General features: G+C 66.7%; 57 protein-coding genes (2 of these 57 running past the window's edge). 37 read left to right on the forward strand and 20 right to left on the reverse strand.

Translation table 11 applies throughout. From position 1 onward, the window contains the following. Both GVL12_RS01630 and GVL12_RS01635 read left to right on the forward strand, forming a co-directional pair. On the forward strand, positions 1–193 hold the final stretch of the coding sequence (locus tag GVL12_RS01630; RefSeq protein WP_159910883.1) for a fumarylacetoacetate hydrolase family protein. It extends 746 nt beyond the left edge of the window; only the last 193 of its 939 coding nucleotides appear in the window; the start codon falls outside the window, past its left edge; its stop codon occupies positions 191–193. 35 nt (positions 194–228) lie between these two features. After that, positions 229–774 (forward strand): VOC family protein, encoded by a 546-nt coding sequence (locus tag GVL12_RS01635; RefSeq protein ID WP_159910884.1) that lies wholly within the window; start codon positions 229–231, stop codon positions 772–774. Positions 775–1594: 820 nt separating this feature from the next. Here the strand turns inward: GVL12_RS01635 and GVL12_RS01640 are convergent. The 4 genes from GVL12_RS01640 to GVL12_RS01655 all read right to left on the reverse strand — a co-directional run bounded on the left by GVL12_RS01640 (position 1595) and on the right by GVL12_RS01655 (position 5077). After that, entirely contained in the window at positions 1595–2548 is a 954-nt protein-coding gene (locus GVL12_RS01640) for a 2-hydroxyacid dehydrogenase (protein ID WP_159910885.1), read from the reverse strand. Between the two features lie 18 nt (positions 2549–2566). After that, positions 2567–2992 (reverse strand): VOC family protein, encoded by a 426-nt coding sequence (locus GVL12_RS01645; protein ID WP_159910886.1) that lies wholly within the window; start codon positions 2990–2992, stop codon positions 2567–2569. Positions 2993–3648: 656 nt separating this feature from the next. After that, positions 3649–4479 carry a GntR family transcriptional regulator gene (locus GVL12_RS01650; RefSeq protein WP_159910887.1) on the reverse strand — a complete coding sequence of 277 codons (831 nt, stop codon included), beginning with the start codon at positions 4477–4479 and terminating at the stop codon, positions 3649–3651. Positions 4480–4651: 172 nt separating this feature from the next. Then, a complete protein-coding gene (locus GVL12_RS01655) occupies positions 4652–5077 on the reverse strand; it encodes a VOC family protein (RefSeq protein ID WP_159910888.1) in 426 nt (141 codons plus the stop codon). A gap of 98 nt (positions 5078–5175) precedes the next feature. Here GVL12_RS01655 and GVL12_RS01660 point away from each other — a divergent pair, with 98 nt between their 5' ends. The 5 genes from GVL12_RS01660 (at position 5176) to GVL12_RS01680 (ending at position 8105) form a co-directional block, all read left to right on the forward strand. After that, positions 5176–6099: an alpha/beta hydrolase gene (locus tag GVL12_RS01660; RefSeq protein WP_159910889.1), complete on the forward strand. Its 924-nt coding sequence runs from the start codon at positions 5176–5178 to the stop codon at positions 6097–6099. A 36-nt stretch (positions 6100–6135) separates the two neighbouring features. Beyond that, positions 6136–7041, forward strand: coding sequence for a dihydrodipicolinate synthase family protein (locus GVL12_RS01665; protein WP_159910890.1), 906 nt, complete (start codon positions 6136–6138; stop codon positions 7039–7041). Continuing rightward, positions 7041–7457, forward strand: a complete 417-nt coding sequence (locus GVL12_RS01670; protein ID WP_159910891.1) for a RidA family protein — start codon at positions 7041–7043, stop codon at positions 7455–7457. Before GVL12_RS01665 ends, GVL12_RS01670 begins: the two co-directional genes overlap by 1 nt. A 30-nt stretch (positions 7458–7487) precedes the next feature. After that, on the forward strand, positions 7488–7661 hold the full coding sequence (locus GVL12_RS01675) for a hypothetical protein (RefSeq protein WP_159910892.1): 174 nt from the start codon (positions 7488–7490) through the stop codon (positions 7659–7661). A gap of 75 nt (positions 7662–7736) precedes the next feature. Further along, on the forward strand, positions 7737–8105 hold the full coding sequence (locus tag GVL12_RS01680; protein WP_235033782.1) for an EF-hand domain-containing protein: 369 nt from the start codon (positions 7737–7739) through the stop codon (positions 8103–8105). A gap of 230 nt (positions 8106–8335) precedes the next feature. On the opposite strand, the gene GVL12_RS01685 is transcribed toward GVL12_RS01680, so the two are convergent. The 3 genes from GVL12_RS01685 to GVL12_RS01695 all read right to left on the reverse strand — a co-directional run bounded on the left by GVL12_RS01685 (position 8336) and on the right by GVL12_RS01695 (position 11521). After that, positions 8336–8767 (reverse strand): hypothetical protein, encoded by a 432-nt coding sequence (locus tag GVL12_RS01685; protein WP_159910894.1) that lies wholly within the window; start codon positions 8765–8767, stop codon positions 8336–8338. A 170-nt stretch (positions 8768–8937) separates the two neighbouring features. After that, positions 8938–9429 carry a DUF1854 domain-containing protein gene (locus GVL12_RS01690; RefSeq protein WP_159910895.1) on the reverse strand — a complete coding sequence of 164 codons (492 nt, stop codon included), beginning with the start codon at positions 9427–9429 and terminating at the stop codon, positions 8938–8940. A 4-nt stretch (positions 9430–9433) separates the two neighbouring features. Further along, positions 9434–11521, reverse strand: a complete 2088-nt coding sequence (locus GVL12_RS01695; protein ID WP_200843419.1) for an ABC transporter ATP-binding protein — start codon at positions 11519–11521, stop codon at positions 9434–9436. A gap of 413 nt (positions 11522–11934) precedes the next feature. On the opposite strand from GVL12_RS01695, the gene cphA (GVL12_RS01700) reads away from it, so the two are divergent. The 4 genes from cphA (GVL12_RS01700) (at position 11935) to GVL12_RS01715 (ending at position 17687) form a co-directional block, all read left to right on the forward strand. Continuing rightward, positions 11935–14106: a cyanophycin synthetase gene (cphA, locus tag GVL12_RS01700; protein ID WP_159910897.1), complete on the forward strand. Its 2172-nt coding sequence runs from the start codon at positions 11935–11937 to the stop codon at positions 14104–14106. A gap of 70 nt (positions 14107–14176) precedes the next feature. Next, positions 14177–16762, forward strand: coding sequence for a cyanophycin synthetase (gene cphA, locus GVL12_RS01705; RefSeq protein WP_159910898.1), 2586 nt, complete (start codon positions 14177–14179; stop codon positions 16760–16762). An 84-nt stretch (positions 16763–16846) separates the two neighbouring features. Continuing rightward, a complete protein-coding gene (locus GVL12_RS01710; protein WP_159910899.1) occupies positions 16847–17326 on the forward strand; it encodes a CreA family protein in 480 nt (159 codons plus the stop codon). An 85-nt stretch (positions 17327–17411) separates the two neighbouring features. Beyond that, positions 17412–17687 carry a hypothetical protein gene (locus GVL12_RS01715; RefSeq protein ID WP_159910900.1) on the forward strand — a complete coding sequence of 92 codons (276 nt, stop codon included), beginning with the start codon at positions 17412–17414 and terminating at the stop codon, positions 17685–17687. A gap of 162 nt (positions 17688–17849) precedes the next feature. Here GVL12_RS01715 and GVL12_RS01720 read toward each other — a convergent pair whose 3' ends face one another. From GVL12_RS01720 to GVL12_RS01730, 3 genes are read right to left on the reverse strand one after another with little or no spacing between them, the layout of a single operon-like run. Continuing rightward, positions 17850–20633, reverse strand: a complete 2784-nt coding sequence (locus tag GVL12_RS01720; RefSeq protein ID WP_159910901.1) for an Hsp70 family protein — start codon at positions 20631–20633, stop codon at positions 17850–17852. Positions 20634–20647: 14 nt separating this feature from the next. Next, the gene (locus GVL12_RS01725; protein WP_159910902.1) at positions 20648–22498 is read right to left on the reverse strand and encodes an Hsp70 family protein; all 1851 of its coding nucleotides are present in this window, start codon (positions 22496–22498) and stop codon (positions 20648–20650) included. Then, a complete protein-coding gene (locus GVL12_RS01730) occupies positions 22495–23058 on the reverse strand; it encodes a DUF2760 domain-containing protein (RefSeq protein WP_159910903.1) in 564 nt (187 codons plus the stop codon). Before GVL12_RS01730 ends, GVL12_RS01725 begins: the two co-directional genes overlap by 4 nt. A gap of 614 nt (positions 23059–23672) precedes the next feature. Between GVL12_RS01730 and GVL12_RS01740 the strand changes: the two genes are divergently transcribed. Further along, on the forward strand, positions 23673–24551 hold the full coding sequence (locus GVL12_RS01740) for a hypothetical protein (protein ID WP_159910905.1): 879 nt from the start codon (positions 23673–23675) through the stop codon (positions 24549–24551). Between the two features lie 93 nt (positions 24552–24644). Here the strand turns inward: GVL12_RS01740 and GVL12_RS01745 are convergent, their stop codons facing one another. After that, a complete protein-coding gene (locus GVL12_RS01745) occupies positions 24645–25082 on the reverse strand; it encodes an ATP-binding protein (RefSeq protein WP_159910906.1) in 438 nt (145 codons plus the stop codon). 85 nt (positions 25083–25167) lie between these two features. Here GVL12_RS01745 and GVL12_RS01750 point away from each other — a divergent pair, with 85 nt between their 5' ends. Genes GVL12_RS01750 through GVL12_RS01760 form a run of 3 tightly spaced genes read left to right on the forward strand, consistent with a single transcriptional unit; the run spans position 25168 to position 29877 of the window. After that, positions 25168–25911, forward strand: coding sequence for a PDC sensor domain-containing protein (locus GVL12_RS01750; RefSeq protein ID WP_159910907.1), 744 nt, complete (start codon positions 25168–25170; stop codon positions 25909–25911). Continuing rightward, positions 25908–27860, forward strand: a complete 1953-nt coding sequence (locus GVL12_RS01755) for a hypothetical protein (RefSeq protein WP_159910908.1) — start codon at positions 25908–25910, stop codon at positions 27858–27860. Before GVL12_RS01750 ends, GVL12_RS01755 begins: the two co-directional genes overlap by 4 nt. Continuing rightward, positions 27850–29877 (forward strand): PP2C family protein-serine/threonine phosphatase, encoded by a 2028-nt coding sequence (locus GVL12_RS01760; RefSeq protein WP_159910909.1) that lies wholly within the window; start codon positions 27850–27852, stop codon positions 29875–29877. The genes GVL12_RS01755 and GVL12_RS01760 overlap by 11 nt, the downstream gene beginning before the upstream one ends. Here GVL12_RS01760 and GVL12_RS01765 read toward each other — a convergent pair. Continuing rightward, positions 29856–30605, reverse strand: coding sequence for a hypothetical protein (locus GVL12_RS01765; RefSeq protein WP_159910910.1), 750 nt, complete (start codon positions 30603–30605; stop codon positions 29856–29858). The two genes, GVL12_RS01760 and GVL12_RS01765, sit on opposite strands and share 22 nt — an antisense overlap. Positions 30606–30691: 86 nt before the next feature. Here GVL12_RS01765 and GVL12_RS01770 point away from each other — a divergent pair, with 86 nt between their 5' ends. Both GVL12_RS01770 and GVL12_RS01775 read left to right on the forward strand, forming a co-directional pair. Then, positions 30692–33184, forward strand: a complete 2493-nt coding sequence (locus GVL12_RS01770) for an MFS transporter (protein WP_159910911.1) — start codon at positions 30692–30694, stop codon at positions 33182–33184. Further along, a complete protein-coding gene (locus GVL12_RS01775; RefSeq protein ID WP_159910912.1) occupies positions 33181–34281 on the forward strand; it encodes an ABC transporter substrate-binding protein in 1101 nt (366 codons plus the stop codon). The genes GVL12_RS01770 and GVL12_RS01775 overlap by 4 nt, the downstream gene beginning before the upstream one ends. A gap of 105 nt (positions 34282–34386) precedes the next feature. Here the strand turns inward: GVL12_RS01775 and GVL12_RS01780 are convergent, their stop codons facing one another. Genes GVL12_RS01780 through sctD form a run of 3 tightly spaced genes read right to left on the reverse strand, consistent with a single transcriptional unit; the run spans position 34387 to position 36402 of the window. Next, positions 34387–34626 carry an EscF/YscF/HrpA family type III secretion system needle major subunit gene (locus GVL12_RS01780; RefSeq protein ID WP_159910913.1) on the reverse strand — a complete coding sequence of 80 codons (240 nt, stop codon included), beginning with the start codon at positions 34624–34626 and terminating at the stop codon, positions 34387–34389. Between the two features lie 13 nt (positions 34627–34639). Then, positions 34640–34972: an EscE/YscE/SsaE family type III secretion system needle protein co-chaperone gene (locus GVL12_RS01785; RefSeq protein ID WP_159910914.1), complete on the reverse strand. Its 333-nt coding sequence runs from the start codon at positions 34970–34972 to the stop codon at positions 34640–34642. Continuing rightward, positions 34969–36402 (reverse strand): type III secretion system inner membrane ring subunit SctD, encoded by a 1434-nt coding sequence (sctD, locus tag GVL12_RS01790; RefSeq protein WP_159910915.1) that lies wholly within the window; start codon positions 36400–36402, stop codon positions 34969–34971. The genes GVL12_RS01785 and sctD overlap by 4 nt, the downstream gene beginning before the upstream one ends. Positions 36403–36539: 137 nt before the next feature. On the opposite strand from sctD, the gene GVL12_RS01795 reads away from it, so the two are divergent. Next, positions 36540–36872 carry an STAS domain-containing protein gene (locus GVL12_RS01795; RefSeq protein ID WP_159910916.1) on the forward strand — a complete coding sequence of 111 codons (333 nt, stop codon included), beginning with the start codon at positions 36540–36542 and terminating at the stop codon, positions 36870–36872. 20 nt (positions 36873–36892) lie between these two features. Here the strand turns inward: GVL12_RS01795 and sctV are convergent, their stop codons facing one another. From sctV to sctW, 5 genes are all read right to left on the reverse strand, one after another. Further along, positions 36893–39001, reverse strand: coding sequence for a type III secretion system export apparatus subunit SctV (gene sctV, locus GVL12_RS01800; RefSeq protein WP_159910917.1), 2109 nt, complete (start codon positions 38999–39001; stop codon positions 36893–36895). An 18-nt stretch (positions 39002–39019) separates the two neighbouring features. Continuing rightward, complete coding sequence (locus tag GVL12_RS01805; RefSeq protein ID WP_200843420.1) at positions 39020–39430, reverse strand: hypothetical protein; 411 nt, start codon at positions 39428–39430, stop codon at positions 39020–39022. Between the two features lie 2 nt (positions 39431–39432). Further along, positions 39433–39834 carry a hypothetical protein gene (locus GVL12_RS01810; RefSeq protein WP_159910918.1) on the reverse strand — a complete coding sequence of 134 codons (402 nt, stop codon included), beginning with the start codon at positions 39832–39834 and terminating at the stop codon, positions 39433–39435. A gap of 127 nt (positions 39835–39961) precedes the next feature. Next, positions 39962–40345: a hypothetical protein gene (locus GVL12_RS01815; RefSeq protein ID WP_159910919.1), complete on the reverse strand. Its 384-nt coding sequence runs from the start codon at positions 40343–40345 to the stop codon at positions 39962–39964. Between the two features lies 1 nt (position 40346). Further along, positions 40347–41456, reverse strand: coding sequence for a type III secretion system gatekeeper subunit SctW (sctW, locus tag GVL12_RS01820; RefSeq protein WP_159910920.1), 1110 nt, complete (start codon positions 41454–41456; stop codon positions 40347–40349). Between the two features lie 190 nt (positions 41457–41646). Between sctW and GVL12_RS01825 the strand changes: the two genes are divergently transcribed. The 19 genes in view from GVL12_RS01825 to sctT are tightly spaced (at most 60 nt apart) and all read left to right on the forward strand, a layout consistent with a single transcriptional unit that may run on beyond the window. Further along, positions 41647–41946, forward strand: a complete 300-nt coding sequence (locus tag GVL12_RS01825) for a hypothetical protein (protein ID WP_159910921.1) — start codon at positions 41647–41649, stop codon at positions 41944–41946. A 36-nt stretch (positions 41947–41982) separates the two neighbouring features. Next, complete coding sequence (locus GVL12_RS01830; protein WP_159910922.1) at positions 41983–42870, forward strand: hypothetical protein; 888 nt, start codon at positions 41983–41985, stop codon at positions 42868–42870. A 29-nt stretch (positions 42871–42899) separates the two neighbouring features. Beyond that, positions 42900–43409, forward strand: a complete 510-nt coding sequence (locus GVL12_RS01835) for a hypothetical protein (RefSeq protein ID WP_159910923.1) — start codon at positions 42900–42902, stop codon at positions 43407–43409. 9 nt (positions 43410–43418) lie between these two features. Then, complete coding sequence (locus tag GVL12_RS01840) at positions 43419–43925, forward strand: SycD/LcrH family type III secretion system chaperone (protein ID WP_159910924.1); 507 nt, start codon at positions 43419–43421, stop codon at positions 43923–43925. Continuing rightward, a complete protein-coding gene (sctE, locus tag GVL12_RS01845; protein ID WP_159910925.1) occupies positions 43922–45160 on the forward strand; it encodes a type III secretion system translocon subunit SctE in 1239 nt (412 codons plus the stop codon). Before GVL12_RS01840 ends, sctE begins: the two co-directional genes overlap by 4 nt. An 18-nt stretch (positions 45161–45178) precedes the next feature. Next, complete coding sequence (locus GVL12_RS01850) at positions 45179–46483, forward strand: hypothetical protein (protein WP_159910926.1); 1305 nt, start codon at positions 45179–45181, stop codon at positions 46481–46483. A 12-nt stretch (positions 46484–46495) separates the two neighbouring features. After that, complete coding sequence (locus tag GVL12_RS01855) at positions 46496–46981, forward strand: hypothetical protein (RefSeq protein WP_159910927.1); 486 nt, start codon at positions 46496–46498, stop codon at positions 46979–46981. Further along, on the forward strand, positions 46968–47390 hold the full coding sequence (locus GVL12_RS01860) for a M48 family metallopeptidase (RefSeq protein WP_159910928.1): 423 nt from the start codon (positions 46968–46970) through the stop codon (positions 47388–47390). Before GVL12_RS01855 ends, GVL12_RS01860 begins: the two co-directional genes overlap by 14 nt. Before the next feature lie 14 nt (positions 47391–47404). Beyond that, positions 47405–47821, forward strand: a complete 417-nt coding sequence (locus GVL12_RS01865) for an EscI/YscI/HrpB family type III secretion system inner rod protein (RefSeq protein WP_159910929.1) — start codon at positions 47405–47407, stop codon at positions 47819–47821. A 44-nt stretch (positions 47822–47865) separates the two neighbouring features. Next, a complete protein-coding gene (gene sctJ / locus GVL12_RS01870; protein WP_200843421.1) occupies positions 47866–48636 on the forward strand; it encodes a type III secretion system inner membrane ring lipoprotein SctJ in 771 nt (256 codons plus the stop codon). Then, a complete protein-coding gene (locus tag GVL12_RS01875) occupies positions 48633–49310 on the forward strand; it encodes a hypothetical protein (protein WP_159910931.1) in 678 nt (225 codons plus the stop codon). Before sctJ ends, GVL12_RS01875 begins: the two co-directional genes overlap by 4 nt. After that, complete coding sequence (locus GVL12_RS01880) at positions 49280–49921, forward strand: HrpE/YscL family type III secretion apparatus protein (protein ID WP_159910932.1); 642 nt, start codon at positions 49280–49282, stop codon at positions 49919–49921. The genes GVL12_RS01875 and GVL12_RS01880 overlap by 31 nt, the downstream gene beginning before the upstream one ends. Beyond that, on the forward strand, positions 49918–51285 hold the full coding sequence (gene sctN, locus GVL12_RS01885; RefSeq protein ID WP_200843422.1) for a type III secretion system ATPase SctN: 1368 nt from the start codon (positions 49918–49920) through the stop codon (positions 51283–51285). The genes GVL12_RS01880 and sctN overlap by 4 nt, the downstream gene beginning before the upstream one ends. Beyond that, a complete protein-coding gene (locus GVL12_RS01890) occupies positions 51282–51785 on the forward strand; it encodes a YscO family type III secretion system apparatus protein (protein WP_159910933.1) in 504 nt (167 codons plus the stop codon). The genes sctN and GVL12_RS01890 overlap by 4 nt, the downstream gene beginning before the upstream one ends. Positions 51786–51845: 60 nt before the next feature. After that, positions 51846–52433: a hypothetical protein gene (locus GVL12_RS01895; protein WP_159910934.1), complete on the forward strand. Its 588-nt coding sequence runs from the start codon at positions 51846–51848 to the stop codon at positions 52431–52433. A gap of 22 nt (positions 52434–52455) precedes the next feature. Next, the gene (gene sctQ / locus GVL12_RS01900) at positions 52456–53595 is read left to right on the forward strand and encodes a type III secretion system cytoplasmic ring protein SctQ (protein ID WP_159910935.1); all 1140 of its coding nucleotides are present in this window, start codon (positions 52456–52458) and stop codon (positions 53593–53595) included. After that, the gene (gene sctR / locus GVL12_RS01905; protein WP_159910936.1) at positions 53592–54239 is read left to right on the forward strand and encodes a type III secretion system export apparatus subunit SctR; all 648 of its coding nucleotides are present in this window, start codon (positions 53592–53594) and stop codon (positions 54237–54239) included. Before sctQ ends, sctR begins: the two co-directional genes overlap by 4 nt. A gap of 16 nt (positions 54240–54255) precedes the next feature. Beyond that, positions 54256–54525, forward strand: coding sequence for a type III secretion system export apparatus subunit SctS (gene sctS, locus GVL12_RS01910; RefSeq protein WP_159910937.1), 270 nt, complete (start codon positions 54256–54258; stop codon positions 54523–54525). Positions 54526–54550: 25 nt separating this feature from the next. Next, on the forward strand, position 54551 holds a 1-nt sliver of the coding sequence (gene sctT, locus GVL12_RS01915; RefSeq protein ID WP_159910938.1) for a type III secretion system export apparatus subunit SctT. 809 nt of this gene lie beyond the right edge of the window; a 1-nt sliver of its 810-nt coding sequence is all that appears in the window; the start codon is cut by the window's right edge — 1 of its three bases falls inside, at position 54551; the stop codon falls past the right edge of the window.

A 54551-nucleotide genomic window follows, 5' to 3' on the forward strand; every position in this document is an offset into this window, starting at 1 on the left:
TATCGCCGAGCAGATCTCGTATCTGTCCGGCATCCTGACCCTGCGCGGCGGCGACCTGATTGCCACCGGCACACCGACGGGCGTGGGCATGGGCCGCGGAGTCTTCCTTCGCCCCGGCGATGTGATGGTAGCGTCCATCGACCAGATCGGCTCCATAGAGAACCATGTCGTTGCGCAAACGGCATCCACATAATTTCCTTGATACCGAAAGAGCGAAAGGACAACGATATGGAAAAGCTCAAGCCGAAGCGCCTGGGTCACATGGTGCTCATGGTGAGGGACATCCAGAAATCCTGCACCTTCTACACCGAGGTTCTGGGCCTGGAGGTTTCCGACTGGATAGGCGACAAGATGGTGTTTCTGCGCGCCGGCTCGGACCATCACGACCTGGCATTGGCGCAGCTGCCTGCAGACTCACCGGATCTGAACGACCTGCCGCGCTACTCGCGACCGGGCCTGGAGCATTTCTCCTACCTGATCGACAGTGAAGAAGAAATGGAACGCTCCGTGCGCGTGCTGCAGGCGCACAACATCGAAATCGTACGCGGCATAGGCAGGCACGGGCCAGGCAACAACCTGTTCCTGGTCTTCAAGGATCCGGACGGCAACAACGTCGAGGTGTACTGCGAAATGACACAGATTCCCAAGGATGAGGGTCACCAGGCCCAGGTGTGGGAGCGCAACCTGGAATCGTTTGACCAGTACCGGCTGGAACGCTTTGTCGTGCCGCCTCCGCCCCATCTGCTCGCGGCCAAAACGGGCACGGAGCAATGACCAGGGCAGGCACACGGATGGAGGGCCCGGAAAGGGCATGCCGTGGGCCTACCCCGGGGGCAACATCCACGCTGGGGAGTCAGGTCGTCCAGCGCTCAAATCCAGGGTCTACATAGCGCAGCCTTGCCGGCGGCACAAGCACTGCGCCGGAGGCTTTTCCACCCTGCCTCGGTCTCACCCAAAGCCGGGCGCATTCCTGGCCACGCGAAACGCCTTGCGCCCGACCTGGCACGGTTTCTTCTCTGCAAAGACAACCGGCCTCGCTCCTGCCTTCCCGAGAGTAAAAGGATTGACATCGTCATCACCCTGAAGAGACGGTGACCGCGGCGCTGTCGCGCCGCGAAAATGTCCTCGCACCGTGGGGGCTGCGTCATGGTCGGTGCCGCCATCGCTGCAAGTTCACGCTCCTATTCCCAGACCTGGACTGCCCTGCCGGCTGGATGGCGCGTGCATGCCAACATCGACCAGGGCAACCGGGTTGCGCCAGCCGACTCTGCCTGCCAATACTGTGGCCATACCGACCACCACACGGCAAAGTCATCGCCAGCGAGAAGACATGCCCCATCCTATGAACAAGGCTTGGGGAAAAGGCGTTGAAGCGGGCGCAGAAGTGCGCCCGGCGTCGGGTGAGACGGGGTGAAGCCGCCGAGGGCAAGCTCCAGGCGCCGTGGTCTGCGCCCCCCGGCTATAACGCCCTGGGATGTTTAGCGGTGGGACTCCCGCTCACAGCGGTCGACACAGGCCTTGAGGCGCCGTGGTGCATCAACCGCAAATCATCGATGTGCGGGCTCTCAGCCTGCATCTGGCCGAACTGCCGCGCTCACGCAGGCGTGAGGACCGCTGAGACCGGCGAGACCAGTGGTCGTCCCGCAAAAAAAGCCGCCAGGTTCTCCATCAACGCATCGCGCTGCGCGAACTGCGCGGCCGGGGATCGGCCGGCGATATGGGGCGTCACAAGCACATTGTCCAGGGCCTTCAGCGCCGCAGGCACTTGTGGCTCTGTCTCCAAAACATCCAGTCCCGCACCGGCAATGGTTTTCAGCGTCAGCGCGGCAATCAGGTCCTCGGTATGCACAACTGAGCCCCGCGACACATTGATCAGGTAGCCCCTGGGGCCCAATGCTTGCAGCACGGGCCCATTGATCAAATGGTGTGTCGACGGTCCACCGGGACAGGCCGCGACCAGGAAGTCGCTTTGACGCGCCAGCTCGGTCACATCGGCAACCAGGCTGCCACATTCCGTCGGTTGCTGGTGGCGATCGAAATAGCGAATCTGCATGTCGAACGCGGCCGCCCGCCTGGCAATGGCGCGCCCGACCCGGCCCATGCCAATGATGCCCAGGGTACTGCCGCTCAATGTAGGCCTGGCGGCACGTGAACTTGTCCATGCGCCCTGTTTGACGGCCTGCGTCAGAGGGGCATAGCCCCGGCTGAGCGCCAGCATGAAGCCGAGCGCATGGTCGGCAACCGTGTCGCCGTTGGTATCGGGCGCATTGGCCACGGCGATGCCTGTTTGCCGGGCCGTGGCCACGGCTATATTTTCATAGCCGACACCAAACGAGCAGACCAGCCGCAATGCCGGCAGTTGGGCCATGCAGGGGCCGGACAGACCGGTCGTGCCATTGGTCACCACGGCCACGACTTGATGCCGCGCGCCATCGGCGATGGCGGCGGTATCGGGGCCGTCCGGATGATAGTGAAGGATGTAGCTCGAGGAAAGCGCGTCTCGGGTTTCCTGCGGCAACGGAATAAGTGCCAGAACATGGTGTGCCATAGCGGATGTACTCCGGGACTAGACGACCGCAATGGGGTCTGAAGCCGGCACGACCTCCTTGGTAGCGCCTTTCCAGCCGGTCTCGGTAAGGTCAAAGACGATGCCATCGGGCATGCGGTACTTGACCTCGTAGAAGACGTTCGGATCGGTTTCCTTGCGCCCCGTCAGATAGCTGCCACCGGCGGCCTTGATCCGCTCCTCGGCCGCTTCCAGGTTGTCCACCCACATGCCGAAGTGGATGACGCCGCGCACATCCTTCAGCCCCGCGTAGCCCGGCACGGTTTCGTCCTTGAAGTTGAGCAGCGCCACATTCATCACGCCATCCGTCATATACCAGCCGCGCAGGGCACGCCCGGCGCGTGTCATGCCGAAGGCCTGTTCGAAGAACTGCGCCGCAGCCTCTGGATCGCTGACCGAAAGCGCTATATGCCTGAGTTTTTCCATGCCTGTCTCCTTGTTTTGAGTACAGCAATCTTAACCAATAAATCATGATTTGGTACACCAAATTCTTTTTTAGTGCACCCAATGCATGAATTCAATAAACACACACGAAACCTCGGCCTGCGCGGCCATGCAGGCCAGCGCGCAAGTCATTCGCCCATGCCTGCGCGAAAGCTGGCGCACGTGGCTCTGCCACAGTGGTGGGAACAGGCACGACTCCAAGTAATTCGAAAAATGCGTGGATGCCCTCCCTGCGGCCGCAGGCGGGCAAGGGCTGGCGAAACCGCATGCCAGCCCGGCTGCGACGACAAAAGTGTCCGCCTGCAACGGATGCCGTCAGTCATGTTCCGTTGATTTGCCGGGTGAGACGGCGAATGCAGGGAGAAGCTATTTGAGCGTTGCTGGGTGCGGGAGAGTGCGCGTGGAAGTCTTGTCGGCGTTGGCGGGCTGCGGATCCGCGGCCGCAAGCCAGCAACCGCACCCGGGGTCGCTGGCTGCCGCAGGCAGCATCGGTTTTTCCAGGCGCTCGGGGATGCCTGGCGGCGAGTTGATCTACAGGTCCGGGGTTGCCCGGCGTGATTGCCAGCCGCATGACGCTTGGCGGTCCCGCCCAGCGTCACCGGCTATCCCCTGATCTGGCGGCTGGCCCGTTCGCACGCCTATGCGTCTGGGCTTTTTGACTGGACCGCTGAGGTCTTGCTCCTGGGCTTCGTTGCCCCCGCCTGGACGTCGCCGAGCTTCTTGTTTTTCCTTGCGGTCGACGTGCCATCAGCGGCGCTGGCTGCCTTGATACGCCGCGCAGCCTTGGTCGGTGTCGCGTCCTTGGCATCGACTGCTTGCGCGGCGTTCTCCCTGGCCTGTCGCAGTGCACGCAGGGCGGCGTTGCCAAGATGGGCATTGTGGGCGCGCATGGCCAAATAGGCTTGCTCCCCATCTCCCTCCACGATGGCCTTCACGATCTCATCGTGCGAAACATGCGACGTGACGAGCCTGTCGCTCTCTGCGGGATGGTATTGCCGGTAAGGGCTCAGGCGTTCACGGATGTCTCCCACCAGCTTGCCCAGAACATCATTGTGGGCACCCTCCAGAATCAGGCGGTGGAACTCACGGTTGGCCTCGAGGTAACCATCGATGTCGTTTTGATTGACGAACTCTTTGGTCCGCTGATGGACGTACTCCAGTTCAGTCTTCTCCATCGTGGTCATGGACTCTGCCGCGAGGCGGGCGCAAAGCGCTTCCAGCTCGCAATTGGCATGGAGGATTTCAGACAGTTCCTTGATCCCGACCTGCATGACAACGACACCGCGCATCGGCACGATCTGCGTGAGTCCGCGCGCGGCCAGCTGCCTCAGGGCCTCGCGTACGGGTGTACGCGAAACCTTGTATTGCTCTGCCAACCAACGTTCATCCAGCTTTGTCCCTGGCGGGAAATGCCCACTGATGATCTGCTCGGAAATCAGCGACTGCACCTTCGAGGAAATTGTCGGCATGGTATTTTTTCACCCCTTAATGCACGCCATTTTAGACCTACAAAGCACAAGATTGACTTCATTGGTTCAGTTGCCCATGGCTGCTCCAGGCCAGAGTCTCCAGACATTGGCCACTGCGTGCCGCAAGCCGCCGCCGACGCAAGTCCCGTCGGCGGCGGCTTCGGTTCGGCACTCAGGCCGCCAGGGTGGCATTTGAAACCGGCGCCACTTCCTTGGTAGCGCCTTTCCAGCCGGTCTCGGTAAGGTCAAAGACGATGCCATCGGGCATGCGGTACTTGACCTCGTAGAAGACGTTCGGATCGGTTTCCTTGCGCCCCGTCAGATAGCTGCCGCCGGCGGCCTTGATCCGCTCCTCGGCCGCTTCCAGGTTGTCCACCCACATGCCGAAGTGGATGACGCCGCGCACATCCTTCAGCCCCGCGTAGCCCGGCACGGTTTCGTCCTTGAAGTTGAGCAGCGCCACATTCATCACGCCATCCGTCATATACCAGCCGCGCAGGGCACGCCCGGCGCGTGTCATGCCGAAGGCCTGTTCGAAGAACTGCGCCGCAGCCTCTGGATCGCTGACCGAAAGCGCTATATGCCTGAGTTTTTCCATGCCTGTCTCCTTGTGTAAGCACGATGATGAATGCCACATCTTAATTCGAAAAACGTGATTTGGTATACCAATATTTGATTTGGTGTATTATCAATCTCATGAAAAACCTCAAGCAACCGCTCGGCGCCCTGTCCACGGAAGTGGCAGAGCTCTTCGACGAGATCGGCCCGATATGGGGCACGGACATCAACAAGCACCGCGACCTGGTGGTGGCGCATTACTCGCCGCTGGTTCAGCAGGCGGACAACAGCGGGATCGAGGTCAGGCGGGACATCGCCTATGGCACAACGGAGCGCGAGGTACTTGACGTCTACCGCCGCGCCTCATGGCAGCCGGGCACGAAAGATGTCGTCATGTTCTTTCACGGTGGTGCTTTTCTTCGCGGCAAAAAGAGCTTCAACGGCCACATCTACGACAACGTCGCCTATTGGTTTGCCAGACAAGACATCGTCGCCGTCAACGTGGAATACCGCCTGGCACCGGAAGCGCCCTATCCCAGCGGCGCCGAAGACGTGCTGCGGGCCTTCCGCTGGGTGCAGCAAAACATCGCAGCGTGGGGCGGCCGGGCCGACCGCATCTTCCTCATGGGCCATTCAGCCGGAGGATCCCACGTCGCCAGCGCGCTGTTTGACCCGGCCTTTGACGGCATCCAAAGCGATGAGGCCGCCGGCGCGATTCTGGTCAGTGCGCGCCTGTTCGCCGACACGCTGCCCGACAACCCCAACGCCCCGGGGGTGCGAGCCTACTTCGGCGAAGACCCCGCGCTCTACGAGCAGCGCTCCCCCATGACGCATGCCGCGAACAGCAACGTCCCACTGCTGATAGCCGTGGCGCAGTACGAAAACCCCCACCTTGACCGCTACGGCGAGGTCTTCTACCAGCGTGCCCAGGCGTCTGCGCGCACGGCGTTGACGCGCTTTGTCAACCTGGAGCGTCACAACCATACGTCCATCGTGGCGCACTTCAACAGCGGCGAGGAGACCCTTGGCGCTGCCATCACGGCTTTCATGGCTGACGCCTGAAGCCCTGCAAGCGTTTTTTCATCCAACGAGGTATATATGAGTCTCACAAAAAAAGCCGAAGTCTATGCACCCGCACTGACCCCGTTCAATGCCGACCTGAGCGTCAACCAGAACGCCTTCATCGATTTTTGCCAATGGCTGGTGTCGCAAGGGGCAGGCCTCGCCGTGTTCGGCACCAACAGCGAAGCCTGCTCGCTGTCGCTGCGCGAAAAGATGGGCTTGCTCGATGCCTTGGTGGAGGCCGGCATTGGCGCTGACAAGCTGCTGCCGGGCGTGGGACTGTGCGCACTGCCCGAAACCATAGAACTGAGCAAAAAGGCCGTAGAGCTGGGGTGCGCCGGCACACTTGTGCTGCCGCCCTACTATTTCAAGCCGGCCAGCGATGATGGCTTGTTTGCCTATTACTCGGAAATCATCCAGGCCGTGGGCTCCGAGGACCTGAGGCTTTACCTCTATCACATTCCCCAGTTCACGGGCGTGCCCATCACGCAGGGCCTGATCGAGCGGCTGATCAAGGCCTATCCCGACACCGTGGTCGGCATCAAGGACAGCTCGGGCGACTGGACCAACACCGAAAGAATGCTGCGCGAGCTGCCCGGTTTCAAGATTTTTCCGGCTTCAGAGGCCTTGCTCGAAAAGGCCCTGCCGCTAGGGGCGGCCGGCTGCATCTCCGCCACGGCCAATGTCCAGCCGCACACCATTGTGTCTGCCATCGAAAACTGGGGCACGGACCAGTTCGCCGCTCTGCAAAGCGATGCCAAGGCGGTACGCGCGCTGTTCCAGGCACTGCCCATGATCCCTGCGCTCAAGTATGTCGTGGCCGAGCAGATGGGCGATCAAGCCTGGCGCAACGTCAGGCCGCCCCTGGCAAAGGCCGCAGTCGACTGGGGTCAGAAACTGCTGTCCGATCTGGCGGAGCAGCGCTTTTCGATGGTTCAGTGATGAATGCCCCTGAAATCACGACCGAGCTGCCCCCGCCCTTGGGCAAGTACCCTCGCTTCAGACGCGCCGGCGATCTGATTTACGTCTCGGGTGTCAGCGCACGCCTGCCCGACGGCTCCATCGATGGAGTCAGCCAGGAAAACGGCGTGATCCGCCGCGATGTACGCCGCCAGACCCAGCGGGTCCTGGAGAACGTGGCCGGGATTCTTGCGTCGGCCGGCGCCAGCCTGGCGGACTGCATAGACATCACGGTTTTCCTGACGGATCAGCAAGACTTTGCCGAGTACAACATCGCCTATGGCGACTATTTCGAGAGCAACGGTCCGGCGAGAACGACGGTCATCGTGCGCGGACTGCCGCATCCCGACATGGTGGTCGAGGTCAAGGCGGTCGCCTGGAAGGCTGCGCACCTGTAGCCTTGTGCGAAAAACGCCTGCAAGGCGCCCTTGCGATCCCTCGCCTCTGCCGTGGTCACGGCGCGCAGCGCACCGGCCCGCAAGCGCGCGATCCAGACGCTGATTTCGGCCCTGCATGTGCCTTCGGGCCATGTGCGCAGCGGCATCGCGGCCAGCCTGCAGGAAACATCTGCAACCAGGCGCAAGCAGCCCGGCGAGGGGTGATTGCGCCAGCCACGGCGGGCCACGGCCGGCCGTGGCACCATGGTTCGCATGGCATATTCCTTTTCCCCTCTTTTCTTGCACCAGCGCGCAGCAGGACTCTTGTGCGGCCTGGTGCTGCTGACCGCTTGCGGCCTGGGGCTGGCGCAGACGCCGGCAGCCGATGCCGCGGCGCCTGACACGACCGCGCCCGCAGAAAGCGCCACCGGAGCTCCGCTGAGCAAAGGCGAAATCAAGGCCAGGCGTGATTTCCAGCTGCTCGACTTCAACAAGGACGGCAAGCTCAGCCGCACCGAAGTCACGCTGTTCCCCCGTCTGGCCGCGGCGTTCGACACGGCCGATACCGACAAGGACGGCTTTGTATCGTTCGAGGAAGTCGAAGCGTTTGCCGTGCAATACCGGGCCGAGCGCGCGGCCAAGGCGGCGCAGCAGGCCGAGAAAAATTAGGTCTTTCTAGAGGGCAGGCCGTTCATCCTTCGACAGGTTCAGGACGAACGGATGCTGCGCTTGTAGCCTTTGCAACTGGCGTGTCGCAGCGTGGGGGCACAGAGCAAGGGCCGCACCTAGGCGGCCCCCCGCAGCGAGGCAGCCGTCCCTGGCCGGGCGCCCCCCTCCACCGAAGGATGAGAGAGGGAAGACGAGGCCCGCCCAGGGTGTGAGCGGCTCAGGGGCGGCTTTTACAATCCTCGCGTACGCTTGGTCTTGGGTTCCGAATAGGTCAATGGTTCTTCCTTGATCAGCAGCTTGTTGCGCTCGATCTCGTCCGTCTTGTTGATCTGCTCCGCCTGTTCGACCACTTTCGCGCTGGCGAGCCACAGCGACTGGAAATGCTCGATCAACTGTTTGTGAATCGGCTCCTTCGGCGGCTCCTCGACTTCCTCGACCTGCTTTTTCTCCTGGACCGCCGTCCAGTCGCGATTGCCCTGGTCGGGTGCCGAAGGCTTGTCGGGCTCGCGCACGATCGCGCCTTCGCCCAGCCGGTCGATCGATTCGACCGCGTTCGCCGGGTTGATCGGTCGCACGGGCACGGCGCCCGACGCGCCGGTGGAATACAAATCAGCGCCCTGAGGTCGCCAGGCAGACGATCGATCGACAGGTGTGATTGGCATGGTGCATCCTTCGGTGGCTCAAAACGTGTGGCGAATGGCGAAAACTTCCCGCCCTCGTACCTTGATCGGCAGCGCCAGCCAAAAATAAAGGATTTTCTGCAAAAAAACTGCGTTTTTTTACCGGAATTTTCCTGATCCTGCCGAAAACCAGGCCCCATGGGGCCTGGCTGCTATAGAAATCGCTCAAGCAGGCGCTGCGAAGCGCGGTCCAGCGCGCTCGTGTCGGGCACGGCGAACTGCACGCCGTCGCTGCCCGCGATGCGCAGGCGCGTGCGGCCATGGAGCTTGCGTATGTCTTCCTCGGCCTTGAGCACCAGCTGGGTCGCGCCGCGGTCGGTGTCGACTTCCCAGGTGCTGGGCGTCGAAAAGCCCGAGACGCTGCGTATCCTGAGGATGGTCGGCACGAACTCGCGCACCGCGAGGTCCTGCTCGATCAGTTCCCGCGCGGCCGGCGGCAGCTGGTCCATGTGCGCGACCCACAGCGCCTCCTTGCCGTCGCCGCGCATCAGCGACAGCCCTTCCTCGGGCGCGGCCATGGGAAACGCGCGCACCGGCACCACGCCCACATGGCGCGTGCCGTCGGCCAGCGTCAATACCAGGCAGCCATGGGCGTCGCGCTGCAACTGCAGGTCCAGCGGGGTCATATCCAATGTGTCAGCCATGGCTTCAGTCCTTGATCAGCGTGGTTTGCAGCAGCAGGCCCGCAGCCTGCGCATCTTCTTCGGCGCGCCGTGCCTGGGCTTCGTAGAGCCGCCAGTAGGCGCCGCGCAGCGCGATGAGTTCGTCGTGCGGGCCGACTTCGACGATTTCGCCGCGGTCCATGACCACCAGGCGATCGGCCTTGCGCAGCGTGGACAGGCGGTGGGCGATCGCAATCGTGGTCCGGCCCTGTACCAGGTTGTCGAGTGCTTTCTGGATTTCCTTTTCGGTTTCGGTGTCCACGGCCGAGGTCGCTTCGTCGAGGATCAGGATGCGCGGGTCGATCAGCAGCGCGCGCGCGATGCTGATGCGCTGGCGCTCGCCGCCCGACAGGCTCTGGCCGCGCTCGCCGACCAGCGAATCGTAGCCCTGGGGCAGGCGCAAAATGAATTCGTGCGCATGGGCGGCGCGCGCCGCGGCGACGATTTCGGCGCGCGTGGCTCCGGGCTTGCCATAGGCGATGTTCTCGGCAATGGTGCCGAAGAACAGGAACGGCTCCTGCAGCACCAGGCCGATGTTGCGGCGGTAATCGGACACCGAGATGCGGCGCACGTCCACGCCGTCGAGCTGGATCGAGCCGGCCGAGACGTCGAAGAAGCGGCAGATCAGGTTGACCAGCGTGCTCTTGCCCGAACCGCTGTGGCCGACCAGGCCTATCATCTCGCCGGGCCGTATCTCCAGGTCCAAGTGCTTGATCACGCTGCGGCTGCCGTAGCGAAAGCCCACGTCCTTCATGGTGATCGCGCCCGCTACCCGGTCCATTTTCACGGGGTTGGCGGGCTGGGGCACGTTGCTCACATGGTCGAGGATGTCGAAGATGCGCTTGGCGCCGGCAGCGGCCTTCTGCGTGACCGAGACGATGCGGCTCATGGAGTCCAGACGCGTGTAGAAGCGGCCGATATAGGCAATGAACGCGGTCAGCACACCGACGGTGATTGAGCCGTCCGCGACCAGGTAGATGCCGAAGCCCCAGACGATCAGCAGACCGATTTCGGTCAGCAGCGTCACGGTGGGCGTGAACAGCGACCAGGTCTTGTTGACCTTGTCGTTGGCCTGCAGGTTGATCTGGTTGGCGTCGTTGAAGCGGGCGGCTTCGCGCTTTTCCTGGGCGAAGGCCTTGACCACGCGAATGCCGGGAATGGTGTCGGCGAGCACATTGGTGACTTCGGACCAGACGCGGTCGATCTTCTCGAAGCCGGTGCGCAGGCGGTCGCGCACGGTGTGTATCATCCAGGCAATGAACGGCAGCGGCACCAGCGTCACCAGCGCCAGCCAGGGGTTGATCGAGAACAGGATCACCGACGTCATCACGATCATCAGCACATCCGTGACGAAATCGAGCGCGTTGAGTGATAGAAAGAGGTTGATGCGGTCGGTTTCGGTACCGATGCGCGCCATCAGGTCGCCCGTGCGCTTGCTGCCGTAGTAATCGAGCGACAGGGTCAGCAGGTGGTTGTAGGTGGTGGTGCGCAGGTTCGCTCCTATGCGCTCGGAGACCTTGGCGAGCACGAAAGTGCGCGCCCAGCCCAGCGCCCAGGCGAGCAGGGCCGAGATCAGCAGCGCGCTCAGGTAGAAAACCACGAGCCCGGAGTCGATCTGTTCGCCGTTCTGGAACGGGATCAGGATCTTGTCCATCAGCGGAATGGTCAGGTAGGGCGCGACCAGTTGCGCGCCGGTCGTGGCCAGCGTCAGCACAAAGCCCAGCAGCAGTTGCCCCTGGTAGGGCTTGGCAAAGCGCCACAGGCGCAGCAGCACCCAGGTCGAGGTCTGGGGCGCCTGCTGGCGCGCGCAGGCCGGGCAGTCGTCGGTGTCGGGCGGCAAGGTGGCATGGCAGACCGGGCAATGCGCGGTTTCCTCGTCGTCGAGCGCGCTGTAGGACTGCGCGCGCGCGATGCGTTCGCGCTGGCGATCGAACTGCTGCTGCAGCAGCACCATCGCGGCCTGGTGGCTCAGCGTGACGAACCAGTGGGCCAGGCGCGCATCGTGGTTGTGCAGTTCCAGATGACCGACCCCGCCATGGTCCTGCAGACGCAAGCTCTGATCGACAGCAAGCACCCACTCACTCCACTGCCCGGACTTCGGATCGCAGGCCAGCAATCTTTCCTGCGTCAGGGCCAACAGACCATTGCCGAACTGCAAATCAGCACTCAGGTCAACCGGGACGATGGCTAGGACGTTCTCATCAGAAGCGAGCTTGGCTCGCAGTTCGTCCCCCAGAGGGCCGGCAAAGACTGCCGAGGCGTCCACAGTATGGTGATGTTGCATGTTGAATTATTTTCCTCCGCCGCTGGCGGCTCCAAGAGTCTTACGGACAACCGCATCGGCATGGTGAACGCGGCAGCGCCGGACACTCGTTACCCATTGCTCAACGCGCGAGCCTGCATTTAGGCTGACAAACGGCACAATGCCTTTCACTCCCGGGCAGGAAAGAACCATCCTGCTCCCCCCTTCCTTACCCGCAGAATGACATGGCGAAACTCAACGATATCCAACTCCTGCGTACCACCTTCCTGCGCGGCCCCAGTGTCTGGACCTATAGGCCCGTGCTCGAGGTGTGGCTGGATCTGGGTGAACTCGAAGAATATCCGTCCAACAAGATTCCCGGCCTCAACGAACGCCTGACCCGCTGGCTGCCCGACCTGATCGAGCACACCTGCGGCGTCGGCGAGCGCGGCGGCTTCATTCAGCGGCTCGAAGGGGGCACCTGGATGGGCCATGTGCTCGAGCATGTGGTCATCGAGCTGCTGAACCTCGCCGGCCTGCCCGCCGAATTCGGCCAGACACGCGAAATCTCCAAGCGTGGCGTGTACCGCATGGTATTTCGCTGCCCCGAGGAAGCCGTGGCCCGCGTGGCGCTCGAAATGGGCCACAAGCTGCTGATGGCCGCGATCAACGACCAGCCGTTCGATCTCAAGCCCGCGATCCACGCGATCAAGACCGCAATCAACGACCGCTACCTCGGGCCCTCGACCGGCTGCATCGTCGACGCCGCGAGCGAGCGTCGCATTCCGCATATCCGTCTCAACGACGGCAACCTGGTGCAGCTCGGCTACGGCGCGGCCCAGCGCCGCATCTGGACCGCAGAGTCCGACCAGACCAGCGCGATCGCCGAAGGCATTGCCCAGGACAAGGACTTCACCAAGCGCCTGCTCGCGGCCTGCGGCGTGCCCGTGCCCGAAGGCCAGGTGGTCAACAGCCCCGAGGAAGCCTGGGAAGTCGCGCAGGACATCGGCACGCCGGTCACCGTCAAGCCGTCCGACGGCAACCACGCGCGTGGCGTGACGCTGGAGCTTTACGCGGAAAACGATATCAAGGCCGCGTTCGCGCTGGCCCGGCCCGAAGGCTCGGACGTGATCGTCGAGAAGTTCATCGATGGCGTAGAGCACCGCATTCTGGTCGTCGGCGGCAAGGTGGCCGCCGCGACCAAGGGCGAGACCGTGAGCGTCTACGGCAACGGCACGGCGACGCTCGGTGAGCTGGTCGAAGTGCTCAACCAGGACCCGCGCCGCGGCCCCGAGCAGGAGTTCCCGCTCGACTGGATCAACCTGCAGGCCGGCGCCGTGAAGCTCGAGCTCAACCGCCAGAACGTCACGCCCGATTCCATCATTCCCAAGGGCCAGGCCGTGCTGCTGCAGCGCAACGGCAACATGGCGATCGACTGCACCGACGACGTGCATCCGGACGTGGCGTACTACGCGACGCTGGCCGCGAAGATCGTCGGGCTCGACATCGCGGGCATGGACATGATCCTCAAGGACGTTTCCCAGCCCATGCAGGGTCAGGGCGCCATCCTCGAAGTCAACGCCGGCCCGGGCCTGCTGATGCACCTCAAGCCCACCAACGGCGCGCCGCGCCCCGTGGGCATGGCGATTGCCGACCACCTGTTCCCGCGCACAGAGGAAGACCGCGATGCAGGCCGCATTCCCCTCGTGGGCATCGTCGGCACGCGCGAGAACGCGTTCATCGCACGTCTCGTGGGCTGGCTGCTGCAGCTGTCGGGCAAGCGCACCGGCGTGGCCAGCAGCGAAGGCATGTTCCTCGCCAACCGCCGCACGCAAAAAACCGATACCGCCAACTGGGCGGGCGCGCACCGCCTGCTCACAAACCGCCTGGCCGAAGCCGCGGTGATCCAGACCACGCCGCGCTCCATTCTGGAAGAAGGCCTGGCCTATGACCGCTGCCTGATCGGCGTGGTCACCGACATGGACGGCTACGCAACGCTGGCCGACCACGACGTGCTCGAGGCCGGCCAGATGCGCCGCGTGATCCGCACCCAGATCGACGTGGTGCTGACCCACGGCGCGGGCGTGCTCAATGCCGACCTGCCCGAAGTCGCCGATCTGGCCGAGCTCAGCGACGGCGAAGTGATTCTGTACACGCTGGACGCGGCCAACCCCGTGGTCGCGGCCCACCGCCAGGACAACGAAGGCGGCCGCGCCGTGCTCGTCAAGGACAGCAATGTGGTGCTGGCCACGGGGGCGCAGGAGCGCGTGCTGGGCACGCTGGCCGCGCTTTCGCTGCCCGGTGGCAAGCGCCCCGACACGCCGGCGCTGCTGGCCGCGATCGCCGCGGCCTGGGCGCTCGATATCTCGCCCGATCTGATCGGCGCCGGTATCAAGACCTTCGAATACAGCAACTGATTTCACGCAAACCACGACGACATGCATGCCGGCTGGCCCCACGCCAGTCCGCCATCTGAAAGAACCCACTATGCAGATCACCCGCATCCGCGCCTTGCGTGGCCCGAATCTCTGGACCCGCAGCACCGCCATCGAAGCCATCGTGCAGTGCGAAGACAACGAGCAGTGCTACACCGCCATTGCCGGCTTCGAGGAAAAGCTGCGCGCGCGCTTCCCCAACATCGCGCCGCTGCAGCCCCATGGCGCAGCCCAGCGCCTGTCGCTGGCCCATGTGCTCGAAGTCGCGGCGCTGTCGCTACAGGCCCGGGCCGGCTGCCCCGTGACGTTCAGCCGCACCCAGGAAACCCTGGAGCAAGGCACGTTCCAGGTGGTGGTCGAGTACACCGAGGAAACCGTTGGCAAGCGGGCCATGGAAAGGGCGCTGGAACTGGTGCAGGCCGCGCTCGGCGACACCGCTTTCGACGCCGAAGCCGCGATCATCGCCTTGCGCGAACTCAATGAAGAAGAGCGCATCGGCCCCTCCACCGGCGCCATCGTCGACGCGGCCGTGGCGCGCGGCATTCCGTTTCGCCGCCTGACTTCGGGCTCGCTGGTGCAACTGGGCTGGGGCGCGAAAGCGCGCCGCATCCAGGCCGCCGAGCTCGACAACACCAGCGCCGTCGCCGAATCCATCGCCCAGGACAAGGACCTGACCAAGCGCCTGCTGCACTCGGCCGGCGTGCCCGTGCCGCTGGGCCGCCCGGTCGAGACGGTCGATGAAGCCTGGGAAGTCGCGCTCGAAGTCGGCCTGCCGGTCGTGGTCAAGCCCCAGGACGGCAACCAGGGCAAGGGCGTGACGGTCAACCTGACCGAACGCGGCCAGTTCGAATCCGCCTACGCCTCGGCCGCGAAGTACGGCACGGTGATGGTCGAGCGCTTCCTGCCCGGCCATGACTTCCGCCTGCTGGTCGTCGGCGACCAGCTCGTCGCCGCCGCGCGCCGCGAGCCGCCCCAGGTGCTCGGCGACGGCCAGCACACGATCCGCCAGTTGGTCGACACCGTCAACCTGGACCCGCGCCGCGGCTCGGGCCATGGCACGGCGCTGACCAAGATCCGCCTCGACGACATCGCCGTCGCGCATATCGCGGCCGAAGGCCTGACGCCCGAGTCCGTGCCCGCCCAGGGCCAGCGCGTGGTGCTGCGCAACAACGCCAATCTGTCGACCGGCGGCAGCGCGACCGACGTGACCGATGACGTGCACCCCGAGATCGCGGCGCGCGCCGTCGAGGCCGCGCAGACCATAGGCCTGCACATCTGCGGCGTCGATGTGGTCTGCGAAACCATGCTGCGCCCGCTCGAGGAGCAAAACGGCGGCGTGGTCGAAGTCAACGCCGCGCCCGGCCTGCGCATGCACCTCGCACCCTCGTTCGGCAAGCCGCGCAACGTCGGCGTGCCCATGGTCGACCAGCTGTTCGCCCATGGCCAGGACGGCCGCATTCCCCTGATCGCCGTGACCGGCACCAACGGCAAGACCACGACGGCGCGCATCATCGGCCACCTGTTCACGGCCCATGGCCTGCGCGTGGGCATGACCAACACCGATGGCGTCTACGTCAACGGCCGCCAGATCGACAGCGGCGACTGCTCGGGCCCGCGCAGCGCGCGCAATGTGCTGGCCCACCCCGAAGTCGACGCCGCCGTGCTCGAATGCGCGCGCGGCGGCATCCTGCGCGAAGGCCTGGGCTTTGACCACTGCCAGGTCGCCGTGGTGACCAACGTCGGCGAAGGCGACCACCTGGGCCTGAACTTCATCACCACCGTCGAAGACCTGGCCGTGCTCAAGCGCGTGATCGTGCAAAACGTCACGCCCACGGGCTACGCCGTGCTCAACGCCATCGACCCGCATGTCGCGGCCATGGCCAGCGTCTGCCCCGGCAAGATCATCTACTTCGCGGCCGACCGCCACCACCCGGTGATGGCCACGCACCGCGCCCAGGGCAACCGCGTGGTCTACGTCGACGGCGATGCGATCGTCGCCGCCGAAGGCTCGTGGCGCGAAACCATTTTGCTGCGCGACGTGCCGATCACGCGCGCCGGCAGCATAGGCTTCCAGGTCGAGAACGTGATGGCGGCCACGGCCGCGGCCTGGGGCGCTCAGCTTCCCTGGGAAACCATACGCCGCGGCCTGTCGGGCTTCGTCAACGACAGCGACAACGCGCCCGGCCGCTTCAACGTCATGGACTACCGCGGCGCGACCATCATCGCCGACTACGGCCACAACCCGGACGCGATGCGCGCGCTGGTCCAGGCCGTCGAAGCCATGCCCGCGAAGAAGCGCAGCGTGGTCATCAGCGGCGCGGGCGACCGCCGCGACCAGGACATCAGCGAGCAGACCAAGATCCTGGGCCATGCGTTCGACGATGTGGTGCTCTACCAGGACGCATGCCAGCGCGGCCGCGAGAACGGCGAAGTGCTGCGCCTGCTGCAGCAGGGCCTGGCCGGTGCGAGCCGCACCAGCTATGTGACCGAAATCCAGGGCGAGTTCGTGGCCATAGACCACGCGCTCGCGCGCCTGCAGCCCGGCGACCTGTGCCTAGTGCTGATCGACCAGGTCGAGCTCGCGCTGGCCCATCTGCAAAAGCATGTAGCCGAAGCGGATCTGAAAAGCACCCCCTGAGCCGCTGGCACGGCTTGAGTGCCTTGCATAGCTCAGATGGTACAAACTGGGGGGCCCATCGCTCCCCTTTTTCATTCAGCCCCCATGCCCCATAAAACGCTCAAAGCCCTGCTGATTCTTGCCCTGGCGGGCTGCGGCGCCGCCCAGACCGAAACCATTGGCTCGGTCGATACCGTGTTCAAGCTGCTGGGCCCGGACCACAAGATCGTGGTCGATGCCTATGACGATCCCAAGGTGCCTGGCGTGACCTGCTATGTCTCGCGCGCCAAGACCGGCGGCATCAAGGGCGGGCTGGGCCTGGCCGAAGACCGCGCCGAAGCATCGATCAGCTGCCACCAGACCGGCCCGATCCAGATCACCGAACCGCTGCGCCAGCAGGAAGAGGTCTACAGCGAACGCGCCTCGCTGCTGTTCAAGCGCCTGCGCGTGGTGCGCATGCTCGACGTGCCGCGCAACACGCTGGTCTACATGACCTATTCCGACCGCGTGATCGAAGGTTCGCCGCAAAACAGCGTCACGGCCGTGCCCGTGCCGCGCGCCACGCCTATCCCGGTGAAGAAATAGCCGCCCAAGGACGACTCCGGCCTACAGGCTGCGCGCGGCAGCCGGCCTAGCATGGGGACTTGCTCCCCGCGCAAAGGATAAAACCATGGCCAAGCCCCAGACTCCCGAGAAGTCCTCCACGCCCACAGCGACCATCGACACACCGCGCAGCGTCGACACCACAGAGCGCGAAGACGGCGACCCGAGCAAAGCGCCCAAGCTGCCGCACGAGCGCGACGAATCGGTCGACATGACCCATGGCGCGCCCAGCGAAAAGATGCGCCAGGCCCATGCCGATATCGCCAGCGGCCAGCAGGACACCGACGCGCGCAATACCGAGGCGCGCCGGCTGGACCCCAAGAACAATCCGCGGGCTTCTTGATGCTTCGTGCCGCAAAAAGCCTCGGTGGATAATTTGACGCCCTGCGTTCACCCTTCGACAAGCTCAGGGCGAACGGATGTCGCCACTACCGTTCGCCCTGAGCCTGCCTGCGCGGCCCGGTCGAAGGGCGTTTCAGGGCGCTGCGTTCGATAGCCTTCTCGATTAAGCAATCAACACCAACCCCTGCGGCAAGCTCTCCCCGAAACTGCGGCGCTGCTCGGCCGCGTCAAGCTCGACCACGCTGGTCACCATCGCCTGCCAGTTCTCCGGCGCGCGCTGCTGCGCCAGCCGCGCGATGACCGGCGCGCGCTGGGCATCGCTCAGGTCACGGGCGCGGTCGCCGGTCATGCGCGCCATCTGCACGGCGGCGAACATCGCGCTGTCGTTGTGGCGCCAGTCCTGGGCCAGCACGGCTTCGAGGAACGGATCGAGCTGCTCGGGCGGAATGACCTGGTGCGCGCCCGCGGGGCTCAGCGGCACGCGGCTGCACAGCCGCCCCAGTGCCCACCAGGTCTGCTCAGATTCCCCGGGCTTGCGCAATCGGTCCAGCATCCACTGCCCCATCTCCAGCCGGTAGGCCCAGGGTACGTTCTCGAGCACGGCGAACAGCCGCACCATGTCGTCGTAGCTGCCCATGGCCGACGCCTTGCCCTGCGCGCGCTGCCCGGCCTGCTGCATATGGCCGGCGACGTCCTCGAGCAATTGCATCTGCCGGGCTTCGCTCAGGCCCGCGGCCGCGCGCCGCCAGAAGATCCACCATTCGGCCCAGTTGCCGCTGTCGTGCTGGTGGGCGATGCCCTGGTCGTGCAGTGCCCAGACCTGGGCCATGCGCCAGTCGTCGAGTTGCGCGCCCACGCCGGGGCGCAGGCAGTAACCCGCGAGGTTGAGCCAACTGCGCTCGTGCTCGGGCGTGCGCCGCCTGCGCCGTGCGCGCGCCAGCAGTGCGTCGAACAGCGTGCGCAGCAGCGCGAGATCCCAGCTTTCGCGCGCACCCAATGTCTTCTCGAGCGCCGTGCGCAACTGCCGCACTTCCTTGGTGGCCACGCTCTGGTCCTGGCTGCCGAACACGCGCTCGATCTGCGCGATCGCACGGGCCAGCTCGGCATTGGCCGCGGTCGTATCCGCCATTGCCGCTTCATCGGTTTCACCGCGAACAGCGAATATCAACGGCCAGGTCTGCGCCGGGTCCTGCGCGGCCACGCATTGCACCTCGAGCGTGCCGACTTCGGTCATCGTGGCCTGCAGCATGACTTCGACCTGGGCGCGTTCGCGGCCCGGCGGCGCGGGCAGCACGGCGGTGAGGGGCGGCAGGTGCACCAGTTCCTCGGCCGCAAGATCACGCACCGCGCCGGCCGCCACCTGGCCCGGTGCGGTCGAGGCCAGCAGGTGAAAGCGCACGGCCTGTCCGAGGCGCAGCGAGAAGCGCTGCCCGTCCAGGCGCTGGGCCACGCCTTCCTCGCTGCCCTGGGGCAGTATGCAGATCGCGCGCAGCGCGCTGTCGCCGGCGTCAAGCCGCAGGAAATAGCTGCGCGCCGAACCGCCGCCAATGCGCAGACCGCGCGGCGCAGCAGGTGCATGGGAAGGCTGGCCGCGCTGGGCGCGCTCCAGGCCATAGGCGACGGCGCCGCGCGCCACGGCCCAGTCGGGGTGGGCATTGACCAGCACGCGCAGCGGCGCGCCGCGCCACTGCACGAGCTGATCGACCACGCGCTGCGCAATGGCGGGGCTATGGAACACGCCGCCATTGAACAGCACGCTGTCGGGCATACCTTGCGGGCCCAGCAACTCGGCATGGGCGCTGAGAAAAGCCGCGAGATGGCGCGTGATCGCCGCGTCAAAGGGATAAGGCAGGCCCCAGGCCAGCAGGCCCGACTGGCGTTGCTGCGGGCGCGCATCGGCACGCTGCAGCGGGAAAAATCCTTCAAGCAATCGCTCGCGCACTGTCTCGCGTCGTAGCTCAACCGAGCGCGCGCCGCCCATCAGTTGCGCGCCGCTGCCCAGCAGCGTGACCGTGACGGCTTCGGGCGCATCGGGCGCCAGCAACTGCTCCTTGGCGACGCGGCAGCGCTGCACCAGCTGCGCAAAGCGCGCGGCCGACAGCCGTAGCTGGGGCGCGGCCATTGCGGCTTCGAGGCCGTGGGCCAGCGCCAGATCCATGTTGTCGCCGCCCAGCATCAGGTGCGCGCCCACGCCGCGGCGCGTGAGTTCGGGCAGGCCGTCGGTAGACTTCACTTGCACCAGGCTCAGATCGGTCGTGCCGCCGCCGATATCGACGACCAGCAGCCATTCGGTGCCCTGCAAGGCCTGGCCCACCTGCGCCGACTGCATCAGCAGCCAGTCGTGCAGCGCGGCCTGGGGTTCCTCGAGCAGGCGCAGCGGCGGCAGTCCGGCGAGCTGCGCGGCTTCGAGCGTCAGCGCGCGCGCGCCTTCGTCAAACGACGCGGGCACGGTGAGCACCAGTTCCTGCTGCGCAAGCGGCGCATCGGGAAACTGCGCGTCCCAGGCCGCGCGCAGATGGGCCAGATAGCCCGCGCTGGCCTGCAACGGCGAAATCTTCTGCACGCCCTCGGGCGCGCCCCAGGGCAGGATGGGTGCCGAGCGGTCCACGCCCGCATGCGACAGCCAGCTCTTGGCGCTGCTCACCAGCCGGCCCGGCACCTGCGCGCCCAGGTCCTGGGCATAGCGCCCGAGCAGCGCCGGCGCCGCCTCGCTGGCGAACAGCGGCGGCCAGGGCTGCTGCCAGGTCGCGGGCGCGAGCTCGCCATCGCCCGCCTGGTAGCGCAACGAAGGCAGCAGCGGCCCCGCCGCGATCTCGGCTGCGGACACGCGCTGCGCGATCGGCAGCAGCGCGACCGGGGCACTGCCATCGGCGGGCGCATAGGCCAGCAGCGTATGGCTGGTGCCCAGGTCAATGCCGACGATATACGCGGCTGCGGACTGGGTCAATGCGCCCTCCCTTTTCAGACGGTGGCGCTGTCAGCGCGCACGTCGAACTCCACCTTCCAGCGCTCGTCGCTGCCCAGCGGAACGGCATGCAATTCGAGCGTGCCGATATCGGTCACGCTCGCATGCAGGCGCACGGCAACGATTTCACCGGGTGCGCGGCCCTGGGCCGGCAGCAGGATTTCAATCTCCTGCAGCTCGACCAGTTCCTCGGGGCCCCAGAACTCGAGCAGGCTGCCGACCTGATCATTGCGCCGTGTCGACGAGCCGAAAAAGCGCAGCCGCACGGGCTCGCCCACGACCAGGCCGAACTCCTGGGCATCAAGGGTCACTTCCGTGCCCTCCTCCATGCCGAATGGCGCGAGGCACAGCGCCGACAGCGGCGGCTCCATGCCGGGAATCGCCGGCATGTTGGACTCCACGCCCACGTAGTACGACTGCGCCGCGCCGCCGCGGATGCGCACGCCGCGGCCGCGCCGCACATAGCCGAAATAGGCCGCGCCGCGCGCCACGGCCAGGTCCAGATCGGCACCGCCCAGCAGCCGCGCGGGCGCCGCGCCTTCGGCCGCGAGCCAGCCGTTGAGCACCGTGAGCAGGCGCTCGGCGATCAGGCCCGACTTGAGCACGCCGCCGTTGAACAGTACGGCAGAGGGGTGGAGGAAGCTCGCGCCTTCGGGCTGCGTGCCCTGCAAGCCTGCCATGGCTTCGGTCGCGCCGGCCTGGCGCGACAGGAAGGCCGCAAGGTGGCGCGTGACAGCGGCGTCCTGCGCATAGGGCAGGCCCAGCTGGGTCAGCGCGGCGCGTGCGCGCGTGAGCGGCTTGTCGCCCACGGCCACCTGCGGGAAGAAGCCGTCGACCAGGATCTGCGTGAGTTCGGCGCGCGTGACTTCGGTGCGCACCGAGCCGCCGATGAGCTTGGAGCCGCGGCTGGGAACGACCACGGGAACGCTTTCAAGCGAGGCATCGCCGAGCAGCGCCTCCTTGGCCGCGCGGCAGGCATGGGCCAGCGCGCGCGTCTGCCAGGCATCGAGCTGGCGGCCTTCGGCCGCGAGCTTGCGCGCCACGCCATAGGCCAGCGCCAGATCCATATTGTCGCCGCCGAGCAAGATGTGTTCGCCCACGGCAACGCGCTGCAGGCTCAGTTCGCCCGCGTTCTCGAGCACCGCCATCAGCGACAGATCGGTGGTGCCGCCGCCGACGTCGACCACCAGGATCACGTCGCCGGGCCGGACCTGCTTGCGCCAGTCGCCGGCGCTGCCCTGGATCCAGCTGTAGAGCGCGGCTTGCGGCTCCTCGAGCAGCGTCAGCTGCTGAAAGCCCGCGGCGCGCGCGGCTTCGGCCGTGAGTTCGCGCGCAGCCGGGTCGAACGAGGCGGGAATCGTCACCGTGATGTCCTGGGCGTCGAATGGCGCTTCGGGGTGCGCCTGCTCCCAGGCCCAGCGCAGGTGCGACAGATAGCGGATGGACGCGGTGAGCGGCGAGATGCGCTGCACTTCGGCGGGCGCGTCGGCCGGCAGCAGCGGCGCGCGCCGGTCCACGCCCGGATGGCACAGCCAGCTCTTGGCGCTGCTCACCAGCCGGATGGGCGTGGCCGCGCCGCGCGTGCGCGCGAGCTCACCCACGGCGAAATCCTGCTGCGCGCCCCAGGGCAGCGCGAGGTCGCCAGGCGCGAGTTCGCTTTCATGCGGCAGGTAGAGAAACGAGGGCAGCAGCGGCCTGGCTTCGACGGCCGCGGGGCCGGTCAGTTGGGGAATGGCTAGCACGCCATGCACCACCTGGTCGCCATCGCTGGCCTGCTGGTCGACCCAGGACAGCGCGCAGTGCGTGGTACCCAGGTCGATGCCTATGCTGTAGCGCGAGCCGCTCACAGTTCCACCTCGGCCTGGGCAATCACGCTGGCCGCCTTGGCGTCGGTGAGCTGGGGCAGGCGCGTGGCGCTCACGCGCCAGCCGCGGTGGCCCAGCGTGCCGGTGAACGGCGCCTGGCCGACGACATTGCCCGTGAGGCGCACGGCCGCCGCGTCAAAGCCCGCGGCCAGCGTCACGCGGCTGCCTTCGGCTTCGCTGCGCACCGGCTCGAGCGTGAAATGCTCGGCCAGCACCTTGCGGCAGCCCGCATGCACCACGCGGGTCGCGGCGCCGATGTCGGCATCGCTGTAGCCCGTGGTGTCCTCCTGCACGAAATCGACGAAGCGCGCTTCGCGCTGCAGCAGGCCCAGCAGTTGCAGCGCGCTGGTTTCGGCGGCCACGGAGGGAGCGACGGGCGCGGGTGCGGCGACCGGGGCCGGCGCCGGCCTATCGGCCGCGAACGCTTCGCCGCCGCGCAGGCGGGCAACATTGGCCGCGAAACGCGCGTCGCCCAGGATCGCGAAGAAACTGCTCACGGCAAGCGCAACGCGCGACAGGAAGGAGGGAGGAGTGGAGTTCATGTTCAGGTCTGCCATCATCAACGCGGTCGGCGCGCGCACGGGCCGGTCAACCGGCCCGCTGTGCACAACGCCTGACCGCAGGCGCACGGGGCCCGGGGGCCACGGCATGAAAAGGGAGGGTCATGTTAACGAATCCGTGCACGGGCGCGGCTTGCGATGCCACGTGACGGAGCCGTCTATAGGTTTTTACATTCATGCGCGCCGGGCCCAGGGGCGCACGGGAAATGCATGCGATGCGATAATGCGGCCCAATCCGATTGCCGTTCATTCCCATGCCCACCGCCTTCCCTTCGCTCGCTGACCAGGCCCTGCCTGTGGCGCAGCGCTGCGCGGCGGCAGGCGCATCGGCGCCCGGCGCATCAACGCCCGGACACACCGGCGTTCCCACAGCCTTCATCAGCCTTTGCGGCTTTACGGCCCTGCTTTCCGCCGCCGTGCGGAAAGTCCAGGCCACGGCACAGGCCGCCTGACTTCCCGCACGGCCCCACAGGGGCTTGCGCTGCAAGCTCCTTTGCATGGAGCACGCCAGGATTGTTGAAAACCACCCGGGTTCTTTCCTGGCTGCACGTTGGCGCAGCGCTGCACGCACTGCGCGCCACTGTTTGCGGACCGTCATGGAATTCTCCAAAGATTTTCTCAAAGCCAAGAGCCCCTGCGCCGCAGGGTTTCGCTGGTTCATTCGCCACCAGCACGAGGGCCGCGACTACCAGTTGCTGCTCGACAACCTGGTGCGCGACGGGCGCATAGAAGACGCCTGCTGGCTGCTGTCGCAGTTCGGCGCCACCGATGCCGAACTGCACCTCGATCACCTGGAAGCCGAGGCCCTGGTGTTCGCGGGCAGCGTCATCGTCCATGGCGACGTGCGCGTCGCGGGCGTGCTGCGCGTGGGCCGCAGCCTGCAGGTGGGCGCGGGCATACGCGCCGCGCGGCTCGAAGCGGGCGAAGACATCCTGAGCGGCGGCGCGATCTTCTGCGGCGGCGCGCTGCAGGCCGGCGGCACCGTCAAGGCCGCGTGGAGCATAGAGACCCAGGGCGGCCTGGCCTGTGAGAAGCTGCGCACGGGCTGGGGCCTGGACTGCCAGGGCGATCTGACGCTGAGCGGCGAGGGCCAGATCGGCCAGGAGCTGCTGGTCGCGGGCGACATCCGCTGCGCCAAGAGCCTGCGCAGCGGCGGCGCGCTGACCGCGCTGGGCAATATCCACGCGAGCCATGGCATAGACGCCGGCGGCGACGTGCACTGCGGCAAGCACCTGCAGGCCGACTGGGGCATTCGCGCGCGCGGCGCCATCGTCGCCGCGGGCGCGATCAAGGCCGGTGAAACGCTGCAGGCGCAAGGCGACATCTGCGCCGGCCCGGGCTACGGCGTGTATGCGGGCCTGAGCGTGCAGATGGACGCCTGGGAAGACTGCGCGACGGTGCGCGCGGCGCGCAAACCCGAAGGACTGGTCAGCGGCTGCTGGCAGGCACAGGGCGCGGACCGGGCCGTGGCCTGAATGCAAGCCGGGTCCCGGCGCTGGCGCGCTGCCGGGGCCTGGGCCTCGCTCCCGGGCAGCCCATGGTGATTTCTTTGCCGCAGTGGAAACTATTCACCGGTTGCTGTTACTCAGCAAAGAAGGACCCAGCGTCACCTCGTTGCAATCGCCGTCCCGGCGGTAGGAAAAGTGATGGGCCAGCCTGCGCACGAAATGAATGCCCAATCCCCCTATTTCGCGATCATCCAGGCAAACGCCCACATCAGGCTCCTCAATGCCTGTCGGATCAAAGGCCGGACCTCGGTCGCGGACCACGCACTGCAAAATCTCCGGCGGCAGGAAATCAACCTGCACAGACACCGGACCGCCCTGGCTCCCATAGGCATGCATGGCCACATTGGTCAGCCACTCGTCCAGCATCAGGCCCAGCCTAGCGGCCGGGCCCGGAGGAACGCCCGATGCATCCGCCCAGGCTTCGAGCCGCTCAAAAAAAGCCGGCAATTCCTGGACCGTGCCATGCAGATCACACCTCAAGGAAACGGGATTCTTCATAAGCGACCGTTGAATCAGGGGCTGTTCGATACGAGAAGCGCAGGGCCAGCCGGGTGGCGTTGCGCCGTTGTCTGATTATTGTGACATGAGCACCCGCACACCCAACACCCCCCCGCGGGCCTTTGCCGGCCCCCTGCTCGAAGTCGGCGGCCTGTGGCTGCTGATCGTGCTCAGCGGCGTGCTGCTGATTGCAGGATTGCTCGACCATTGGCGCCAGCAGGAGCTGCAGACCATGGAGCGCGCGCAGCTCGAACTCACGCTGCTCGAGATCAAGGACGAGCTCGAAGGCGAGCTGTCGCTGGGAACGGAGCTGCAGCACACCCCGCGCATCCAGGACTTGCTCGAGAGCCATCTGCAGAAGGACCCGCAGCTCTACAGCCTGGACGTACTGGACCAGGACGGCCGCGCACTTTTCAGCACCGACCGCGGCACCGTGGGCGAGCCCCTGCCGCCGCTCGCGCAGGCTGCGGCGCTGCAGGGCGCCGCGCGGCACCGGCCCTGGCACGCGCTGATAGAGTCGACGCCGATGATGGGCGTCGATATGCGCACCCCGTTTGGCGAGACCGCGGGCCATGTGAGCGCAACCTATGCCTCGCGTGCAACCGACTACCTTTCCGACCCGATACTGACGCCTGCGCTGCTGCTCGGCCTGCTGGCCACGGCCCTGGCCGGCATGGCCGCGATCTGGCTGGCCACGGCCCCCCAGCGTCGGCTGCGGCAGGCGCAGTCGCTCGGCCGGCTCGCGCAGATCGATGCGCAGCTCGCGGCCACGGGCCGGAGGCTGGACGACGGTTCGCAACGGCTGGACGCCGTGGAGCGCATCGAATGATACGCAGACACGCCAGGCGAAGTGCGCGTGAATGGACCGCGGTACAGCTGGGCTGCGCGGCAGCCGTGCTGCTGGCCTTGGCCGCGGCCTTTCTGTCGCACATCCATCACAGCCAGATGCAGGCGGTGCGCGAACAGGCGGCGCAAACGCGCGCGCAGCTGATGGCGCAATCCATAGCCCAGCGTCTTGCGCATGGCACCGCCGCCGGCATTCCTTTGGACAAGCTCGTGGGGGTGGCGGAATTTTTCGAGCGCTGGCACAGGAGCCATCCCGAAGTCACGCGCATCGCGGTGCATGACCTCGATGGTCGATTGCTCTGGAGCAGCCATGCGCAGACCGCGCCTTCCGCGCGTGATATCAGCGCCGGCAGCGCCGATATCGCGCCCGCCGGCATACCGCAGGCGCGCGTGCGTGTGCAGCTGTACAACGGCAGCCTGCAGGGGCTGGGCGAGCGTCTGGCGCTGCTCGTTCCCGCGGTGCTGCTGGTCAGCGCGCTGGCCTACCTCGGCGCCCTCTTCGCCTGCGCCCCGGGCCCCTGGCTGCGCAACCATGGCATGCGCATGATCGCGCGCTGGGCGGCGCGTGGCGACTACCGCCAGCTGCTGGTCCTGCCGCAACGCAAGCCGTTTGACCTGCGCGTGCAGGAAGTCGCGCATGCGATGCGCCGCGTGCACGAGCGCGTCACGCGCATGCGCCTGCTGATCGGCTCGCTGCGGCGCACCGAACCACAGCAGTTGCGGCGCGACTACCTCGACCAGGTGCTGCTGCAAATTGAAGGCCACGACCGCTTCGCCGACGCCGAACCGGCCATCGTCCGGCTCGTCGCCGTCCAGGTCCAGTCGCTGTGGATGGGCTTGCTGCTGTGCCTTGGCGCGCTCGCGCCGTTGACCTATGCGCTGCGCGTGTTCGCGCATGCCGGCGACAGCCCGGGCCCTTGGCAGCAGGCGCTGCCGGCCGCCTGCCTGGGCGTGCTCGTGCTCGCAGCGACGGCGGGCTGGAAGCTGGCCGCGCGGCTGCGCATGGCCACGCTCAGCCTGCTGGTCCTGAGCCATGCCGCGCTGCTGCTGGCGCCGCTGGCGATGCTGCTGGACAGCCATCCGCACCCCGGCTGGATCGCGGCCTGGAACGGCGCTTTCGCCGGCGCCGCGATGGCCGCCTGCACGCGCGCCCAGACCCACCCCGATGCACACCCCGGGTTCGCCCATGCCCAGCCCGGCATTCCCGGCGCCGCGCTGCTCGCCTGGTGGGGCGGCTTGCTGTGGCTGGCGCCCGCGCTCGGCTATTACGCCCATGCGGCGCTGCGCCCGGCCTGGGCCGTGCCGGCGCTGCTGCTGCCCATGCTCTGCGGGCTGTTTTTTGCGACGCGCTGGGATGTGGCCCACAGCCCCTGGCGGGTGCGCATGGCGGCCGCGCCGCGCGCTGGCGAACCCATGTGGCGCTGGGGCTTGCTGGGCCTTGCCGCAGGACTGGTGGCCGGCCCGCTGCTGCCGGGTCTTGCACTGTCCGGCACGAGCGCGCCGGCGGCCCTGCTGCAGCAATGCGCGCTGGGGGTCGGGCTGGCACTGGTCTGGTGCTGGCGGCAAGGGCCCCGGCCGCGCCAGGGCGCGCCCGCCCCGCGGTCGCCATGGCGCGGGCGCACCATGGCGCTGGTCGCGCTCGCATTGCTGCTTGCCGCCGGATCGCCCATGCCCTGGCCCATAGGACTCGAATGGCTGCAGCCTCTGCTGCAGGGCGTGCTGCTGGGGCTGCTGCTCGCCAAGGGCCTGGCCCAGGCCGCGCAGGCGCCGCAGGCCGCGACCAGCCTGCGGCTGCTGCTGGGCAGTGCGCTCGGGACCGGGCTGAGCGCAGTCGCCATCCTGCTGGGCCTGCAGGGCTGGCTGCCGGTTCTGGCGTTGCTGCTGCTGGCCCTGCTGGCCGCGGCACAACCGAGAGGCACCCATGTCGCTTAGATCACGTATTTTCTGCGCACTGGCCCTGGGCATTGCCTGCCTGGGTCTGCTGTGCGCGGCGCTGGTCTGGCAGACCCTGGCATATGCCCAGCAGCAACAGGCACGCCTGCTGCTGCAGACCCAGGCCTACGCCTGGGAGCAATGGCAAGGGCAGCAGATAGCCGCGCTGCAGCGCCTTGCCGCGCAGCTGGGCGACGGCCCGGCGCGCGCGCTCGAGCAGCGCATGCACGCCATGGCGAAAAACCACCCCGGCCTGCGCATCGACCTGTTTGACGAGAATGCGCAAAGGCTGGCCACGACCGCCGCAGGAGCCGATCCCGAGCCGCTGCTCGATCCGTTCGCTGCCGCGCCGCCCGCGCACGGCCTGCACCAACTGTCGGCACGCGAGTACAGCTGGCTGCAGCGCACGCGCGTCGGCCCGCAGGTGCTGGTGCTGAGCCAGGACGCCGTCGCGGTTGTGCCCGCGCTCGCACAACGCCTGGCAGGCCCGTTCCACATCCTCAACATGCGCGGGAATCCGGTGGCCGGCATTTCGGCAGACGAGCACTTTTTCGGCCAGGTCGTGGTGCCGGTGCGCGACGCGCAGGTGCTGACGCTGGCCGCCGGCGATCCGCGGCTGGCCGGACAGCCCGCGCTGCAACTCGTCAGCCAGCCCCTGGCCGGCGCCAGCGGCGGCGTGATCGGCAGCCTGGTCTGGAGCCGGCCGGTATCCGCCGACGTGCTGCAGGACCGCCTGTTTGCACAGCGCGTGGCCCTGCAGGCCGGCGCGGTGCTGTTGCTGGTCATGGGCGGGCTTTTCCTGTTCCTGCGCCATGCGCTGGATCCGCTGGCGCGCAACGTACAGGTATTGCAATCGCTGGCCCAGGGACAGACCGACGTCGCGCTGTATGCGGGCGAAGAGGATGCGCAGGACGAGTCGGGCAGCGTTGCGCGCGGCGTGCTGCAGATCCGCTCCGAACTGCTGAGCCTCGAGACCCTGCGCCAGGAACGCGTGCGCACCCGGCGCCAGCAGGAACGCCTGATCCGCGACCAGTTGCGCAGCCTGGCCGATAGCCTGGACCCCGCATCGCGCGAGGAAATCCTGCTGGCCCTGGGCTCGCAGGGCGGCGCCGGCACGCCGGCGCCGGGCGAGGCGCCGAACGGGCTCGCCGACCTGGCCGGCATCCTGGGCCGGATGTCGGGCCTGGTCAGCACCCAGCAAAACCGGCTGCTCAAGCTGCTGCGCGAAGTGCAGGCCTCGGTCCAGACCCAGGCGATGCTCGCCAGCCTGCAGCAGGAGCTGGAGATCGCGCGCGAGATGCAGCTGTCGATTCTTCCGCGCCAGACGCCGAACCGGCCCGAGATCGAAATTGCCGCGACGATGATCGCGGCCAAGGAAATCGGCGGCGACTTCTACGACTACTTCGCGATCGACGACGACCACCTGGCCATCGTGATCGCCGACGTGTCGGGCAAGGGCGTGCCCGCGGCCTTCTTCATGGCCATCTCGCGCACCCTGCTCAAGAGCAACGGCCTGTTCCTGCGCACGCCGGGCGCGACCATTGCCGCGCTCAACGACCAGCTGTGCACCGAGAACGACCAGATGATGTTCGTCACGGTGTTCTATGCGGTGCTGCAGCTGTCCAGCGGCCAGCTGACCTACGTGAATGCGGGCCACAACCCGCCCATCCTGGTACAGCAGGGAATAGCGCAGTTTTTTCCCAAGGGCCGCAACATGGGCCTGGCCGTGCTCGAAGACCAGCAATACCACGAAGGCACGCTGCAGCTGCGCGCGGGCGACAGCCTGCTGCTTTACACCGACGGTGTCACCGAAGCCACCGATGCGCACAGCGCCCTGTTCGGAGATGCGCGGCTGCTGCAGGTGGTGCAATCATTCAAGGCCCAGCCCGACCGCCGGGGCGAGGCGCGACAACTGACCGAGCGCATCGTCGAGGAAGTGCGGCACTTCGAAGCCGGTGCGGCCCAGGCCGACGACATCACCGTCGTGGCCCTGACCTACAAGGGCGGCGCGCAATGACCCGGCGGCATCGCATCGGGCAGCCGCCGCGCAAAGCGCAGCATGCGCCGCCCCCCATCGACGACTTCCGCCACGCCCCCATAGCCGCTGGCCGCGGCGGCGCACAGCTGCGCGAAGTCGTCGCCCGCGATCAGCCGGCTGTCCTGCAGATCCCAGCGCTGGCGCCCGAGCAGGTCGATCTGCAGCACATGGCGGCGCAGTCCGTCGATCACCCCCGTCCATTCGATCCACATGCCGTGCGCGAGCAGGTTGTGCCGGCTCGCCGCGTTGTGCAGCGACACCACGGCCAGGCACAGCGGCCGGTCATAGGCCTGGGCGACCGCACAGCGCAGCCGCAGCAGCAAGGCCTGCAACTTGTTTCCACGCCAGGGAGCGCGCACCATGCAGCTCGCCAGATGCGCCACGCCCGCCTGGCGGCCCGTGGGCATGCCGACCACGGCACCCAGATGACCGTCCTCGCCCGCGGCCGGCATGCCGAGCATCGCGTAGGCCACGAGTTCCTCGCCGAGAAACACGCCAATGCACTCACCCCGGGGCAGCGAGTTCTGCGCAAAGAATGCGGCTTCGTCGGCCTCGCGCACATAGAGGTCGGGGTGGGCGAGCCCCGCGAGCACTTCGTTGCGCAACTGCATCCAGGCGGCGAAATCCGCCGGCGTCAACGCCCGCAAAGTGGCACTTGGCAGTTGCGCCAGGATGCCCGGAGCGGGGAAGGCGGGCGGCAGATTCATGGGCAAGCAACAGCTCCAGCAAAGAGGACAGGGGCCTGCCAGGCAAGTGGCAGCATATGCCTCGACTATAGAACAGGGGCTGGCGCATGAGCAGCGCCGCACGCACCCTCGGACGCGAAGCGCTGCTGTTTTCCACGCTCTGCGCCGTCGTGCTGTTCGGCCTGTCGCTGGTGCTGATCACCTGGCGCGTGCAGCAGTTGCTGACCGACCTGTCGCAGCAGCGCCTGCTGCGCCTGAGCCAGCAGATCAGCCAGGAAGCCGAACGCGGCATGCGCTTTGGCGTCGCGCTGCCGCAGCAGACCGCCTGGCTGGACCGCCTGCAGCAACTCGGTGCGCAGGAGCCGCAGCTGCTCGCGCTGCAGTTGCAGGCCGCCGACGGCACGGTGATCGCGCAGGCCGGCGACGCGCAGCGCGCGGGTGCGATTCCCGCCTCCTGGCAGCGCCAGCTGGCGGCCGCGGCGCCGCCGCAGCCGTCGCTGGTCAAGAACGAAAACGCCCGGTTGCATATCGGGCGGGCATTGGCCGATGCCAGCGGGCAGACCAGTGCCCACCTCTGGCTCATCATCGACCTGCGCACGACACAGGCCCAGGCCCGCGCCGCCGCGCTGCGCATCCTGGGCCAGATAGCGCCGTTGCTGCTGCTCACGCTGGCACTGGTCTGGGTGGCTCTCTGGCGCCTGGGCCTGCAGTGGCAAGGCGCGGCGCGCACGCGCACCACGGCCTGGCTCGCGCTGTCTGCCGCGCTGGTCTGCGCCGCGACACCCCTGGCCATGGTCTGGAGCGCGCGCGAGACGGCGCGTCCGCTGGTCGCGCAGCAGATTGCCGAGAACGCCGATGCGATGGCGCACGCCCTGGGCCAGCAGGTCGCGCGCGCGCTCGATTACGGCATCCCCCTGGCGCAGCTGCAGGGCATGCGCGCGCTGTTCGACGATGCGCTGCAGCGCGCCCCGGAACTCGGCTATTTCGCCTTGCGCGACGCCGCCGCCGAGGAACTGCACACCACCGAGCAGCGCGGCCGCGGCGAAGGCAGCGGCCCGTCGGCGGCACAGGACCTGCGGCTGTCCCCCGCGACGCCACAGGGCGCACGCGTGGTGGTCGGCTACCCGACCGATTACGTCGACCGCCAGCTCGCCGGCATGCTGCTCGACCTGGCGCTGGCGCTGGTGGTGTCCGCGGTGCTGCTGCTCGAATGCGCGCGCGGGCGCTGGCAGCGCTCCCCGCTGGCCGGGCTCGCGGCGCAGCGCTTCGCACGATACGCAGCGGCCTTGCGCGGGACGGCCGTGCGCTGGACCGCGCTGCGGCGGCGCATGGCGCCGGCGTCCGCACCCGCCGCGCTGGGCCCCGACGCCACGGCGCAGATGACGCGGCTGCGCTTCATCATCTTCCTGATCGCGCTGTCCGAAGAGCTGCTGCGCCCGTTCTTCACGGTGTTCGCCATCGACATGCCGCCGCTGGGCCTGCAGTTGAGTGCGACCATGGTCGCGGGCCTGCCCGTCGCCGCCTTCATGGCGACGCTGGCACTGGCCCAGCCCGCGGGGCCGGCGCTGGCCCGGCGCATCGATCTGCGCTGGGGCCTGGTGCTGTCGGCACTGGTCGGCAGCCTGGCGCTCATGGCCACGGGATCGGCCGAGTCGGCGCTGACGCTGGTGGCGCTGCGCGCGTTCGCGGGCATGGCCTATGGGCTGGCGTTGATCCTCGCGCAGACAGCGCTGGTGCGCATCACGCCGCCGGCGCAGCGCGCGCGCGGAATGACGCAGATCGCGGGTGCGATCGTCGCCGCGGGCATCGTCGGCCCGCCATTTGGCGGCATGATCGCCGCCCAGGCCGGCCCCGCGGCGGGATTTGCGGCCTGCGCGCTGTGCATGCTGTTCGCGGCGATCGTCAGCCAGCGCCTGGCGCCGGTGCCGCGCGCCGCCACGGCCGGCTCGGCCACGGGCGGATGGCGCGGCTATGCGGCCGTCGTGCGCAACCCGCGCGCGCTGGCGGTGATTTTCGGCGCGGCGCTGCCCGCACGCCTGGTCGCGGTCACGCTGCTGGCCGTCGTCGTGCCGCTGCAGATGAGCGCGCTGCAACAACCCGCGGCCATGACCGGACGCGCGCTGCTGCTGTACTTCCTGGTGTTTGCGGCCAGCACCTCCTGGTTTGCGCAATGGTCCGATGCGAGCGGCAAGCGCGCGCCCTTCCTGATCGCGGGCGGGCTGGTCAGCGCGCTGGCCTGCTGGGCCTTGCCCGGCCTGGGCGGCGTGCCCGGCATGGCCGTCGGCTGCGCGCTGCTGGGCCTCGGGCAGGCGCTGCAGTCCTCGCCCCAGCTGGCGCTGGTCACGGAACTCTTCGAGCCCCACGCCGATCGCCCACAGCGCGCCACCCCCGAGCAGGCGCTGGCCGCCTTCCGGCTGCTCGAGCGGCTGGGCAGCATCGCCGCACCTTTCGCCACGGCCTGGGCAGTCTGGGCCTTTGGCTACGCGGGAGCGATGTGGGCCATCGGCCTGTTCCTCGCCGCGGTCACGCTGGGCATGCTGCCCGCGCTGCGCGGCGCCGCCCCCTCCATTTCCCTTCCACCTCTGCCCGGATCGCCATGAAACCCAACGCATTGCTTTCTCGCCTGCTGCGTGCTTCGCCCTGCCCTGCGCTGTGCCTGTGGCTGGCGCTGGGCAGCAGCGCCCAGGCCCAGACGCCCGCAGGCGGCGCGAACACGCCCATGCCGGCGGTGGCCGCATCGGCACCGGCGGGCCCCTTCACCATCGTGATGGTGTTGCCGCGCGCGCCGCAAAGCACCGAAGCCGGCTTTCGCAGCTACCTGGAACGCGAGAATGTCCCGGCGCGCTACGTCGAAGTGCATTACTCCGGCAACAAGCTCGAGGAGCAGGCGCTGCGCCAGCAGGTCGCGGCATTGCGCCCCGACCTGGTCTACGCCTGGGGCACGCCCACGTCCCTCGCGCTCGCCGGCCGCCACGATGAAAGCAACGCGGCCAACCCGTTGCGCAACACCCCCATCGTGTTCACCGAAGTCACGGACCCGGTCAGCGCCGGGCTGATCAAGAACCCGCTGCAGCCCGAGCGCAACATCACCGGCGTCAGCCATGTCGCGCCGCTCGACATCCAGTTCAACGCCATCCAGGCCTACCGGCCGTTTCGCCGGATCGGCTATCTGCACAACCCGGCAGAACCCAACTCGCTGACCATCCTGCGCAACCTGCAGGCACAGGCCCAGCGCCAGGGGCTGCAGGTGATCGAAGCCAGTCTCGGACTGAACGCCGAGCAGGCACCCGACCCCGCACAGATCGCGCCGCTGGTGGCCGACATCGCGGCGCGCGGCGCCGACCTGCTGTATGTCGGCCCCATCACCTTCCTGGCCTTCACCCACCGCGACGCGATCACTCAGGCAGCGCTGCGCCAGCAACTGCCGACGTTCTGCACCACGGAAAGCATAGTGCGGCGCGCGGGCTGCCTGTTCGGCCTGTTTTCCAACGACACCAACGTCGGCCGTTTTGCCGGGTCGATGGCGCGCCAGATCCTGGTCGAGAAAAAGCCGGTCAGCGCGATTGCGGCATCGACGCTGCAGCGCTTTTCGCTGCTGGTGAACATTCCCACGGCACAGGCGCTGGACCTGTATCCGCCCATGCTGCTGCTGAACGTGGCCGAAGTGATTCCCGCACCGTCGATGGCGCTGCGCTGACCCGGGGTGTGAGGGCCCTGCCGGAAAGCAGGGCAGCTACGCGCAGCGAGCCAGCCGCAGAGGTGCCAGCCGGGGCAGCCCTGGCCGCACCAGCGGCTCAGAAGTTCATGCCGCCTTCTGGATCACGCCCTTCAACGCATCCGAAAGCTCCTTGACGATGGTGCTCTGGATCTGCGTGAACATGCTCCACTGCTGGACTTCCTGCTGCATTTTCAGCATGTCGGCGGTGCTGGGGCTGTCACCCATTTCGCTGAGCGTTGCCTTGAGCGAGGCTTCGCGGCTGGAGGTGACCTGGGCGATCGTGCTGCTGATCGCGTTGAACGTCAGACCGGTGGTGTTATTCATGGTCGATTTCCTTTCATGCTCCCTGGCGGGAGAAACGGCTGCCTAGTTCAGGCGGGGGGGTCATGCGCGAGGAATCGCGCATTTCGGTTGCTGACAATGGCAGCGCACAATGCTCGAGCACCTCCTGTGCAGCAAGACAGGCATCGAGCAGCGCCGCCAGTTCGCGGTAGCGGTCCGGCGCAACGCCGGCCGCCATGCCCGCGCGCGCGCGCTGCTCCAGGCCCTGGAGCTGGACCTGGGTCTGTTCGCGCGCCTGCGCCGCATTCGCGCCAGACAGACGCTCTTCGAGCGGGCTCAGTGCATCGGGGCGCATCGTCCCCACGGCGTCGGGCAATAACAGTTTCATCGGCTGACCTCCAATCGTTTCGGGCCGTCAAACACCAGGTGATCGGGCGCGATGGCGGCAAGCCGCCAGCCGGCGCGCGCACCGCCGGGCTGCAGCTTGGCGCCATCGGCGAGCACCACATAGGGCGCCGCGCCACCCACCACGCTACGGATGGCGAACGGCAACCCGGCTTCGTCCAAGCTGAGCCGGCGCGCCGCGGCCGGCTCCTTGACGACCTGTATCCGCAGCAGAAAAGGCACGTCGCTGAGCGGCGTCTGCGCCGCGGCGAGCAGGCGTTCGAGCTGCGGGCGCTGCGTGGGACTGACTTCCACGGACAGCACCAGTTGCTCGCCATCCCAATGGGCCTGGGTGGCCGTCAGGCCCTGCGCGCCCAGCCAGCGCAGCACCTGCGGCCCTTGCTGCGATGCGACGCGCAGGCCATCGATGATCTCTATGCCTTCGGGCGCGCGTGCGCGCAGCTGCGCCAGCGTCTGCTGCTGCATGTCAGGCGTGACCACCACCCCGCGCACCTGCACCTTGCCCGCGCCCATAGGCGCAAACCGCAGGCTCAGGCCCTGCGCCGATCCGACATCCGTCAGCACATCGAATACTTCCTGCGCGGTGCGCACCGCGAGCCGCGGCAGCGGGCGCAGGCTCGACAGGGCTTGCGCCAGGCGGTCGAACTGTTCGGCGTTGTCGACCCAGCCGCTGACCGTGACACCGCCGTAGGCGTTGGCCACGACCCGCATGCGCAGCGCCGGGTCGGCCAGCGCGATCGCCAAAGTCGCTTCCTTGATCGCCTTTTCCTGCGCCTGCAGCGACAGCTGCGACGCGGCCGCCATTTCGCTGGCCGCGTCGGCCTGCGCGGATGCGGGCGCATGGCGCCAGACAGCCCAGCCCACGCCCAGCAGCACGAAGGCCAGCACCCCGACGGCGGCCAGCGGGCGCAGGCGCTGCGGCGGCGCAGCGCGCCGCGCCGGCCTGGGCGGCGGGGCCGCGGCGGCCTGCGGCGCGCCGGCAGGCGCCGCCTCGTGCGCGGGCTGCGGCACCGGTGCGTCCGCGGGGGGCAGCGCCAGTGCCGTCTCGACCGCAGTCCAGACCAGATGCGCGGCGCAGACCGTGGCATGCACCTGCCCGAGCAGCGCGGCCGCGCCCAGCGCAAAGCCGGGCGGCACTGGCGCACCGTCCTCGCCGGCCTGCGCCTGGTCTTGCGGCGACAGCACGAACCAGCGCCCGCCCTGCCACGACACCTGCAGCGGCGCACCCGCGTCCAGCCCGCAGTCGCTGAGCAGCACCTCGCAGTCACCCTCGCTGCCAACGCGCAGCAGCTCGCCGGCGGCCAGGGCCAGGCTTGCGCCCTGGTGGCAACCGGACAGGATGCGAAGCTCGATGTCCGGCAGCGGCTCGGCGGGCACCGGGCGGGCACTGAGATGGGCGTCGTGGTGCCTCATGCGCGCACCTCGCCCCCGGCCTGCGAACAATATCGGTTTTCGCCGCGCAATGGGCTACCCAACCCGGTGCGCACTCCATACAATCGATTCGCGTATTGGGTCAGAAAATCATCATCCTCATTGAATTGGTTACGCGCATGAATATCGAGACCGAGCACCGCGACGACATCCTCATCCTCCGCCCCCTGGGACGGCTCGACAGCAGCAACTCTCCCGAGCTCGAACACCTGCTGTCCGAGCACCTTGACGGCGGCTGCCAGCGCCTGGTGCTCGACTTCTCGGGCCTGAGCTACATCAGCTCCGCGGGCCTGCGCGTCGTGCTGCTGGCCGGCAAGAAGCTGCGCGCGAGCAAGGGCAAGATCGTGCTGGCCTCGCTGCAGGACATGGTGCGCGACGTCTTCGACATGAGCGGCTTTCTCACGCTGTTCGCCGTGGCCGAGTCGCTCGACGAAGGAGTGACCAAGGTCTGAATGCAGCGCAGGGGCGGGCTTCACAGGTCCACCCTTGCCAGCGGCTGGATATTGATCTCCTGCGTGAGCTCCTGGTAGGAAAGCACGGGCAGCTCGTACAGGTCCTGCTCTATCATCTTGCGCATGTAGCGGCGGATATCCATCGAGGTCAGCAGCACCGGCCGCTGCTGGCTCGCACCGATGTCGCCGACGGTCTTCTTGATGTTGTCCACGAGCGCCTTGCTCACCGCCGGATCGAGCGCGAGATAACTGCCCGCCGACGTCTGCCGGATCGCGCTGCGCACCGTGTCCTCGACCGCCGGCGCGAGCAGATACGCCGGCAGCACATTGTTCCCGCTCGAGTACTTGTTGCTGATGTGGCGCTTGAGCGTGGAGCGCACGTATTCGGTCAGCAGCACCGAATCCTTTTCCTTCTGGCCCCACTCGATCAGCGACTCGAGGATGGCGCGCAGATTGCGCACCGAGATGTCCTCCGACACCAGGCGCTGCAGGATTTCGGCGATCTTCTGTATCGGCAGCACGCGCGTCGATTCCTTGACCAGGTCCGGGAAGCGCCCTTCCATCGCGCTGAGCAGGAAGCGTGTTTCCTGGATGCCGATGAAGTCGGACGAATACTTCTTGAGCACGAAGGCCAGGTGGTAGGTCAGTACCTTGCTGGTATCCATGAAGCCTATGCCCGCGCGGGTCAGCGTGTCGCGCAGCGTATCGCTGACCCACAGCGTGGGAATGTGCGGCAGGAACGGGCGATCGCTTTCGTAGCGGATCTGCAGCGCATTCAGGTTGGTTTCGGTTTCGCGCACCAGCAGATAGCCAGGGCGCAACCGCCCCTGTGACACCGGCACCTCCGACAGCAGCAGGTTGTAGCTCTCGGGCGGCAACCCCGCGTTGAAACGCAGCTGGATGCCCGGAAACGGCACACCGAGATCGAAATACAGCGCGCGCCGGATCTTCAGCAGCTCCTCGTTGAGCACCGCGGAATCAAAGCTGGTCTGCAGGGCCGCGGCCACATCCATCAGCAGCGGCACCGTGGGCGCGAACTCATCGCTGCCATCGTTCCTGGGCTTGGACTGCTTGTCGCCCGCGGCCTGCATCGCCGGTACTTCGGTCACTTCGCCGGTCTTGGCATCGACCACGCGTCGCATGCCGTGCATGACGACGAAACCGATGCCGCCGACCACCACCGCGAGCACCAGGAACACCGGCAGCGGCATGCCCGGAATCATGCCCATGCCCAGCGCCACGGCGGCCGCGATCAACAGCGCGCGCGGCTGGGCCAGCACCTGGGCGCCGATGTCCTTGCCGACGTTGGACGGGCCGTCGCCGGTCTGCACGCGCGTGACGATCATGCCCGCGCAGATGGCGATGAACAGCGCCGGGATCTGTGCGATCAGGCCGTCGCCTATGGTCAGCACCGAATAGGTCTTGACCGCGTCGGCGGCCGTCATGCCGCGCTGCATGGTGCCGATCACGATGCCGCCGAGCAGGTTGACGGCAACGATGATCAGCCCCGCGATCGCATCGCCCTTGACGAACTTCATCGCCCCGTCCATCGCGCCGTAGAGCTGGCTTTCCTTCTCGACGATGCCGCGGCGGCGCTTGGCCTCCTCCATGTCGATGGTGCCGGCGCGCATGTCGCCGTCGATCGACATCTGCTTGCCGGGCATCGCGTCGAGCGAGAAGCGCGCCGCGACTTCGGCCACGCGCTCGGCGCCCTTGGTGATCACCACGAACTGCACGATGGTCAGGATCAGGAACACCACCAGGCCGACCACCAGATTGCCGCCGACGACGAAGTTGCCGAAAGTGTCGATGATGTGGCCCGCGTCGCCCTGCAGCAGGATCAGCCGCGTGGTGGCGATGGAAATGCCCAGGCGAAACAGCGTGGTCACGAGCAGCACCGAGGGAAAGGACGAAAAGGCCAGCGGCGACGGCAGATACATCGCGACCATCAGCAAGATCGCCGAGATCGTCATGTTGATGCCGATCAGCGTATCCACGAGCCAGGTCGGCAGCGGCAGGATCATCATGAAGATGACCGCCACCAGGAAAAACGCCAGGATCAGGTCATTGCGGCTGGTGGCCAGCTGGACCGCACGCTGCAAACGGGCAAAGGCAACAGACTGCGACATGAAGGGACCGTTCAAGAATCAGGCGGATGTCAGCGGTGCGAGCCGCACGGGAATCGTCAGCATGGCGAGATGGGCGCGCATCGCGCTTGCCGCCTCCTCAGGCTGCTCCAGCGCCTGCAGCGCCTGGGCCCTGACCAGATGGAATTCGGCCCCCATCGCGCCCAGGATCGCCAGGCGCTCGAGCGTCTGCAGGGCTTTCGTGGGCTTGGCCGAGCGCACCTGCGCCAGCGCCAGCGACAGCAGCGCGCGCGCATCGTCGGGCACCAGCAGGTCACGCGCAAGCAGCAGCACCGCCGCCTTGTCGGGCAGGCCATGCTGCAGGTAGATGTAGGCCAGCAAGTCCATGAACTCGACCTCCTGGCGGCCGGCGCCCTGTGGCGTCGTCGCCGGGCGCGCGGCGGGCTCCAGATCGGGGGATTCCACCGCCATCATCAGCCCTGGTAGAGCGCGCTGCGGTACATCTGCACCAGCTCACGCAGGCTGGATTCCTCGCCCAGCAGCCGCGCGGCGCGGTTCAGCCGCCGGGCCTCGTCGGATTCGCCGGGCCGCTGCTGCGCGGCCTCGCGCACCAGTTGGTGGGCCGCGCCCAGCGCCGCATGGAACCGCCCCGGCGACAGCAGGCCGCGGCTCTCCAGTTGCGGGCGCAGCGCAGCGTCCAGCCGGTCATCCATTGACGCTTCCTGCAGCAGGTTGTCAAGCTGTGCGCGCACGCCCATGTCGGGCGGGGGCGTGTCGCCGCGCTCGGGCATGGCCGCCCCGGTTTCATGGCGCGCGTGCGTGATGCTTTCAATGCCCCGGTCGAAAACCAGGCTGTTGAAGCGGATGTCTGACATGGGCGTCCTTCAGGTGCGGAGTTCCGGCGAGGGCATGGAGGTCACGGGGCTCTCCATCTGCTCCATAGGTAACCCCGCAGGCGCAACAGTTCCATGCGCGCGCGCAAAACCGCCACATCCTGGCGCTTCAGGCCATGCCCCGCGCCTGCGCAATCCAGGCCTGCAGATGGCCGGCCAGCCTGTGCATTTCGCGCGCACTGAAGCGCTCCAGCGGCAGGCGCGTGCCCACCACCAGCCACTGCCCCTGCGCGGTGGTGCGCACGCCGACCTGCACCGGATCCGCGGCGCACTCGCTGCGCGCTGCCCGCTGCATGGCCTTGAGCACCAGCGCCGCGAGGTCGTAGGGCACGGGTTCGGCATGGTGCAGCACCACCTCGTCGCCCTGGGTCGACACGCCCAGCAGCGCGCCCGAAGCCAGCCGCAGCTGCAGGCTCCCGCCCGGGCCCGGCGCGAGCGCGGGCAGGCCGATGTCCTCGCCGAACTCCGCCAACACCTGTGTCAGCTGCGCCATGTCAGTACTCCTCCTCTTCGCGGTCTATCGCCGCATCGAGCGCGTCCTGCGCGGCGCTGAACACCGACTGGCGCTGCTCGGTGGTCGCAAACACGCGCTCGGGCATATCGCGCAGCAGCCCCTTGACGGCGGTCAGGAACTGGACCTGGGGCTCGGCGTCGCGCACACCGCAACGCTCGCTCAGGCTGGTGAAGCGCTGCGCGGACGCCCATTTCTCGGCACTCAGATCCACCAGGCCGGACATCAGCACCACGGGTGACATGCCGACGATGTGGTATTTCTGTGCCAGCATCGTCTGCAGCGTCTTGCAGCCATCGAGCACCGTGGCCACGATGCCCAGCTGGAACAGGTCGCTCAGCAGCGTCTGCAAACGCGCCGGCGCACACGATGGCTGCGCCGCCGCAATGTCCTGCCCGAGAGCCTGGGTCAGGCGCTGCAATCCGACCGCGAAATCCTGGTCGCCAAAGCGTTCCAGCGCCAGCTTGAGCGTTCCCGCCAGCGACGACTCGCCCAGCACCACGTCGCGATAGGCCGCCTGGAACTGCGCGATGTCCACACGGGTCGCGCCGGCCTCGGCCGCCGTTGCCTGTGTATTGATGTCCGCGCGTATTGCCGGGCCCTGGACCATCTCGAGGTCCTGCAGCACCTCGCGCAGTTCCTCGAGCACCTCTCTTGCCACCCCGTCGCGCTCGCCTTGCTGCAAGGCGTAATGCAATGCCATGAACTGCGACGTGGGCTCGCCGAACGCCTGGCGCGCCAGTTGGGCCGGGTCGCCCTGGCCTGAGAGCATGCGCCTGGCAAGCAACGCCAGTTGGTCTTGTTCGTCACAGGCCTTGGCCGCATCCATATAGGCCATGATGGCCTCGACGCTGATCGTCTCGAGCGAACGCCGACCCTCCTTGCGACGCTCGGCAGAATGCCTGGACTCCACCTTCTCGGCGTGGTGCATGCTGATCTCCTCGGCCGCGTCGGCCAGCATGGAGTCAGCGTCGTCGACGAGGACCTGCTGGCCCGCGAACTGCCCTACCGCGGCCTGGGTCTGTCCCTGGGCACGGCTTTGCAGTCCCGTGCCATCGGATGAGGATGTGTTGAAGGATTCAATTCTGGCCATGGCCCCTACCAATGGATGACATGCGCGCGTCGCCGCTTCTGTCAGTAACACGGGCAGGCAGACGGTTCCCGATCCCAGGAAAAGCCCACGCGCAGTGGGAACCAGATGGCCAGTGCGGTTACTCAAGGGGACAAGGCAGGGCGCCAGCGCGCTGCCACCCCATTTTTTGCCGCAACGCAAAGGACTTCCGATGGCCGCCGACACCTCACCCGAAAGCATCATGGCCCAGGCCCAGGCACTGATCGATCAGGTGCAACGCGATCTCGATGCGGGCGATGCGCTGTACCGCGACCTGGGGCTGGATCCCGATAGCACGCGCGCAGCGCTGCAGGCGCAGCTCACGCCCGAACTGCACGCCCAGGCCCGGGAGGCGTTCGAGAAAGACAAGCAGGACATAGAGGACCAGTTCCGCGAGGACCTGGCCCGCGCCGGATTGACGGCGCCCAGCAAAAGCCCCAAACCCACGCGCCGCCCTCGCTTCATGGTCTGAAGCCAGCTAGCGCTCCTCCTTGCCTGAAAGTCCTCCATGGGCCCTCTTTCCGTTGACCTCAGCTCCATCACCCTCATCAGCCAGGCCGATCTCGATGCCATGGACCTGGGCACCGCGATCCAGCTGGTTCAGGGCCAGCGTGCCGCCTTGCTTGAGGACCAACTCAAGGACCAGTTGAAGGAAATACAGAACCGCAACCTGAAAATCAGCGAACTCAATGCGACCTTGAGTAGCGCGCGCGAGCTGACGTCGCAGTTTGGCGAAAAGGATGGCACGGGAAAAAAAATCACCGATTTAATCAACGACCAGAGAGGAAATATCAAAAAGACAGACGAATGGAAAACAGAAAATGAAGCACACAAGAAGAAGCAGGTCGAAAACAACGCGGCTGGCGTCAGCGCTCAAGATGCCATCATACAAACCGCCGAAGGAAATTTAAGGAAAATAAAGGAATCTACGGAAAAAGCATTTGGCAAATCTCTTTCAGATGCCGATTTTGTATCAATTATCAATATAGCTGGTCTTATTACAAAGAAACAGCCTTATGAAGATTTTGCAAAAGAATTCATAGCAGAAAATAAAACACTGTCCAAAGCAAAAGAAGACAAAACCAACTTTCAAAAAGCAAAAATAGAGAATTTGGAGATCCCGGACAGCCAGACAAAAGCCGGAAACATGCTGGAAAATCTGAAAAATTCGGCCCGCCAAGCCAATATGGAAGTGGATATCAACAACAAGGGCGATCTGAACACCCTGGTTGAGAACATCAAGTCCCTGATCGACTCGCTGAGCAACAGCCAGCAGATGGACATGCTGCGTCTGCAGAACTACTCGAACAAATACAACGAAACATTCGAGACGCGGACCAATATGATCAAGAAGGAGCACGACTTGAATACCCAAATTTCCAACAATACACGATAACCCCCATCCAACCGCTGCATGGAGAATTCATGAGTATTTCTTTAGGCCTCAACAACCTGCAACAGATCGGCCGTGCAGAAATTGCCAGCATGGATCTGCAAACCGCGTTGCTGACCGTCAACAGCATGCGCATAGGCAATCTCGAAACGTCGTTGAAAAATCAGGTTTCGGAAGTGCAAGAGAGAAATATCCAGATGCGCGACACCAACGACTTGATGAGTCTGGCGCGATCGCTGATGGCAAAGTTTGCAACCGATGCACAAAGCTCCGACAGAATTCCCGAAGGAACGGAACTCGATGCGTTCACCAAATCCGCCAAAGCCATGGGTTTCGATGCCGGCAGCGTCGGCAACAAGGGCGAACTGGGCGCCGCCATCGAGAACTTCAAGTCGCGGGTCGATTCTCTGAGCAATACCCAGCAGATTGCCATGCTGCATCTGCAAAGCGCTTCGAACAAGTACAACGAAGCAGTCACTTTGCAGACCAATACCCTCAAGAGCATGCATGACCTCAATATGACCATCACCCAAAAGATGTGAGGAGTTCCCATGAGCGCCCTTCCCTCCACAGACGATCTTCCCGCACAAGTACTGGAACTCCTGAGCCATGGCGGAGGTCTGGGCACGATTTTCGGCTACACCGACGACGAATACGAGGCGCTGTACGCGCTGGGCCACAACCACTACAGCCAGCAGCGCTACCTCGATGCCGCGAAGTGTTTTGGTTTTCTGGTGGCACACAAGTCGCTGGAGCCGCGCTTCATGAATGCATTTGCCTCCTGCATGCAGATGCTCAAGCGCTACCAGGAGGCCATCCAGTACTACTCGACCGCTTCCGTGCTGGACCTCGAGGACCCGCTGCCGACCTTCCATACAGCGGAATGCTTCATCGCGCTGGAGATGCCGGAGCAGGCGCGTGAAGCCTTGGTGCTGGTCATTGCCCAATGCCGGCAACCCCAGTGGGAGGCGCTGCGCCAACGCGCCCAGGCCCTGCTGAAGTTGCTCGCGGGAGACGACGCGCAGCCTGCGCCCACAGGCAAGGAGCACACGCAATGAGCGACGGTCTCGCGATCACCAAACCCCACACCACCTTCGCAGCGCCGCTGGAAAGCGCTGCGCCGGGCGTCGCTACGCCGGGCGAGGGGCTTGGCGTGCAGGCGCTGCCCGCGCAAACCACCGAGCACCTCGCGGGCCAGGCCAACACTCCGTCCGCGAAAGATCGTGGCGAACTCCTGATTGCAAACCGGCACGGCGCACCCGCCCTGGCCGCGGTGACGAGCCAATTTGCGCCCGAAGAGCTGGTACTGATACTGCAGGCGCTGAAGATGAAAACCCAGGAGGGCCAGCTGCGCACGGCCAAGGAGGGACTGGGCATCACGCGCCAGAAGCTCGAGCAGGAACACAAGAAATCTCTCGACAAGCTCGAGGAAGCGATCAAGAAGGGGGAAAGTGCCGCCGCCAAAAGCAAGGCCTCGAAGATTTTCGGCTGGGTAACCCAGGTCGGTGCCGTGGTCGGCAGCCTGGTGGCAGTGGTTGCGCTGTCGGGCGTCACGGGCATCACCGCTGGCGCAGGTGCGCCGCTGCTCGCGCTCGCGGTCATTGGCCTGGTCGCCTCCTCCATCAGCCTGACCTCGTCGATCGTCCAGGCCGCAGGTGGCCCGCCCGCGGACCTCAATGCGGCCATGACCTGGTCCTGCAAATCCTTGCTCAAGGTCTTTGGCGTTCCCGAGGAGAAGCTCGAGGCCGCGAGCAAGATCATGGCCGGCTCGCTGGGCGTCGCCACGGGCGCGGTCTTGCTCGATGCACAGCTCGTGGGTGGCCTCGCATCTGGCGTTGTTCAGATCTCCAGTGGCAGCGAAAACTGGGCGGCGGTCACCGGCGCCGCCGTCACCGCACTCGCCAGCATTGCGATTGCGGTGGTGATGATCATGGCCACCGCCGGGGCCGGCAGCACCGATGCGGCCAAGGAGGCCCTGAAGTCTGTTTCGCAGATCTCGAAAATCTTGCAGCACTCGGCTCCCATTGTTTCCTCCGGGGGATCGCTCGCCTCTTCCGGCCTGGATATCGATGCATCTTTCGACGAGCATGCCGCGGCCTCGGCCCAGGTGGACCGCCAGAAGTTCTCCGCCATCATCGCCAAGCTGCAGGCACTGATGGAAGAGGACAGCGAACAGATCACCCAGATCGTCAAGGACATCCAGGAATCGCTGTCACAGGTCTCCAAAATGATCATGCAGGCCGGTGAGAACCGGTCGCAGATTGCCGCCAACCTCGGGCACTCGATGGCCTGACGCAGCAGAAAGACTTCCATGAACGTCAACGTCAATAGCAAACCGTATAGCCCCCCTGCCCAGCTCGGCAACATGGCGACGCAATCCGCCGCGGATGTCAAGACGCCGCACAGCGCGACCATCATCAATTACCAGAGCGAAGAAAGCCCCATGGGCAAAACACAGGGCCCATCGGCCGGGCGCGCTGAAAGCACGCACGCGTCGCCCCAGGAGGTGAGTGCAGATCTGAAAAAGGTGATGGACGACATGCCTTTCGACATGTCGGCAATTCTTGCCGTCGTACGCAAGAACGCCCAGGAAATCCGCAAAGCCAATGTGCTGGCGCGTGACATGGAACTCAAGGCCCAGTTCAACGAGCTGGTCAAATCCGCGGACGACATGAAGACCGCGGCCAATTACCGGCTGGCTGCGGGACTTATCCAGGGCACGGTACAGACCATGATGGCAGGCGTTCAGTTGCACTCGAGCGCTCAGGCGGCGAACGAAGCGGCGAAAGGCGTCGATCCGCAAAAGCAAGGCCAGGCACTGCAGGAAGAAGCCAGGGTCTTGAACGCCAGTGCAACCGAGCTCGAGTCGAAGGCCCAGGCCGCGCGCACGGGAACCGCCCCTTCGACCAATGATGCGGTGGCTGGTGCCGATCACACGGCAGCCACCATCGAGAAGGAAACCGCTGCCAAGGACCAGGCGCAAATCGAAGCCGAATGGGAAATCCTGAACCAGGATGAAATCAAGACGGCCATGGAGACAGACGAGACGCGGGTCGCGCAGAGCACCCCGGAGAGCATCGACGAGCAGCTCGCGGCCGATACGGCAAAAAGCGCTGCCGCTCGCGTGGCCGATGATTCCGTCAGTGAAGAAGCAAACACCGCCGTTGGCGCGGAAACCGAAACGGCCCAGGCCGCGGCAAAGGAAGCGGCCCCTGCGGCAAAAGCCGCAACAGCCGAAGAACTGGAGAGCGAAGCCAGCGCCCAGCGCATGCAGGCAAAAGACAAGAAAGCCGAGGCCCAGGCGAAGTTCGAGGAAGTCAAGGAAATCAATGCCAAGGCCGACAGCATCAAGGACTGGTGGGACGTCAGAAGCAAGCTTGGCGAGGCATTCTTGGGACAAACCTCGATCGCAGGCACGAAATTCGGCTCCGAGGTGTTCGATGTGCGCGCCAAGCGCCACGAATCCAGCGCCAAGGAGCATGAATCACAATCCGCACGCGCGAGTGATGCGATCCAGAACGCCAAGGAAATCGCGCAGGACGTGCTGCAGAAGATGGAGTCGATCGAGCAGGCCAGGAACGACACCAACCGCGCCATCGTGCGCAACATGGGTTAAGGAGCATTTGCCATGACACCCTCTTGCGCCAACGCGATCGCGGCAGCGCTCGATGCCATCATCGCCGGCCAGATTCGCGAACTGCAGCAGTTGCCCAGCGCAAACCGCCTGCGCGAGGCCAGCCAGACAACGATCTATGCAATGGCCTGCGCCATGCTGCAGGCCGGGCAGTGGCAGCAGGCCAGCGCCTATCTTTCGTTCCTGCTGCTGTATGCGCCAACCCACCCCGACTACCTGCGCACCAAGGCCCAGTGCGCGATGCGCAATGACGACCCCATCCAGGCCACCCAGCTGCTGTCGCTGGCCTTGTATGTACAGCCTGAATCCAGTGCGATTGCCCTGTCCCTGGCCGAAGCCTTGATCGAGGCGGATGCGCCCGAGGTCGCACGCGAGCTGCTGCTGCAGTTGCGCCGGCTCGCCAGGCTTCCGGCCGATCTCACCGAACACACACGCGCCGGCCTGTTGCTGCAAGCGCTCGATAGCCATGCAGTTGCCTGAACCGCCCGATGTCCAGCTGTTGACCCAGGTCGGCTTCCTCGCCGCCGGACGCGGCGACGCGCCGCGCGCGCTGCGCATCTTCGAGGCGCTGGCGCTGCTGCGGCCCGACCACGCCTTTGCCTTCGTCGGCCTGGCGACGGCACTGCTCAACGCCGGACGGGCCATCGACGCGGTGCAGCGGCTGCACACAGTGCGCCTGCCGGACGGTCCCGAATCGGACATGCTCGAGGCCTTCAAGGGCCTGGCACTGCAACTCGCCGGACGCAGCAGCGAAAGCACCTATGTGCTGCGCCAGGTCGTGGGCCGCGCGCGCACGGCCACTGCATCCGAAGGCGCGCTGCTCGCGGCCCGGCTGCTGGGCGAAGACCTCAATGCCGCATTGCGACCAGCGCCCGTCCTGTCTATCTGACCCAGGGGAATTCCATGGAAATCATTGCCGGCCTTGCCTCCACACGCCTGGAACCCACGTTGTCCGCAGCGCCCGCCGCGGCGGCGCCGAACGCCGCCGCGGTCCAGCAGTTCGCGGCCTTGATGCAGGCCCCTGCGCCTGAAGCCGTCGCGCCCGCCGCGGCCAGCACGACGGCCCTGGCGACAACGGCCATGGCTCCGCAGAGCTTTGGCGACCGGGTCCTGCACGGCATGCAGAACGTATCCAACGACTTCCGCGAGAGCTGGACGCGCGCCTCCGAAACGCTGCGTCCCGACAGTGCTTCCATGGACATGCAGCAGATGCTGAGCCTGCAACTGCACCTGACCCAGACCTCGGTGCAATACGACCTGGTGGGCAAGGCCATCAGCCGCTCCACCCAGAACTTCGACCAACTGGTACGCGTGCAATGAACCTTCGATTTTCTGCGCCGCGACGGCTGCGCAGTGGGCTGCAAATGCTCGTACTCGTAACCTGCCTGATGCTTGCCGCCTGCGGCGGGCGCGTGGACCTGATGGGCGCGATTCCCGAAGACGAGGCCAACGAAGTGCTGGCCGCGCTGATCAATGCCTCCATCCCTACCCAGAAGGTACCGGGCAAGGAAGGCATGGTCGGCGTGCGCGTGGCCTCGGACAATGTGGGCCGCGCGCTGGAAGTGCTGCGCGACAAGGGCCTGCCGCGCGAGCGCTTTGCCGGCATGGGCCAGGTGTTCAAGAAGGAAGGCCTGATCTCCTCGCCGCTCGAGGAGCGCGCGCGCTACATCTACGCGCTGTCGCAGGAGCTGTCGAACACGCTGTCCAAGATCGACGGCGTGCTCACGGCGCGCGTGCACGTGGTGCTGCCCGAGCGCGGCACGGCCGGCGAAACCGGCGTGCCGTCGACGGCCGCGGTCTTCATCAAGCACCAGGACGGCTACAACCTCGAGATCATCCAGCCGCAGATCCGCCGCCTGGTCACGAACAGCATTCCCAGCCTGACCGCCGACCGGGTGTCGGTGGTGTTCGTCGCTTCGCAGGCGCGCGCCGGCGCCGCCCCGCCAGAAGGCGGCGCGCGCCAGATGGTCTGGGGCTTCGAGGTGCCCGCGCAAACCGCTCCGGGCCTGTCCCTGCTGCTCTGGTCGCTCGTCGGCATTGCCGCGGTTGCGCTCGCCGCGCTGGCCTATGGCCTGTGGCGCTACCGCAAGCTGCTCACGCCGGCGTCGCCCACCCTGACCGCCGAGGCCATGTGAGCAGCGCGCACCCCGCCCTCCCATCGGCGCCGCTGCAGCGCTTCAACCTGCTGCCCAGTCTCGGGCTGCATCCGAGCCGCGCCGCGCTCTGGCTGCCAGGCCATGCGACGGCGCCGGCCTGGCTGGCTGCGCCCGCGGCCCCGCGGCAATGGCACCGCCACTGGTCGACATTGCTGCTCGAACGCCTGCAGGCCGACGCGCAGCCGGTGCGCGACCTGTCGCACGCCGCAACGCCGCTCGCGCTCGCTGCGCCTGCGCTGCTGCAGGCCACGGCCCGGCATGCGGGGCTGCTGCTGCTGGGGAAAAACCTGCGCCGGCGCATTGCGCGCAGCGAAGTCGGCGCGGCCCAGGAAACGATAGGCCGTGCGGCATGGGACTGGGTCTGCCAGCAGGGCGCCGCGCTGCATCCAGGCCTTGAGGACCCGCAGCCGTGGCTGGACCAGGGGCTGGCCGCGGGCGCCGATCAGCTCGGCGCGGGCCTGCTGGCCCAGAGCTGGCACGACGCGCCCGCGCCTTTGCGCCGGCGCGCCGACTGGAAACTGCCCCTCGATGCCGAATCACCCGCCTTCCGCGAAGCCAGCGGCATGACCCCTCCGCAGGCCTGCGGCCTGTGCCTGCAGACCCTGCATTTCCTGGAGCCCGAATGGCTTTCCTCATTCCCCACGATCCACTGACCCCGCAGCGCAAGCTGCAGGCGCGCATCGCTCCAGGCACGCGGGTCGTGCGGGCCGCGGAGATTGCCGCCTGGGCACAGGCCGAAGCGCTGATCGCCTCGGCCCAGGACCAGGCCCAGGCGATCGTCGCCGGCGCCCAGGCCGCCTACGACCGGGAATGCGAGCGCGGCTATGCCGAAGGCCTGGCCGAAGCACAGATGGCCCAGGCCGAGAAGATGATAGAAACCGTGGGCCGCACGGTCGACTATTTCGCCCAGGTCGAAGCCGACATGGTGGCGCTGGTCATGGGCGCGGTGCGCAAGATCATCGACGATTACAGCGATGCCGACCGCGTGCTGATCGTCGTCAGGAATGCGCTGTCGGTGGTGCGCAACCAGAAACAGATGACGCTGCGCCTGCATCCGCAGCAGGTCGAAGTGGTGCGCGCGCGCATCAACGACCTGCTGTCCGCCTATCCCGGCGTGGGCTATCTGGACATCCTCGCCGACGGCCGTCTGGGCCCGCACGCCTGCATTCTCGAAAGCGAGATCGGTCTGGTCGAAGCCAGCATAGAAGGCCAGATCGCGGCGCTCGAGAAGGCCTTCCAGAAAGTGCTTGGCAGCCGCGTATGAGCACCATCGTCAAACCGGGACTGCGCGCGCTGCGCCAGTTCGACTACATCACCGAGATGATGCAGCTCGCGCTCGACGATGCGCCGATGCTGCAGATCCGGGGGCGCGTGACCCAGGTGGTCGGCACCATCATCCGCGCCGTGGTGCCCACGGTGAAGGTCGGCGAAGTCTGCGTGCTGCGCAACCCCGGCGAAGACTTCGAGATGAAGGCCGAGGTCGTGGGCTTCGCGCGCGATGCGGCGCTGCTCACGCCCATAGGCGACATGTACGGCATTTCCGCGGCCACCGAAGTGATTCCCACGGGCCGTGCCCACCTCGTGCCCGTGGGCTTCGGCCTGCTGGGCCGCGTGCTCGACGGCCTGGGCCGGCCGCTGGACGTGGCCGAGCGCGGCCCGCTCGAAGCGAGCAAGTTCTACCCGGTGTTCGCCGACGCGCCCGATCCGCTCAAGCGGCGCATCATCAGCGAGCCGCTGGAGCTGGGCGTGCGCGCACTGGACTCCGTGCTGACCTGCGGCGAAGGCCAGCGCATGGGGATTTTCGCGGCCGCCGGCGGCGGCAAGTCGACGCTGATGGGCATGCTGGTCAAGGGCGCCGACGTCGACGTGACCGTGGTCGCGCTGATCGGCGAGCGCGGCCGCGAAGTGCGCGAATTCCTGGAAATCGAACTGGGGGAGGAAGGCCGCAAGAAAAGCGTGATCGTCTGCGCGACCAGCGACAAGTCGTCGATGGAACGCGCCAAGGCCGCCTATGTAGCCACGGCCATTGCCGAGTATTTCCGCGACCAGGGCAAGAAGGTGCTGTTCCTCATGGACTCGGTGACGCGCTTTGCGCGCGCCCAGCGCGAGATCGGCCTGGCCGCGGGCGAGCCGCCGACGCGCCGCGGCTACCCGCCCTCGGTGTTCGCGACGCTGCCCAAGCTCATGGAGCGCGCGGGCATGAACGACAAGGGCTCGATCACCGCGCTCTACACGGTGCTGGTCGAAGGCGACGACATGACCGAGCCGATCGCCGACGAAACCCGCTCCATTCTCGACGGCCACATCGTGCTGTCGCGCAAGCTCGCCGCCGCCAACCACTATCCGGCCATCGACGTGCTCGCCTCGGCCTCGCGCGTGATGAACGCCGTGGTCACGCCCGAGCACAGGCGCATGGCCGGCCGGCTGCGCGAACTCATGGCCAAGTACGAGGAAGTCGACCTGCTGGTCAAGATCGGCGAGTACAAGCGCGGCGGCGATCCGACCACCGACGAGGCCATAGACAAGATGGAGGCCATCCGCGGATTTCTGAAGCAGCGCACGCATGAGAACTCGCGCCTTGTGGACACGCTGGCCGCGCTCGAGCAACTGGTCGGAGCCGCGCGATGAAAATGCTGCGCGACCTGCTGGCGATCAAGCGCTTTCGCGAAGGCCAGGCGCAAGCCGTGATGCGCGAGCGGCGCCAGGCCTGGCTGGAGGCCCAGCAGGAGCGCATGGACGCCGAGGCCCTGCTGGCCCGGCTGCTGGCCGAAGGCGTGCTCGCCGAGCAGCAGCTCTACGCGGACCTGTGCGCGCGCATGGTGCGCCTGCGCGAAATCGAACAGGTGCACCAGGCCGTCGCCGCGTTGCGCCAGCGCGAGCAACGGCAGCAGGACGCGCTGGACGCCGCGCAGCGCGCGCTCGAGGAAGCGCAGCAGCGCTTCGATCAGGCGCGCGTGCTGCACAAGGAAGCGGCGCGGCAGACGTCCAAGTTCATCGATCTGGCCAGCAGCTTCGCTTCGGTCGAGGCGCTGGAATCCGAACGCCGCGAAGACCTCGAGATGGAAGAGGCCGCAAGCGTCGTTCGCGAGCGCGAAGACTGGAACACCGCCGACGGAGATGCCGGCTGATGCGCCTTCACCCCGCCCCCCTGCCCTGCAGCACCCGTGTCTGCCGACCCGGAGGAACCCATGCGCTCTGAACGTCCCATCCATCTCGATGTCGGAGTTCCGTCGGGCAATGCGTTCGGCACGCCCTCCGATACGCCCGGCCAGGCCGACGCGCGCAGCCAGCAGCAGCTCGCCGACCAGGGCCGGGACCTGCGCGACCTGCTGGCCCAGCAGCGCGACGCGCCGCCGGCGACCGACACCGCCGCCACAGGCACCGACACCGTGGCCAGCCCGTTCGACCTGTTTCAGCCCACCCACGCAGGCATCGCCCAGCAGCCGCCACCGCCGGCATCGGCCGCGCTGACGCAGACCCTCGAGCAGATGGCCAGCCGCCTGCTGGTGGGCGACGGCAGCCAGGGCCGGCGCGGCGTACAGATCACGCTGGCCGATGCGCAACTGCCCGGTGTGGTCGTCGACGTCTTCGAGGACGCGGGGCGGCTGGTGGCCCGCTTCACCTGCAGTGACGAAGGCGCGCGCGAACGCCTGCGCGCGGGCGCCGCCTGGCTCTGCGACAGCCTGGTGCAGCGCCTGCAGCGCGACGTGCGCGTCGAGGTACAGACCGACGATCCCGAAGACCCCTGCCTGTTGCAGGTCGATGCGAACCACTGACTTTCCCTTTTCCTTTTCCTAGATGTCCACATCCCTTCCAGCCCCGGCCTCCTGGAGACCGCCACAGCTGTCACGCAACGAGGCGCAGGCCCACACGACCATCGCCCAGCGGGCGCTGGGAATGCCGTTGCAGTGTGGCGGCACGCGCTGGCGGGCGAGCCTGCGTCCCGTCATCGAGGCGCCGTGGCCGACGCTGGCCGGCGACTCCCTGGTCCCCATCGAATGGGCTGGCGCGCAACTGCAGCTGCAGCTGCCCCGCACCGCGACCGAACAACTGCTGTCGGCACTGCTGGGCGGCGCCGCGCTGCCACCGCTGGCCGAGGAAATGCAGGCCGCCGCGCTGGCCGCGGCCCTCGACGACCTGCTGGCCAGCCTGGAACGCCTGGGTCGCGGCGCGCCCCAGCTCATGCCCCTGGTCAGCGGCCAGCCGCCCGCAGTGCTGCCCCATGCCTTCGCGCTGCAGCTCGATGCGCTCGAAGGCAGCCAGGCCATCGCCGGCTTGCTGCGCAGCGACAGCCTGGGCCTGCTGCTGATGGCCGGCCTGGCGTCGGCGCTGCCGCCGCGCGACGGCCCGCTCGCGGGCGCGGCCCTGGCACTCGCCCTGTACCTCGACATCGGCTACGCCACGCTCAGCGTCGAGGAGCTGCAGCAGCTCGGTCCGGGCGACGTGGTGCCGATGGCGCACAGCTTTGTGAGCGCCGAGCGCGTGCTGTGGCTCCAGGCCCCGGGTGCCGGCGGCCTGCATGTGCAGCTGCCCGCGGCGCCTATGCAGGCGCAGGCCGGCGCGCACGAGACCGCCCTCGATGGCGCAGACGACGCCGCGCAGGCGGCGCCCGTGCCTGCAGCCGCCCCCTTTCTCACCGTTGTCCAGTCCTGGAGCCACGCCATGCCCGCCCTTGACCCACCCCTGAGCGAAGCCGCGAGCTTCGACGCCATCCCGGTACGCCTGTCCTTCGATCTGGGCGAGATCAGCCTCACGCTGGCCGAATTGCGCGCGCTGCAGCCCGGCCAGGCGATCCGCCTTGGACACCCCGTGGCGAACGCGGTGCGCATCCGCGCCAACGGCGCGCTGATCGGCGAAGGCGAACTCGTCGAGATCGACGGCCTGCTGGGCGTATCGGTGCGCCAGCTGTTTGCCGGCGCAACTGCGTACACAGCATGAACAGCTTCGATCCGATCACGCTGGCGGTCATGCTGGCGCTGATGGCGACGATACCCACGCTGGTCGTCGTCAGCACCTCGTTTCTCAAGATCGCCGTGGTCATGTCGCTGCTGCGCAATGCGCTGGGCGTGCAGCAGATGCCGCCCAACCTGGCGCTGTACGGCATGGCGCTGATCCTGTCGGTCTACGTGATGGCACCGGTCGGCATGCACATGTTCGACCGGCTCACCGCCCAGCCCGAAACCCTCAAGAGCATTCCCTCGCTGGTCAGCGGCGTGCGCGAGGGCGCCGAGCCGCTGCGCGAGTTCATGCTCAAGAACAGCCGCATCGAGCAGCGCGACTTCTTCGTGCGCACCGCCCAGCGCATGTGGGGCCCGCGCCTGTCCGAAGGCATGACGGAGCGCGACTTCATCGTGCTGATGCCGGCCTTCGTGGTCTCGGAGCTCACGGCCGCGTTCCAGATCGGCTTTCTCATCTATCTGCCCTTCGTGGTGATCGACCTGATCGTCTCCAACATCCTGCTGGCCATGGGGATGATGATGGTCTCGCCGGTCACGATCTCGCTGCCGCTCAAGCTGTTCCTGTTCGTGATGGTCGATGGCTGGTCGCGCCTGATCCAGGGACTGGTGCTCACCTACGCCTGAACCTGAAGGAGCCCGCATGCAATCCGTCGACGTCGTTTCCTACTTCACCCAGGCGCTGTACCTGGTGCTCTGGCTGTCGCTGCCGCCGATCATCGTCGGCTCCATCGTCGGCACGCTGTTTTCGCTGTTCCAGGCGCTGACGCAGATCCAGGAGCAGACACTGTCGTTCGGCATCAAGCTGATCGCCGTGTCGGTCACCATCTTGCTGACCGCGCGCTGGGTCGGCGGGGAAATGTTCAATTTCACGGTGCAGATCTTCGACGCCCTGCCCGCCCTGGGCCACTGAGCGCCCGCGCACGCCAGGGAACCCCA

This window comes from Pantoea sp. 18069, from assembly GCF_902706035.1.
Taxonomy (GTDB): Bacteria; Pseudomonadota; Gammaproteobacteria; order Burkholderiales; family Burkholderiaceae_C; genus Comamonas.

What these genes read in the sequence shown, in the direction of transcription:
- GVL12_RS01805 (WP_200843420.1), bottom strand. Translation starts at nt 39,430, where the DNA reads ATGGCGGTGGAATCCCCCGATCTGGAGCCCGCCGCGCGCCCGGCGACG.
- GVL12_RS01775 (WP_159910912.1), top strand. Translation starts at nt 33,181, where the DNA reads ATGAAACCCAACGCATTGCTTTCTCGCCTGCTGCGTGCTTCGCCCTGC.
- sctR (WP_159910936.1), top strand. Translation starts at nt 53,592, where the DNA reads ATGAACAGCTTCGATCCGATCACGCTGGCGGTCATGCTGGCGCTGATG.
- sctW (WP_159910920.1), bottom strand. Translation starts at nt 41,456, where the DNA reads ATGGCCAGAATTGAATCCTTCAACACATCCTCATCCGATGGCACGGGA.
- GVL12_RS01810 (WP_159910918.1), bottom strand. Translation starts at nt 39,834, where the DNA reads ATGTCAGACATCCGCTTCAACAGCCTGGTTTTCGACCGGGGCATTGAA.
- sctD (WP_159910915.1), bottom strand. Translation starts at nt 36,402, where the DNA reads ATGAGGCACCACGACGCCCATCTCAGTGCCCGCCCGGTGCCCGCCGAG.
- GVL12_RS01895 (WP_159910934.1), top strand. Translation starts at nt 51,846, where the DNA reads ATGCGCTCTGAACGTCCCATCCATCTCGATGTCGGAGTTCCGTCGGGC.
- GVL12_RS01690 (WP_159910895.1), bottom strand. Translation starts at nt 9,429, where the DNA reads ATGGCTGACACATTGGATATGACCCCGCTGGACCTGCAGTTGCAGCGC.
- GVL12_RS01745 (WP_159910906.1), bottom strand. Translation starts at nt 25,082, where the DNA reads ATGAAGAATCCCGTTTCCTTGAGGTGTGATCTGCATGGCACGGTCCAG.
- GVL12_RS01785 (WP_159910914.1), bottom strand. Translation starts at nt 34,972, where the DNA reads ATGAAACTGTTATTGCCCGACGCCGTGGGGACGATGCGCCCCGATGCA.
- GVL12_RS01840 (WP_159910924.1), top strand. Translation starts at nt 43,419, where the DNA reads ATGAGCGCCCTTCCCTCCACAGACGATCTTCCCGCACAAGTACTGGAA.
- GVL12_RS01765 (WP_159910910.1), bottom strand. Translation starts at nt 30,605, where the DNA reads ATGAATCTGCCGCCCGCCTTCCCCGCTCCGGGCATCCTGGCGCAACTG.
- GVL12_RS01760 (WP_159910909.1), top strand. Translation starts at nt 27,850, where the DNA reads ATGTCGCTTAGATCACGTATTTTCTGCGCACTGGCCCTGGGCATTGCC.
- GVL12_RS01795 (WP_159910916.1), top strand. Translation starts at nt 36,540, where the DNA reads ATGAATATCGAGACCGAGCACCGCGACGACATCCTCATCCTCCGCCCC.
- GVL12_RS01890 (WP_159910933.1), top strand. Translation starts at nt 51,282, where the DNA reads ATGAAAATGCTGCGCGACCTGCTGGCGATCAAGCGCTTTCGCGAAGGC.
- GVL12_RS01715 (WP_159910900.1), top strand. Translation starts at nt 17,412, where the DNA reads ATGGCCAAGCCCCAGACTCCCGAGAAGTCCTCCACGCCCACAGCGACC.
- sctN (WP_200843422.1), top strand. Translation starts at nt 49,918, where the DNA reads ATGAGCACCATCGTCAAACCGGGACTGCGCGCGCTGCGCCAGTTCGAC.
- GVL12_RS01780 (WP_159910913.1), bottom strand. Translation starts at nt 34,626, where the DNA reads ATGAATAACACCACCGGTCTGACGTTCAACGCGATCAGCAGCACGATC.
- GVL12_RS01880 (WP_159910932.1), top strand. Translation starts at nt 49,280, where the DNA reads ATGGCTTTCCTCATTCCCCACGATCCACTGACCCCGCAGCGCAAGCTG.
- GVL12_RS01635 (WP_159910884.1), top strand. Translation starts at nt 229, where the DNA reads ATGGAAAAGCTCAAGCCGAAGCGCCTGGGTCACATGGTGCTCATGGTG.
- GVL12_RS01685 (WP_159910894.1), bottom strand. Translation starts at nt 8,767, where the DNA reads ATGCCAATCACACCTGTCGATCGATCGTCTGCCTGGCGACCTCAGGGC.
- GVL12_RS01750 (WP_159910907.1), top strand. Translation starts at nt 25,168, where the DNA reads ATGAGCACCCGCACACCCAACACCCCCCCGCGGGCCTTTGCCGGCCCC.
- GVL12_RS01660 (WP_159910889.1), top strand. Translation starts at nt 5,176, where the DNA reads ATGAAAAACCTCAAGCAACCGCTCGGCGCCCTGTCCACGGAAGTGGCA.
- GVL12_RS01850 (WP_159910926.1), top strand. Translation starts at nt 45,179, where the DNA reads ATGAACGTCAACGTCAATAGCAAACCGTATAGCCCCCCTGCCCAGCTC.
- GVL12_RS01665 (WP_159910890.1), top strand. Translation starts at nt 6,136, where the DNA reads ATGAGTCTCACAAAAAAAGCCGAAGTCTATGCACCCGCACTGACCCCG.
- GVL12_RS01655 (WP_159910888.1), bottom strand. Translation starts at nt 5,077, where the DNA reads ATGGAAAAACTCAGGCATATAGCGCTTTCGGTCAGCGATCCAGAGGCT.
- sctJ (WP_200843421.1), top strand. Translation starts at nt 47,866, where the DNA reads ATGCTCGTACTCGTAACCTGCCTGATGCTTGCCGCCTGCGGCGGGCGC.
- GVL12_RS01770 (WP_159910911.1), top strand. Translation starts at nt 30,692, where the DNA reads ATGAGCAGCGCCGCACGCACCCTCGGACGCGAAGCGCTGCTGTTTTCC.
- GVL12_RS01830 (WP_159910922.1), top strand. Translation starts at nt 41,983, where the DNA reads ATGGGCCCTCTTTCCGTTGACCTCAGCTCCATCACCCTCATCAGCCAG.
- GVL12_RS01645 (WP_159910886.1), bottom strand. Translation starts at nt 2,992, where the DNA reads ATGGAAAAACTCAGGCATATAGCGCTTTCGGTCAGCGATCCAGAGGCT.
- GVL12_RS01640 (WP_159910885.1), bottom strand. Translation starts at nt 2,548, where the DNA reads ATGGCACACCATGTTCTGGCACTTATTCCGTTGCCGCAGGAAACCCGA.
- sctQ (WP_159910935.1), top strand. Translation starts at nt 52,456, where the DNA reads ATGTCCACATCCCTTCCAGCCCCGGCCTCCTGGAGACCGCCACAGCTG.
- GVL12_RS01650 (WP_159910887.1), bottom strand. Translation starts at nt 4,479, where the DNA reads ATGCCGACAATTTCCTCGAAGGTGCAGTCGCTGATTTCCGAGCAGATC.
- GVL12_RS01860 (WP_159910928.1), top strand. Translation starts at nt 46,968, where the DNA reads ATGCAGTTGCCTGAACCGCCCGATGTCCAGCTGTTGACCCAGGTCGGC.
- GVL12_RS01730 (WP_159910903.1), bottom strand. Translation starts at nt 23,058, where the DNA reads ATGAACTCCACTCCTCCCTCCTTCCTGTCGCGCGTTGCGCTTGCCGTG.
- GVL12_RS01825 (WP_159910921.1), top strand. Translation starts at nt 41,647, where the DNA reads ATGGCCGCCGACACCTCACCCGAAAGCATCATGGCCCAGGCCCAGGCA.
- GVL12_RS01710 (WP_159910899.1), top strand. Translation starts at nt 16,847, where the DNA reads ATGCCCCATAAAACGCTCAAAGCCCTGCTGATTCTTGCCCTGGCGGGC.
- GVL12_RS01815 (WP_159910919.1), bottom strand. Translation starts at nt 40,345, where the DNA reads ATGGCGCAGCTGACACAGGTGTTGGCGGAGTTCGGCGAGGACATCGGC.
- GVL12_RS01865 (WP_159910929.1), top strand. Translation starts at nt 47,405, where the DNA reads ATGGAAATCATTGCCGGCCTTGCCTCCACACGCCTGGAACCCACGTTG.
- GVL12_RS01855 (WP_159910927.1), top strand. Translation starts at nt 46,496, where the DNA reads ATGACACCCTCTTGCGCCAACGCGATCGCGGCAGCGCTCGATGCCATC.
- GVL12_RS01835 (WP_159910923.1), top strand. Translation starts at nt 42,900, where the DNA reads ATGAGTATTTCTTTAGGCCTCAACAACCTGCAACAGATCGGCCGTGCA.
- cphA (WP_159910898.1), top strand. Translation starts at nt 14,177, where the DNA reads ATGCAGATCACCCGCATCCGCGCCTTGCGTGGCCCGAATCTCTGGACC.
- sctE (WP_159910925.1), top strand. Translation starts at nt 43,922, where the DNA reads ATGAGCGACGGTCTCGCGATCACCAAACCCCACACCACCTTCGCAGCG.
- GVL12_RS01670 (WP_159910891.1), top strand. Translation starts at nt 7,041, where the DNA reads ATGAATGCCCCTGAAATCACGACCGAGCTGCCCCCGCCCTTGGGCAAG.
- GVL12_RS01740 (WP_159910905.1), top strand. Translation starts at nt 23,673, where the DNA reads ATGGAATTCTCCAAAGATTTTCTCAAAGCCAAGAGCCCCTGCGCCGCA.
- sctS (WP_159910937.1), top strand. Translation starts at nt 54,256, where the DNA reads ATGCAATCCGTCGACGTCGTTTCCTACTTCACCCAGGCGCTGTACCTG.
- sctV (WP_159910917.1), bottom strand. Translation starts at nt 39,001, where the DNA reads ATGTCGCAGTCTGTTGCCTTTGCCCGTTTGCAGCGTGCGGTCCAGCTG.
- cphA (WP_159910897.1), top strand. Translation starts at nt 11,935, where the DNA reads ATGGCGAAACTCAACGATATCCAACTCCTGCGTACCACCTTCCTGCGC.
- GVL12_RS01755 (WP_159910908.1), top strand. Translation starts at nt 25,908, where the DNA reads ATGATACGCAGACACGCCAGGCGAAGTGCGCGTGAATGGACCGCGGTA.